We start from the raw sequence: 57,671 nt of genomic DNA, 5'->3' as shown, positions 1-57,671 counted from the left end.
AGACGCATCTGGCCGCTGGTACGACCGCGCTCGCCCTGGATCCGTGCCGCCGGCAACGCGGTTTCACGGCAGACCACGGCCACGAACGCATCACCCAACGCGTCCAGCTCATCGGCAATGGCCTCGAGGAACTCGGCCCGGCGCACGGCACTCAGGCTGCGGTAGGCCGGGTAAGCCGCTGCGGCAGCCTTGGCGGCGGTGTCGACTTCTTCTGCCGTGGCCTGGACGAATTCATGGGGCAAGGCCTCGCCGGTGCTGGCGTCGACGCTCTGCAAGCGAGTCTGGCCGGCTGCGCTGCGCGCCCCGCCGATGTAGTTGTGGCCAAGGATCTGGTTCATCGCAAGTCTCCTTTAAAGTGTGCCGATAGTACCCGGGTTGAACACCGCGTCCGCAGGGGCAATGCCGTTGACCAGCGGCGCGCCGAATTCAGCTTGGCTGACTTCGAACACATCCCCCGGTTGCGTGCGGATGCCATCGGCAAACGACAGGGTCGCGGTGCCGAAGAAGTGAACGTGGACGTCCCCCGGACGCAGGAACTGACTGTACTTGAAATGGTGGAATTCCAGGTTTTCGAGGCTGTGGCACATGTTCGCCTCGCCGCTGAGGAACTCGTTCTGCCACAGCACTTCGCCGTTGCGCAAGATACGACTGGTCCCGGACAAATGTTGAGGCAGTTCACCCACGCGAAGTTCCGGGCCAAAACTGCAACTGCGCAATTTCGAATGGGCCAGGTACAGGTAGTTCTTGCGCTCCATCACGTGGTCGGAAAACTCGTTGCCCACGGCAAAGCCCAGGCGATACGGCTTGCCGTCGTGGCCGATGACATACAGGCCGCTGATTTCCGGTTCTTCGCCGGCGTCTTCGGCAAAGGGCGGCAGCGGGAACGGATGGCCCGGGCGGACCACGATGCTGCCGTCGCCCTTGTAGAACCATTCCGGTTGCACACCGGCCTGCCCGGCCTGGGGCTTGCCGCCCTCCACGCCCCACTTGAAGATGCGCATGGTGTCGGTCATGGCCGCTTCGTCGCCGGCCTGCTGGTGCATCTTGTCCCGGGCCGAGGCGCTGCCCAGGTGGGTCAGGCCAGTGCCGCTGACCAGCAGGTGCGCCGGGTCCGGGTGGTCCAGTGGCGCCAGGATGCGCAGGTCACTGAGCAACCGGGCGTAATCATGGTTCGCCCCCAGGCCCAGGCCGTTGACCTGCTGCTCAAGCTTCACGCCCGCTTCGATAGCCGCCAGCGCCAAGTCGCGCACGGTACGCGCGCCCTGCACTTCGCGCACCTGATCGCCCTCGACCACACCGACACGGCGTTCGCCGTTTGGCAATTCGAACTGAACTAAACGCATGGGTTTTCTCCCTGTAAACAAAACTTGAATAGGCGTAGCAGGCTTTTGTTGTGTAGGAGCTGCCGAAGGCTCGGGCCGCGTTCGGACGATCTTTTGATCTTTCGCTCAGGACTCAATTGTCTGGAACAAGATCGCAGCCTCGTTGCACTCGACAGCGCCTACACGCAGTCGAGCGCGAGCAAGCTCCCTCGCCACAAAAGCGCTCTTCCACAATTGCAATAAGTTCAGGTACGCGTCGCCCCCCGGGCGCTGGCGGCGAACGGGTCCGCTGGCAGCACATGCTTGCGCTCCAGCAGGCGATAGACCACACCGGTCAACGCCAGGCCGAACACCATCACACAGGACAGGAAATACAGCCCCGAGGCCAGGTTGCCGGTGTACTCCTTCAGCGTACCGATCACGAACGGGCCAATGTAGCCGCCCAGGTTGCCCACCGAGTTGATCAGCGCAATGCCCGCCGCCGCACTGGCGCCGGCAAAGAACCGCCCCGGCAAGGTCCAGAACACCGCCGTGCAGGAGAACAGCGCGAACGCCACCAGGCACAACGCCGCCAATTGCAGCACCGGCACCGACAACCAGGCGCTGAGGAACAGGCCGATGGCGCCCAGCACGTACAACACAGCCAAGTGACCGTAACGGTCATTCAAACGGTCGGAGCTGCGGGGAATGATCAGCAAACCGATGATGCCGAAGATGTACGGCACCGACGACACGAAGCCGGTCACCAGGTCGCTGCCGCCGAACTGCTTGATCAGCGTCGGCAACCAGAGACCGAGGCCGTAGATGCTCAAGGTCACCGGCAGGTAGAACAGCGCCAGCAACAAGACACGCTTGTCCTTCAGGGCATGCAGCGGGTTGCCGTGGCGGGTCTGACCGTATTCCTCCAGGTCTTTTTTCAGCTCACCGGTCAGCCAGTCCTTCTCAGCCTGGTCCATCCATTTCACTTGTTGCGGGCCATCCGGCAGGTAGCGCAGTACCGGCCAGGTCAGCAGCACCGCCGGCAGGCCGATGACAATGAACAGCCACTGCCAGCCGTGCAGGCCAAGGATGCCGTCCATGCCCAGCAAGCCGCCGGACACGGGGCCGGTGATCATCATCGCGATGGGTTGGGACAGAATGAACAGGCCCAGGATCTTGCCGCGATGGCGAACCGGGAACCACTGGGTGATGTAGTACAGCACGCCAGGGAAGAACCCGGCTTCGGCCGCGCCCAGCAAAAAGCGCATCACATAGAAGCTGTGTGGCCCTTGCACGAAGGCCATGCCGATAGTGATCGCGCCCCAGGTGATCATGATCCGGGCGAACCAGCGCCGGGCACCAAAGTGTTCCAGCATCAGGTTGCTGGGAATCTCCAGCAGGAAATAACCGATGAAAAACAGCCCCGCACCCAGGCCGTAGGCGGCGTCGCCAATACCGAGGTCGGCCCCCATGTGCAACTTGGCAAAGCCCACCGCAGAGCGGTCCACATAGGCAATCAGGTACAGCAGGATCAGGAAGGGAATCAGTTTCAGCGTGATGCGACGTATAAGCCGCAATTCCTGGCTCATGGGACCGGTCTCCGATTGTTGTTGTTATGGAACCTCGGGGGATTTCTCTCGCGAATGACCGCCAGGACAATCCCTCCATTTGAGTCGGACTATATAGTAATACTATTTACTCAACAATACTTCCAAACCGTGCAAATTGCGCTTATGTTACGCTTAATCTAGAACAATATAGTCATACAATAAGAGCATTGATCATGTCTGACAAGAAACCCTCCCTGCGCTCGGCCCAATGGTTTGGCACCGCCGACAAAAATGGCTTCATGTACCGCAGCTGGATGAAAAATCAGGGCATCGCCGACCATCAGTTCCATGGCAAGCCGATCATCGGCATCTGCAACACCTGGTCGGAGCTGACGCCGTGCAACGCGCACTTCCGGCAGATCGCCGAACACGTCAAGCGCGGCGTGATCGAGGCAGGGGGCTTCCCGGTGGAATTCCCGGTGTTCTCCAACGGCGAATCGAACCTGCGCCCCACCGCCATGCTGACCCGCAACCTGGCGAGCATGGACGTGGAAGAGGCGATTCGCGGTAACCCGATTGACGGCGTGGTGCTGCTCACCGGTTGCGACAAGACCACCCCCGCCCTGCTGATGGGCGCCGCCAGTTGTGACGTACCGGCCATCGTCGTTACTGGCGGGCCGATGCTCAACGGCAAGCACAAAGGTCAGGACATCGGCTCGGGTACCGTGGTCTGGCAATTGAGCGAACAGGTCAAGGCCGGCACCATCACCCTTGACGATTTCCTCGCGGCTGAGGGCGGCATGTCCCGCTCAGCCGGCACCTGCAACACCATGGGCACTGCCTCGACCATGGCCTGCATGGCCGAAGCCCTCGGTACCTCCCTGCCGCACAACGCGGCCATTCCGGCCGTGGACGCACGGCGCTATGTGCTGGCCCACATGTCCGGCATGCGCGCCGTGGAAATGGTTCGTGAAGACCTGAAACTGTCGAAGATCCTGACCAAGGAAGCTTTCGAAAACGCCATCCGTGTCAATGCGGCCATCGGCGGCTCGACCAACGCGGTGATCCACCTCAAGGCGATTGCCGGTCGCATCGGCGTGCAACTGGACCTGGACGACTGGACCCGCATGGGCCGCGGCATGCCGACTATCGTCGACCTCCAGCCGTCCGGGCGCTTCCTGATGGAAGAGTTCTACTACGCCGGCGGTCTACCCGCCGTGCTGCGTCGCCTCGGCGAAGCCAACCTGATTCCCCATCCGAACGCTTTGACCGTCAACGGCAAGAGCCTCGGCGAGAACACCAAGGACGCACCGATCTACGGCCAGGACGAAGTCATTCGCACCCTGGACAACCCAATCCGCGCCGACGGCGGTATCTGCGTGTTGCGCGGTAACCTGGCCCCCCTCGGCGCGGTGCTCAAACCCTCCGCCGCCACGCCTGAGCTGATGCAGCATCGCGGTCGCGCGGTGGTGTTCGAGAACTTCGACGAGTACAAGGCGCGGATCAATGATCCGGAACTGGATGTCGATGCCGGCTCGATCCTGGTGATGAAGAACTGCGGACCCAAGGGTTACCCAGGCATGGCCGAAGTGGGCAACATGGGCTTGCCGGCGAAATTGCTGGCCCAGGGGGTGACCGACATGGTGCGTATCTCCGATGCGCGCATGAGCGGCACCGCCTACGGCACCGTGGTGCTGCACGTGGCGCCCGAAGCCGCGGCCGGCGGGCCGCTGGCAGCCGTGAAGGAAGGTGACTGGATCGAACTGGACTGCGCCAGCGGCCGCCTGCACCTGGACATCCCCGACGCCGAACTCGCGGCGCGCCTGGCCGACCTCGCACCACCGCAACAACTGCTGGTGGGTGGTTATCGCCAGTTGTACATCGACCATGTGCTGCAAGCGGACCAGGGCTGTGACTTCGACTTCCTGGTCGGTTGCCGTGGCGCCGAGGTGCCACGCCACTCCCATTAACCCCTAAGAAAGTACTGTGTAAGAGCCGTGTAGGAGCTGTCGAGTGCAACGAGGCTGCGATCTTCCCCCAAACACTTGAATCTCAAGCGAAAGATCAAAAGGATCAAAAAGATCGCAGCCTTCGGCAGCCCCTACACATGTCCAGCGGGAGTAAGCGCTCCCTCGCCACAAAGATCACCAGGCCCAAGGGTTTGGCCTAATGAATATCCGCCGCGCCTGCTATCATGCGCAACACTCCCCTCGCACAGGATCGCGCCACGTCCCATGGACTACCGTAAACCCTCAGACCGCAAAAGCATGCACGCGCGCATCGTCCAGGAACTGGGCATTCAGATCGTTTCCGGGCGTTTCAAACCCGACGATAAACTGCCCGCCGAAGCCTTGTTGTGCGAAGAGTACGCGGTCAGCCGCCCGGTGCTGCGCGAAGCCACGCGGGTACTGGTCGCCAAGGGCCTGGTGTATTCGCGCCCGCGCGTGGGTACGGTGGTCAAGGCCCGGCGGGAATGGCACATGCTCGACCCCGATGTGCTGCATTGGCTGATGCAGAGCAGCCCGCAGAATGAATTCTTCAACCTGCTGACCAGCGTGCGCAGCATCATCGAACCGGCCGCTGCCGCCCTCGCCGCCCAGTTTGCCGACAAGGCCGACATCGCCGCCATCCGTCAGGCCTACCAGCGCATGGAGGCAGCCCCGACCCCCGAGGCCATGCTGCAACCGGACCTGGACTTCCACAGCCGCATCGCCGATGCGACCCACAACGACCTGCTCGCCAACCTCTGCAACATGTTGTCAGTGGCCATCGCCGAAGCCCTCAAACACTCCAACCGACGGCCCAACCTGCATGAGCTGGCGATGCCACGGCACAAGGCAATCCTCACCGCCATCGAGAACCGCGACGCCCTCGGCGCCCGCCATGCCACGCTGGTTCAACTGGACGATGCCCGCAGCGCGCTGAACGTGGTACTGGGCAGCGATCCCGACCAGGCCTGACATAACGCAGGCCCAACGGGTGGTATCTATATACCGCCCGCAGAGCAAGGGAATCCCGACACTTGACTCTCGCCGTCATCCCGACGGCCATGAGCTCAGGAAAAGGACTTCTTATGACCTCGCCCACACCGGCCGACAGCCCCTCCGAGTTGGCACAAAACATCAGCCAGCAATTTGCCAGCCGCCCGACCTTCGAGCAGGTCGTGCAACAAATGCTTGAACAAGCCATCACGGCAAAATACCCCTCGCTGACCATCGACCTCTCCAAGACCCAATTGGCAACACCGAATGCAGCCGTTCGCGCCTGGAACTTCCAACCCTTCATGCCCCTTGTGCTCGACTACCTAGCCCTCAACACACCCGTGGATTTCGGTTCACGGGGCAGTCTTGACTGTTATCTTTCCGACTCGGTTCCACACCGCCTTTGGTCAGGCGATGAAAAGTTGGACATGCAGGTCATCAAAAAGCTGTTGCTTGAACTGCCCTGGACCCTACCGATCGGGCTGGAGGATGCACTGACCCGCTATTGGAACACCGACATCAGCACCCACGCCCAAACCGACACCGATATCCGCACCAGCCGCTGGCAATGGCTCAGCGACACCCTCAAAAACCTGCTGCATATCCGTGGGCTGCAACAGCCAGGCCTCACGGAACCAGCACGCGAGACCCTGGACCAGATCGTCCGCTGGCCGGACCGTGAGCAACGCTTCAGCCGCAATACGCCCCCCGTCTATGCCTACAGCCTGGAAAGTACCCTCACCCAGGGCGCCTCCAGCACCGTACTGCCCAGCAACGAGATCCTCCTGCTTCATTACACACGCTACGGGCTCATCATTCTGCTTTGCAGCCCCGGCAGCGCCGTGCAGTCCTTCGCATCGATGGACGCCTTCAATCGCCATTGGGGCGAACGGATCGCCAGCCGCTACATTGTCGACACCGTCACCTGCCAACGCTACGAGATCGGCGGTAATGCCTTCGACACCCAGGCCGCCCTGATATTGGAGCAGCAATTGGCCGACCTGAAGGCGGTGCAATTGCCCTCCCGGATTGGCCTGCAAGACCTCAAGACGCTCTACAACGAGTTAAGCGACCCGGTCCGCTATCTGCGCGACGCGCCACGCCTCACGCCCGAAACATCGACACGACTCGAGCCGCTACTGCCCGAATGGTTGAAACAGGCGTCCCTGGCCGATCAAACAAGGTTCCAGCGCTACAGTCTGGCCCTGGCCAGTGCCAAAAAACGCGATCAAGGGCGAACCTCCCTCAGTGACCTCAAGACTTTTACGGCTGACGCTTTACTCACGCTGATGAGCAAAACCAATGACAGCAGCCCGGCCAAGGCTCACCCCAGCCAGTTCCAACCCGACGATGTGGCGCTGGTTTTCACCGTCTCCGCGGGGTATCCGGGGACCGTCGGCATCAGTGAGAAAAGAACGATGAGCCTGACTCAGCTGACCATCGACAATCTCGTTGCACGCCCCAGTGGGCACCTGACACTCAGCCATCGCCTGGGTCTGGCGTTGCCTGCCTGGTTAACGCCGGACTTCATTACCCGCAAGGACGGGCTGATCGAACAGGCGGACATCGGCATGACCTATCCTCGTTATCTGCAACAGGAACTGTTGAGCGACTCGCCTCAAGCGCAGGAATACCAGCGAATGTTTGCCGAACAGCTCCCGGCGCAGTTGCCGCTCGAAGCACTGCAACAAACGCTCAACAACGAAAACGGCATGACCCGCCAAGGGTTGCGTCTCATTGAGGCCCTGCTGCAACCCGACGCGGCTGGTCGGCAGGTTGACGGCCGCCCCGTGGTCATTCGATACCTGGCCTTCCTGCGCAAGCCCCAGGCCCGGCCCGACATCGTGACCAACATGTTCATCGTCGAGGCACAGGACATCGAAACGGGTCCACACCTTTTGTACCGCCCCCTGTACGCACCCTCGCTGCTGGCGTTCCCGACGCGCCAGGCCCTGTTGCAGGCCGTCGCCGCCAAAGGGGATTTGCAAAACAGCATCCTGACCTGGATGTCCGACAGCGCACGCCCGGTGTATGCCAATGGTGGTTTCGCGGAGCCACACATTGTGCGTTTTTTCCAGGGTGACGAATTCAATCGTCCCGAAAAACCCGCTCCGGCGACACTCGCCACCCATGGCGCCAACGACGAACTGCTGCAATACCTGCACAAAGGCGAACTGATGCAGTACCTCTATGGCTGCAACGCCCAAGCGCTGGTCACCCAGGCCGACCGTCATTCAGTTTCCAACAGCGAAAGCCGCTGGGCGGTGTTTCTCCAGGGCGGCAGCCTGCTGTTCAATACGCTGCTGTTTCCGTTGCTGCGTGGCCCGGCCATGTCCGTCGCCTGGCTATGGAGCCTGATGGCCAGCGCCAGTCATAATATCCCGGCCCTGAGCAGTGAAGATCCGACGACACGGGAACTCGCCGCCGTCGACTTGCTGGTCAACCTTGCCATGCTGATGAGCCAATTTCCCTCCGCCCGTGCGCCCTCTCGTGCATCCGTGCCCAAATCGGTCAAGGAACAAGCGATGCGCTCCCCCGCACCGCGTGTTGTCGAGCAGCAGTGGCCCGCACCCGCCTCGCCGAGAATCTTGGAAGGGTCCGTTGCCTTGCCCGGCGAACAATCCGAAGTCGCCAGCAGGACCCTCGATCTCAGGTACTCCACTCCCCGTTTCAATTTGACGCCGGAGCAACGCACCCGCATAAGGCGCATGCAGGTACTGCACCCTGCGTCACTGCCTGAGCCGATTCAATATGGTCCTTTCAAGGGCTTGTACGTGATCGGCAACAAATGGCACGTATTCATGCAAGACAGCCTGTATCAGGTCAGCCCGGATCCGGACGGCAGCACCACGATTGTCGATCCGCTCGACCCCGCACGAACGGGTCCTGCGCTGCAATCAGACATTGACGGTAACTGGTCTATGGACCTGCGTTTACGCCTGCTGGGAGGCTCTCCCCCCAAACGCGTGGCGGACCAGCGTCGTCTCAATGCCCAAAGAGCCGCCGATTTGACCGGTGAGTTAACGGATTACCTCTCCCAGGAGTCCGGGCGGGGAAAAGCCCTGGACATCGCCCAGCAAGTGATGACGAGGCTCGAAGAAGCAAGCGCTTATACCGAGGAGCAGCGCGCACCCAAACGAAAGGTGTTTTATGACCTGCTCAACGAGCAGACCGACATCTATTTGAAACTGCTGGACAGTGCGCCCGAGCGCGCAAGGCTGGGCATTGGCTTGCCTTCTGCAAGCGTCCGCGGGCTGATGGAGAATGTCGTCAACAATGCCCGCAAGGCCTTCCTGATGGTGGAAATGGATCAACGGGCCCTCAATACCGCTCACCCGCAGTTTTTCGGAGCGTTTGTGGAAGAAGACGTGGCTCGCGACATGCAGCGCTACGTGGAGTTCCTCGAAGCCATGAGCGACATCAATGATCGCGCCATCCATTGGCTGCAACTCAAGGATGAGTACCTGGAGAAGCTATTGAACCTGGATTCGGTGGGGGCCCAAGCGTTCGACCGCCTGACCCGCGGCCGTCCGCAGAATGAAAGGAATGTCATAGGCACCAAGGCCCTGCAGTTGACCGCCCTGCCGATACTGGCCATCAAACACCCCGAAACCGACTTGCCCGATAGCCTGTATCGCATCGTCAAGCCATTGGCCGAGCAAGTACGCTCCCACGCCGACCTGCAACTGTATGACCTGAGCGCCTCTGAGCAGCTTGAGGTACTGACCAGCCTGACCGAGCATTATGGCGAAGCCCTCGACGCCTTGCAGGGCACGAAAACCCTTTATGCCGACGATATCAACGACGCCTATTTCGAGAAGCTGACCACGCTGCTTGACAGCCTGTACCAGGATGCGTCCGGCAAACTGGCGGCAGAAGTCAAACCCGAACCGACACCGCGCAAGCGCGCGCCCAAACGCCCCAAAGCACCTTCCGGAAGCCCTCAGAAAAAGGTGATCAAAACCCGAAAGAGTGGCGCTCTGATTGGTGACCTGAAACCTGCCGGCACCTCCTTGCCAATTGAAGTCGTCGAGTTGCGCTCCCAAGTCGACGATCAGGTGCTGGCCACCTATTCGCGTCACGACGACGTCTGGGACGTTGTCGACGTACGCCGACCGGCTCGAGCCCCCAGGACCCGATCGGTCAACGCGATCAAGGGCGATGCCCGAACTCTGCTGGAGGAGCTGGAAGAACGTCTTCGCCGCGCTGAAAGCTATAAAAAGCGTTGTCGTCATCCTCAGGAAATCGAGGAGATCATGAACAATGAGGCGAGTCGCTTCCGCTCGATCTCGGAAGAACTCGACAGGGCCTTCTCAGCCTCACAAACGCCACGCACGCCGGCCGATCAAGCGCTGGTCAGGCAGTTGACCGAGGCCATTTCCAGACTGACGTCCAGGGGCAGCGCCCTGCGTGTCGAATTGAGCCTGCACCTGCCGCCCACCGACGGCAACCTCCAGTACCTGTTCGAAAAGAACCTGATACAAGTCGCTCGACTGGGTGAGCGCAAAGCGTTGAAAGGAGCCCGCAAGGACCTCCTCCAGGAATATGCCATCAACAACCGTGACGGCTTCCCCCTCTGGTACGCGCATTTTCACTACGAAAAAATCGATACGCCGAAAGCCGACTACAGCGTCGCCCACCTGAAAACCAAGGCACAACGCCGGGAAGACTATCACTCGCTGCTCGCCAAGGCGGATAGCCCTTACGCGGTGGTGAATGTGCATCGAGGGAACATCGGCAAGCTCATGGCGCAGAGCAAGTTCTTGCCGTTGGCGCCCTGATTGTGCACCTCAAGCGGATGTGATTGTGGCTAGGAATGATCAGTGTCTGAGCGGCAAAAAAACCTGTGGGAGCTTGCTCGCGATTGCGCACTGACATTCAACACCTTCATTGACTGTCACACCGCTATCGCGAGCAAGCTCGCTCCCACATTGGGCAGATTCTACCGTCGATCAATGAGCAAACAACGAATTGCCCTTCTGCCCCGCCAGTTTCTCAGGCTTGATCAGGAACCGCGCCAACGCCGGCAGCAGCCACAGCGCACCGAACATGTTCCACAGCAACATGAACGTCAGCATCAAGCCCATGTCGGCCTGGAACTTGATGGCCGAGAAAATCCAGGTGCACACACCAATCGCCAGGCACAGGCCGGTGAACAGCACGGCTTTTCCGGTGGACTTCAGCGTCTGGTAGTAGGCTTCCTGCAACGGCAACCCGGCCCGCAGGAAACTTTCCAGGCGGCTATAAATATAGATTCCGTAGTCAACGCCGATGCCTACGCCCAACGCCACCACTGGCAGCGTCGCGACCTTCACGCCAATGCCCATGAACGCCATCAGGGCGTTGCCCAGCACCGAGGTCAACACCAGCGGCAACACGATGCACAGCGTCGCCGCCCAGGAACGGAAGGTGATCATGCACATGGTCGCCACGCAGATGTACACCAGGATCAGGATGGTCAGCTCCGATTCCTTGATCACTTCATTGGTGGCCGCTTCGATACCGGCGTTGCCGGCGGCAAGGATGAACTCCAGGCCATCGCGGTTGTTTTCCTTGGCGAAATCCTGCACCACCTTCACGGCGCGGTCCAGGGTCTCGGCCTTGTGGTCGTTGAGGAAAACCAATACCGGGGCCACGGAGCAGTTGTTGTTGTACAGGCCATCGGCCCGGGCAATGGAGTTGTTCAGCACGACAGGGTTGCGCGACAGGGTTTCCCATTTCAGGTTCCCCTCGTTCATGCCCTTGATCACTTGCTTGGACACGGTGACCAGGGAGATCGCCGACTGCACCCCCTCGGTGTTCTGCATTTTCCACATCAACTCGTCGATGGGTGCCATGGCCTCATAGCGTGAGCAGCCTTCAGCTTTGGTCTTGACCATCACCACCAGGACATCGGAGCTGGTGGAGTAGTTGCTGATAATGAAGTTGTTGTCCTGGTTGTAGCGCGAGTCTGGACGCAACTCCGGCGCGCCCTGGTCCAGGTCGCCGATTTTCAGGTTCTGGCTGTACCAGAGACCGCCACCGAAGGCGATAAGGGCCAGGACCACCGAGACCGGCGCGACCTTGGCGCTGGCAAACTTCGACAACAGACGCCAGAACGGGTGCTCACGCGTCGCGTCCTTCTTGCTACGCTCGATGGCACGCTTGCTGATGCCGACATAGGAAATCGCCACCGGCAACAGAATCAGGTTGGTGAACACAATCACCGCCACGCCGATGGAGGCACCGATGGCCAGTTCGCGGATCACGCCGATGTCGATGATCAGCAGGGTGATGAAGCCCACGGCGTCCGCCAGGATCGCGATCATCCCCGGCAGGAACAACTGCCGGAAGGTGCGCCGCGCCGCTGTCAGGGCGTTGTCCGCCTCGCTGGACTGCAAGGCAATGCCATTGATTTTCTGTACCCCGTGGGAAATGCCGATGGCAAAGATCAGGAACGGCACCAGCATCGAGTATGGATCCAGGCCGAAACCGGCCGCATGCATCAGCCCCAGCTGCCAGCCCACGGCCACCAGGGTGGTGGTCAACACCGCAACGGTGCTGCGCATGCAGTTGGTAAACCAGTACAGCAGGATCAGGGTGATGACGAAGGCCACGCCGAAGAACAGCACCACCATGATCAGCCCGTCGATCAGGTCGCCGACCTTCTTGGCGAAACCGACGATGTGGATCTGCACATTCGGGTTCTGGGCTTCGAACTTGTTGCGGATCTTGTCTTCAAGCTCGTGGGAAAACTTCCGATAGTCGAGGGCGAGCAATTTGCCTTGGTCCTGCGGGTCGGGATAGGACTCCAGCAGTGGGATGTCGATGATGCTCGACTTGAAGTCGTTGGCCACCAGGCGCCCGACCTGACCGGACTTGAGCACGTTGTTGCGCAGCAGGTCGAGGCTGTCGGCCGAACCGTTGTAGCTCTGGGGAATCACCTCTCCGCCGGCAAAGCCCTCCTCCGTCACTTCGGTCCAGCGCACGCTGGGGCTCCACAATGACTTGAGCCCGGAACGGTCGACACCGGAGATGTAGAACACCTCGTCGTGGATCTGGCGCAGGGTCTCCATGTAGTCCTTGGAGAAAATGTCGCCGTTGGTGGCTTCCACGGAAATGCGCACCGTGTTGCCCAGGTTCGCCAGGTCGTTGCGGTGCTCGAGCATCTTCTGGATGAAGGGGTGCTCGAGGGGGATCATTTTTTCGAAACTGGTGGAGGGCCGAATCAGCGTGGCCTGCCAGAACAGAAAGATACTGACCAGCAGGCAAATGCTGATCACTGCCGGGCGGTTATTGAAAATCAGGCGTTCGAGGAACGTCGCCTTGTCTTGGTGATGACTGCTCATGGGGTCCGCCTTCTTGTTTTTATGCCCGTCGTGCAGGCCTGACTCATTTGCTCAGTTCGGCGCCGGTGGAGGTGGTGGCGCGCACGCCGCCTTGCCCCGCCAGGATCAGGTTACCGTTGCCTGCCGCCGTGACGGCCGCCACGGAGATTCGGTCCGGGCGGTTGAACACGCTGAAGGTCTCGCCGTCGTCGGTACTGCGCACCACGCTGCCGCCATTGCCGACAATCACGATGGAACCGTCCGCCAGCAACGTGGCGCCCGACAGGCCGAATTCCAGGTTGCCCCGGGCGGCCTTGAGCTCGACCTGCTCCCAAGTGCCGCCAAAATCGGTGGAACGGTACAGGTTGCCGCGCAAGCCGTAGGCCAGCAGCGTAGAAGGTTGGGCGGTGCCGATGATCCCGAACAACGAGCCTTCATACGGGCCTTCGACCTTCTCCCAGGTCTGGCCCTCGTCGGCGGAGCGGAACATGCTGCCGGCCTCGCCGACAATGAACAGCCCGGCGTCTTTCACGGCCGCGATCGCGTTGAGGTGGAACTGGTCTTCGTTGTCGAGGCGGTCGCTGGCGTCTTCCCAGTGCTTGCCGCCGTCAGTGGTTTCCAACAGTGCGCCGTAGGCACCCACGGCGAAACCGTTGCTGAGGTCCTTGAACCAGACGTCCAGCAGGGGTGCTTCGCGGGTAAGGTCTTCGAATTGCTTGGTCCAGGTGCTGCCGGCGTCATCGCTGGCGAGGACCTGCGCATCATGCCCCACGGCCCAACCGTGCTTGTCGTCAACGAAAAAAACTGCGGTGAGCAGTTGGCGGGTCGGCACCTTGGCCTGGGTCCAGGACGTGCCCTGGTCATCGGAATAGACAATGTGCCCACGATCACCGACCGCCACCAGGCGCTGGCCGGCGTGGACCACATCGAGCATCAGGGTTTTGCTGGCCTTGGCCGATTCGACGGAATAGATGACATCGGACGTCGACGCTGCAACAGCCATCACCGGTGCCGACAACAGCGCAGAGCCCAGCAGCGAGAGCGCCGAAGCCAGCAACGCGACTCTGCGCAGCATCGGCGGCCGGCTGCGGCCCACAGCCATGACAGGCTCATTCATAGACCTTTCCCCCATTATTATTGTTATGGCTTGGTACGTTGCCAGTCCTGGAGCATAGTCCTGAAACCTGCAATCTAGAGCCACTTAGCAAGCGGAACCTATCCTATCGGGCTTTCGAAAGGTCTGACAATCGACGCCGCGTTATCTTTTGTTAACCACGGGGCTATTGGCCAAGGGTGAATCAGAAGACATTCGTGAGGGTGATGAATGTGGCGAGGGAGCAAGCTCCCGCTGGCCTCTGTAGGAGCTGGCGAAGCCTGCGATCTTTTGAACTTTCGCTTGAGACTCAAGTGTATTGGGAAAGATCGCAGCCTCGTTGCACTCGACAGCTCCTACAGAGCTCCTACAGCCAGCGGGAGCAAGCTCCCTCGTCACAAAGGTAAGGCAGTGCCTGTTTATGCCAGGCTCTTGCTCACCACCTCGAACACATCGGCGGACAGCCCGCCGGACGCCTGGATGCGCTCCAGCTCGGCTTTCATCAGCGCCTGGCGGGCGCTGTCGTATTTGCGCCAGCGGGTCAGCGGGGCCAGTTGCCGGGAGGCGATCTGCGGGTTGAAGCCATTGAGCTGGATGACCAGGTCCGCCAGGAAGCGATAACCCGACCCGTCGGCCGCGTGGAAATTGATCAGGTTCTGCCCGGCAAACGCCCCCACCAGCGCCCGCACCTTGTTAGGGTTCTTGATGTTGAACGCCGAGTGCTCCATCAGCGCCTTGACCCGCGCCAGGCCACCCGGCAACGGGCTGCCGGCCTGGACGCTGAACCATTGGTCCATGACCAGCGGGTTACCCTTGAAGTTTTCCGCAAACACTTCCAGAGCCTTGGCCTTCTCGGCTTCGAACGGCGAGTTGACCAGCACCGCCAGCGCGGTCAGGCGCTCGGTCATGTTGTCGGCGGTGTCGAACTGCTCCAGGGTCGCGCTCAGCACCTCAGGCTTGTCGGTGAGCATCAGGTACGACAGGGCGATGTTCTGCAACGCGCGACGGGCAAAGTGCTCGGCCTCGGCCACGTAAGGCGTTTTCTTCGACAGGTCGCGGTTGGCTGCATAGCGCAGCCACAGGGCTTCAAACAGATTCTCGGCCAACTGCTGGCGGGCGAACTCACGGGCGGCATGGATCGCCTCGACGTCAGCCACTTCGCTGATTTCCGTCAGGTAGGCTTCGCTTGGCAGCGAGAGCATTTCGGCGACCATGGCCTGGTCCAGGGACTCGTCCGTCAGCACGCTGCGCAGCGCACTGACCAGGCGCGGATCCAGCGTCAGGCTGGCGCCCTGCTGATGCTGGGCGATCAATTCCTGCAACACCTGCACCGACAGCTGCTGGCCGGCATCCCAACGGTTGAAGCCGTCGCTGTCGTGTTGCATCAGGAACATCAACTGGTCGCGGTTGTACGGGAAGCTCAGTTTCACCGGTGCCGAGAAACCACGCAGCAACGAAGGCAGCGGTTGTTCGGCGACGTCGACGAAGGTGAAGGTCTGCTCGGCTTCGGTCACCGAGATCACCCGGGACGTGCCGTTTGCCACCGCCTCACCGGTCAGGCGCAACGGGATCCCGGCGCCCTGGCTGTCCAGCAGGCCCAGTTCCACAGGAATCACGAACGGCAGTTTTTCCATCTTGTCCGGAGTCGGCGGGCAACTCTGACGGAAGGTCAGGCTGTAGGTCTTGGCAGCGGCGTCGTAAGACTCGCTCACCGCCAGCCGTGGCGTACCGGCCTGGCTGTACCAGCGCTTGAACTGGGCCAGGTCGACGCCGTTGGCATCTTCCATGGCCTTGATGAAGTCATCGCAGGTCACGGCCTGCCCGTCGTGGCGCTCGAAGTACAGGTCACTGCCCTTGCGGAAACCCTCAGGCCCCAGCAGGGTGTGGATCATGCCAACCACTTCCGAGCCCTTTTCGTACACGGTCAGGGTATAGAAGTTGGAGATCTCGATGAAACTGTCCGGCCGCACCGGATGGGCCATGGGGCCGGCGTCTTCGGCGAACTGGTGGGTACGCAGGTACGCCACGTCCTGGATGCGCTTGACCGTGGCGGAGTTCATGTCGGCCGAGAACCCGGCATCGCGGAACACGGTGAAACCTTCCTTGAGCGACAGTTGGAACCAGTCGCGACAGGTCACGCGGTTGCCCGACCAGTTATGGAAGTATTCGTGGGCAACGATCGCCTCGACCCGCTGGTGAGCGGCATCGGTGGCGGTTTCGGCGCGGGCCAGCACGGCGCTGGAGTTGAAGATGTTGAGGCCCTTGTTCTCCATGGCGCCCATGTTGAAATCGTTGACCGCGACAATCATGAAGATGTCCAGGTCGTACTCGCGCCCGTAGACCTCTTCGTCCCAGCGCATCGACTTCTTCAGGCTGGTCATGGCGTGCTGGCATTTGTCGATGTTTTCCGGCTCGACGTAGATGCGCAGCGCCACGGTGCGCTCGCTCAGGGTGGTGAAGGTGTCTTCGACGCACCACAGGTCGCCGGCCACCAGGGCAAACAGGTAGGCAGGCTTTTTGAACGGGTCTTCCCAGGTCGCCCAGTGCCGGCCGTCTTCACCGGGGCCGCTGGCAATCGGGTTGCCGTTGGACAGCAGCACCGGGTAGCTGTGCTGCTCGGCCACCACGGTGGTGGTGAACGTGCTCATCACATCCGGGCGGTCGAGGTAATAGGTGATTTTGCGGAAACCTTCGGCCTCGCACTGGGTGCAGAACATGCTGCCGGATTTGTACAAACCTTCCAGAGCGGTGTTGGTTTCCGGGTGGATCCGGACGGTGGTGTCGAGCGTGAAGGCCTGAGCCTTGGGGTGAACGGTCAGGTGGCTGTCGTCCACTTGATAATCGCCCTGCCCCAGGTCGGCGTCGTCGAGCTTGAGCGAGAGCAGTTCCAGATGCTGGCCATCGAGCACCAGCGGCGGCAGCCCGGCACCACGCTCGGGGTTGCGGCGCATCACCAGTTGCGCATGGACCAGGCTGTGGTCCTCGAACAACTCGAAGGTCAGGTGCGTCTCATCGATCAGGTACTCAGGGGCCTGATAGTCCTTCAGGTAAATCATCTTCGGTTGTTCGGTGCGCATGGGTCGAATCCTTCTACTGATGCACGGCGAGCTGGTAGGCCGTGTATTTACGAATGTTGATCACGCCGGTGTCGAAAATCAGGTATTGACCCTTGATCCCCAACAGCGTGCCTTCGGCGATCGGGTTCTTGTCCAGGTTGAAGCTGACGATCTTGGCCGGGTATTGCTCCACCGGATAACGGATCTCGATGGGCTCGACGTCCGCTATGGTCTGGATCGCTTGCAGGCCGAATCGTTCCTGCAAGCCCTGCAATCCCTGCGCGCAGCTTTCGAACAGCGAGTCGCGGATCGCCGGCAGGTCCACCGCCACGGCGTCGCCCTTGAGCAAGGCGCGCCAGTTGGTCTTGTCCGCCACTTGGCTGCGGAACAGGTCTTCGACAAACCCCGATTGCTGGCGGGTGGCAACCCGCAGGATCGGCAGCGCCTGGCTGGCACCCTGGTCAAGCCAACGGGTCGGCAATTGCGTGGCGCGGGTGATGCCGACTTTCACACCCGAGGAATTGGCCAGGTAGACCACATGATCGGTCATGCAGAACTGTTCGCCCCAGGCCGGGTCACGGCAGGTGCCCGCCTCGTAATGGCAACGCTCGGGGCTCATGATGCACAGGTCGCACTGGGCCAGTTTGGTCATGCAAGGGTAACAATAACCCTGGCTGAAGCTGGTCTTGGTCCGGCGCCCACAGTGGGTGCAGTGGATTGCACCGAGGTACTCCAGGCGCACCGTGCTGCCGATCAACGGGTTGACCGGCACCTCGAGATCGTCCAGGCGAAAGGCGTATTGAACAGTCGGCCCGTCAAGGCGCGCCGACATTTTGCTGATTGCACCGCGGCCAATCTCGATCAATGGATAGCGTCCGACTTGAACAGGATATTCGGCACTTCAGTGGACTTCGATTGGCATTCCTGCGCGCCCATGTAGCCAGTGCGCTCGTCTTCGGGCAGGTTCTGGATTTCCCAGGCGATCATCGCCTGCAGCGACAGCTCACGCTGCTCGGCGGTGAGCTTGTTGCCATCGGCCCATTTACCGATTTCCACCGCCAGTTTCAGGCTCCGGTAGATGTCGGGGGTGATGTTCTGGATCATTTCTGCAAAAGACGACATGTTAAGCAATCTCCAATAATGTCGTGGTTTCCAAGGCAAAGCACGACTGACAGCCGTGTGGATACCCGCTATTTAGAATTCCCTGGAAAGCTTGACCTGGGCCAGCTCTTTTTCCAGGGAGCGCCTGAATATCTGTGGCGCGGCAAAGGTGTACGCGGCAAACCCCAGCCATAGCCAATCAATCGCCTGGGCCACCTGTGGGTAGCCCTGGGCCGTCAGAATGATGACCACTACCCGATAGACCACGAACATGAGCAACAGCACCACAATGGCGCGACTGGCGCTGCGCTCGGTCATCCAACTGTTGAATCGCCACCATGTTCCCAAAAACAGGCTGCTGCGAGCCTTGACGGCGGTCAGTAAGTGCAGCGCGGCCCGGTCATTGGCGTTTTCCTGCAGGGCCCAGATGGCGTGCTCGCGCGCGCCCTCGACGTCACCTTCGCGCAACAACAGGTGCCCGAGCACCACCACGGCCCCGGTATGCCCCGGTTCGGCCTGCAAGGCCTGGCGGGCGAACTGATGCGCCTTCCCCCAGTCGCCGCAGGCACGATAAAACTGAGCCATGGCAACCAGGTTGGACGCATCGTCGGGGGCCAATTCCAAGGCTTTTTCCAACGGCTCGCGGCTTTGCTCCAGACGGCCGGTCAACTGGTAAAGGTCGGCCAGGGTGCGGTAATTGACCGGGTTGAGCGGTTCCATGTCCAGCAATTGGGTCAAATGTTCCTGGGCCAGCTTGAACTTGCGCAGGGCAATGGCAACCTGGGCGGCGGCGTAATGGGCGAGTGGTAGTTGTGCATCGGCCGCCAGCGCCAACTGCACCTCGTGCCTGGCAGCATGCACGCGTCGCAGGTTGATCAAACAGACCGCCAGCAACGCATGGGCTTCGGCCGAATCCGGATCGCTCGCCAGCAATTGGCGCAGCGCGTCGATGGCACCGTCGTAATGGTCGACCTGCAAGCGTTGATACGCCAGTTGCAGCAGATAATCGGTATTCATCAGCTCACCACCAGATACCAGAGAGTGGCAGGCACCCACTTGATGACCATGCCCTTGAGCACGAACGCGCCAACCAGCACGACTGGCAAGCCAAAGCGGTTCAGAACGCCACCATAGTACTGGTAGATCTCGATGGTCGCGTTTTGCTGCATGAACAACAGGTAGCCGATGGCAAGTTTCCAGACCACCAGGATCAACAAGGCGTATTGAATCTGCGCCTGGCTCTGGATGTAGCCCGCATCCACCAGCTGCAGCAGCACCACGCCGATGATCAGGCTGCCCACCAGGCAAAGGCCGGCCAGCAGCCACTCACGTAAACGGGTCGGACTGCCCACCGCGATGGCGTTGAAGACAAACCACGGCAAACCGAGCCAGGCGCCCCCCAGCATCAGCCCCAGCAGCGGCCAGAAAGGTGAGACGGCCCACTTGGCCAGGGCGCCCGGACGCGGTTCGTCTTCGATGCGATAACCACCATACTGCGCCATCAACGGCCCTTCCCATGTTTGTCTAGGAAGGCCAGCACCTCGTCGTACTGGTTGCCTTCATTGGCGTAACGCGCGTAATTGCGCGCTGTGGTCAGCCATTCCAGGGTGGTCGCCCGTACTTCCTTGAGCGCCTGCTTGAAATGTCGGTCGCAGATCGGTTGCTCGCTCGCGCCGCTGATGGACTCTTCGATCGCTTCGTCAGCGGCGGTTTCCACCAACTCCCCCAGGTCCGCACCGGAAAAGCCCGAGGTGTTTTTCGCCAGGAACGCAAAGTCGATGTCTTCTGCCATCGGACGGCCTTGCATCATCAATTTGAGCATGGTTTCCCGGGCCGGCCGGTCTGGCGGCGGCACGAACAGCACCCGGTCAAAACGCCCCGGGCGCCTGAAAGCCGAGTCCACCGACCAAGGCACGTTGGTTGCCGCGAGAATCAATACGCCGTGATTATCCTTGGTAAACCCGTCCATCTCGGACAGGAACTGGCTGACCAGCTTCGAAGACGTCGAGTCCCGGGTATTGGAGCGCTTGCCCCCCAAGGCCTCGACTTCATCAAAAAACATCACCGCCGGTGCCTGGGCACGGGCCTGCTCGAACAGCGCGTGCAACTTGCGCTCGGATTCGCCGATGTACATGTCCAGGACATCGGAAATGGCCACGTTGAAGAACGTCGCCTTGCACTCCCCGGCCGTGGCTCGGGCCAGCATGGTCTTGCCACACCCTGGGGGCCCATAGAGCAAGACGCCACCGCCGACCCGCTTGCGAAAGCGCTGGAACAGGCCGGGCTTCTGGTAAGGCAGGATGATTTTCTTGTGAATGGTCTTCTTCAGTTCGTCCAGGCCACCGATGTCATCGAAGGACAGGACCTCCTTTTCCGGCACCAACAGGCGACTGACCTCGGTCTGGTCGGTGTTGTCGTTGGAGATCACGCGCAACCGCGGACGCCCCTGTGCAGCGGAAAAGTCGGTCACGGATACGTTCAACCGACGCCATAGCGCCATGTCCTCAAGGGCCGGGTTGGCATCGACCGCGGCGCGGTATTCCACCTGGGCCTCCTTCATCTGCTCCAGGGCCGCAAAGGCGCGCGCCCTGAGCATCCGCGCAGCAGGCTCATCGCCTTCAATCAGGCGAAGGGCCCGTTGCGCCTGACCCGCGGCGATACATAACCCGGCCGCAGCCATTTTCAAGGCCTGGGCATCGATCCATTGCTCAAGATCGGCAGGCAGCAACTCAAGCCCGCGCGCGTACTCACTGCGCTCGACACTGGCGTTGAGCAGCAGTGTCAGCAGCGCGAGGTTACCGGGCGCGGCAAGGAGTGCGGCCTTCAGTTGGTCGAACGTCGAATCATCCATGGCACTTCCTCAAAAAATGCGTTCGCGTGACAGACAGTCTCATTGCACCACCTCCGGCCGCTCGACATCGACCCAGACAAACTTGTGCGGATCCAGGCGGGTTTCCTGGTCGAGGCGATAAGCGACCAGCTTGCCGTAGAGCACCGCACTGTAATCCAGGCAGGCCAGGTTCGGGCGAATGGGCGCGGGCTTGCCGCTGCGCCAATAGTGGCCGACGAACAGCAACGGTTCATGGACGCCATAGCGCAGCAGGTTGTTTTTTTCATCCGACGACAGCGGCGTGCGGGCCACCGGTTCCGGCAAGGCGTCGGGCTGGAACACGATGTCGCCGTAGGTCTGCGGATTGTCTTCCCAGAACTTGGTGCGGAAAAACGAACGGGTCAGGCCATCGCCACCGGTCAGCGTCAGGCCATGGGGCAGGCGCATGTCCGTGCCACGCAGCAAACGATCGAACACCGTGCAGGCAAAACTGCCCGGTTGCGCCGAGGCCTGGAGGAAATGTTCGTCGACACAACCGTCCGGGAAGAGGCCACGCAGCGGTTCGATCAGGCCCGCATCCCAACAGGCATGCACCACCCGGAAACGGCCGGCGTCGACAAACAGCGGCAGTTCATAGAACCACTTGAGGAAGTCATGCCAGTCACCGGGATGCTGCTCGAACTGAGTCAGGGTCTCGTTGAGCAGGCGGGCATGGCGCGGCGTGTGTTCGCGCACGTAGCGCTGGCCGCTGCCCGGCAATGCCGGTGTGCTCCAGCCCAGGGCGTTGAACTCGTGGTTGCCCATGATGCACAGCGCCTGGCCGGCCACGACCATATCGTGGACGATGTGCAGCGCCTCGCGAATCCGCGGGCCACGGTCAATGATGTCCCCCAGGAACACAGCCATGCGCGACGGATGCCGCCAGACACCGCCCTGCTTGTGGTAACCGAGTCGGTCCAGCAGGTGTTCAAGGGTCAGGGCGCACCCGTGCACATCACCGATCAAATCGTAACTGCGCGCAGGATCGAGCATCAGTCGCCTCCACCCCCCAACCGACTGCCCCAGCCGAGCTTGGTTCGGCAGACTTCGTAGTAGTTGTGATCCAGCGGATGGATCAGGCGCAGCTTCTGCGCTTTCTTGCTGACGGTGATGGTGTCGCCCGGCGCGCAGGTGAAATGATTCTGGCCGTCACAGGACACTTGCGGGTAGATCTGCATATCCTTGGACACGACGATTTTCAGCTCACTGTTGCCATCGACCACAATCGGTCGCCCAGACAAGGTATGGGGGTACATGGGCACAATCACAATAGCGTCGAGCTTGGGGTGCATGATCGGCCCACCGGCCGACAGCGCGTAGGCCGTGGAACCGGTCGGAGTCGCGACGATCAGGCCGTCGGCTTTCTGGCTGCAGACGAACTGCCCGTCGATGTACAGCTCGAATTCGATCATGCGCGTGGATTTGCCAGGGTGCAGCACCACGTCATTGAGGGCATCGCCCTGGCCGATGGCCTCGGCGTGACGACGGACCTCGGCTTGCAGCAGGAAGCGGTTTTCCACCAGGTAGTGGCCGTCCAGCACCTCGGCGACCTTGGTTTCCAGCTCGTCAGGGCGGATATCGGTGAGGAACCCCAGGCTGCCCCGGTTGATCCCCAGCACCGGGATATTGTGCCGCGCCAGGGCCCGGGCGGCCCCCAGCAGGCTGCCGTCGCCGCCGACCACGATCACCATGTCGCAGACCTCACCCAGCATCTTGCGAGACGACGTCTGCAGGCCATGGCCGGGCAAGACTTCGGCGATGGTATCTTCTAGGATCACATGCAGGTGTCGCTCCAGGAGGAAACGTTTGAGACGGCGAACGGTGTCCAACACCTGCGAACTGCCCAGGCGACCGATGATGCCGATATTGCGAAATTGCTCCATGAGGCTCCTGCGAGGGTCTGCGACGGGCGAAAAACACGATTATGGGCGAAAGCGCTCCATAGACAAAATCCTTTAAGCCTTCCCACAGGCTATGCTCGCAAAATGATCCTGTTCCCTGAATTGCTGGACTTGCCCCGCCGCCTTCGCCATCCCGAAGTGCGCGACCTCGCGTGGGCGATCATCGCCCCGCCGATGCTCATCGATACGCCCTGGCCCCAGCGCCACCCCCTGGCCGGCAGTGACTGGGTGCAGGCGCCTGGTCAGTTGGAGCACTGGCTGCGACAACTGGACCGCGACAGCTACCCGTTGCTGCACTGCCTGTCCCTAGGACGGACGCGACGCCTGGGCCTGTATTACGAAAGGTTGTGGCAGTTTGCCGTGCAGCACGCTCCAGGCATCGAGCTGATTGCCGCGAACCTGCCGATCCGCCACGAAGGCCATACGCTGGGTGAACTGGACCTGCTCTTGCGCGATCGTGACGGCATCCATCATCTGGAGTTGGCGATCAAGTTATACCTGGGGCCCCAACAAGGTAACGGGCTCGACGCCGCGCAATGGCTGGGCCCGGGTTGCCATGACCGGCTCGACCGCAAGCTGGCGCATCTGCGCGAACACCAATTGCCGATCTCGGCCCGCCCGGAAAGCCGTGAGGCCCTGGCGGCACTGGGTATCGAGCCCTCGGGCATCGAGCTGTTTCGTTCCGAACTCTGGCTGGGCGGGTATTTGCTGTACCCCTGGCCAGGCCAGGCCGAACCGCCGGCCGGTGCCCACCCCCGGCACTTGCGCGGTCGCTGGCTGCACCAGCGGGACTGGCCTGCGTTTATCAACCAACGACCGCCGGGGCGCTGGCAACCCCTGCCCCGCGCCGCCTGGCTGGCACCGGCGCATTATCCGGCCGAGCAGACCTGGAACACTGCGCAACTGGAGGCCTGGCGACTGGACCTGGATCCCATGGCGCCGGCACAACTGATGGTGCGCCTGACTGAAAATACCGAGGGGGAGTGGGAAGAAGCCGAGCGGCTATTCCTGGTGGCCGATCTCTGGCCGAATGTGCCGGGCAATGGCTGAGCAGATGTTGCCTATCAGGGCCTCATCGCGAGCAAGCTCGCTCCCACAGGGGAACACATTCATAGAGGAGAATGCATTCCAATGTGGGAGCGAGCCTGCTCGCGATGAAGCCAACTCGGTCTAGAGCGACAACCGCACCGCCAGCGCCGCCAAGGTCACCAACAACACCGGCAGCGTCAGCACGATCCCGACCTTGAAGTAGTACCCCCAGCCGATCTGGATGTTCTTGCGCTCCAGCACATGCAACCACAGCAACGTCGCCAGGCTGCCAATCGGCGTGATCTTCGGGCCCAGGTCGCTGCCAATGACGTTGGCGTAGATCATCGCCTCCTTCACCACCCCGGTGGCTTGGCTGGCATCGATGGACAAGGCACCGACCAGTACCGTCGGCATGTTATTCATGATCGATGACAAGAAAGCCGTCAGCAGGCCTGTCCCCATGGCCGCACCCCACACGCCATATTCGGCGAAACCGTCGAGCCATTGGGCCAGGTAGCCGGTCAGCCCGGCATTGCGCAGGCCATAGACCACCAGGTACATGCCGAGGGAGAAGATCACGATCTGCCAGGGCGCTTCCTTCATCGCCTTGCGGGTGGAAATCTTGTGGCCGCGGGCCGCGACAGCCAGCAGCAGCGCCGCGCAGACTGCCGAGATCGCACTGATAGGAACCCCCAACGGCTCCAGGGCAAAGCAGCCCAGCAGCAGGATCGCCAGCACCGCCCAGCCGGCATAAAACGTTGCCTTGTCGTGGATCGCCGTCGCAGGATCGTCCAGTTGATTGGGGTCGTAGTCGCGCGGGATGTCGCGACGAAAGAACCACAGCAAGATCACCAAGCTGGCTGCCACGCTGACCAGATTCACCGGTACCATGACCGCCGCATAACGGTTGAAACCAATGCCGAAGAAGTCCGCCGAGACAATGTTCACTAGGTTCGACACCACCAGTGGCAGGCTCGCGGTGTCGGCAATGAAACCGGCACCCATCACGAATGCCAGGGTCGCCGTCGGGGAAAAACGCAACGCCAGCAGCATCGAAATCACGATGGGCGTCAGGATCAACGCCGCCCCGTCATTGGCAAACAGGGCCGACACCAGCGCCCCCAGCAGCACCATGAACGCAAACAGCTTGCGCCCGCCGCCCTTTCCCCAACGGGCCACATGCAAGGCCGCCCAGGCGAAGAGGCCGGCCTCATCCAACAGCAGGCTGATGATGATCAGCGCGACAAACGTACCGGTGGCGTTCCAGATGATCTGCCAGACCAGCGCAATGTCGCCAACCTGCACCACCCCGCTCAACAACGCCAGCAACGCGCCGAGCGTCGCGCTCCAGCCGACGCCAAGCCCCTTGGGCTGCCAGATTACCAACGTAATGGTCAGCAGGAAAATCAACGACGCGATCAGCATGCGCGACAGCCTTGGAAGGAGGATTGAAAAAGGCCAATCAGCAGCAACGCGCCACCGGACGATCAGCCATGGCACCCAAACGCTCGACATCCGCCATCAGCCACCCCGTATTGGCCGCCAACGCTTGCTCCAGCAAAGTGCTGACCCAGGCCGGCAACTGCGGATGCAGACGGTAGTAAACCCATTGCCCCTGACGCCGGTCGCTGAGCAGGCCGGTATTACGCAGTTGCGCCAGGTGCCGGGAGATTTTCGGCTGGCTCAGGCCCAGCGCAGCGGTGAGTTCACAGACACACAACTCGCCTTCACGGGCCACCAGCAGCGCAATGCGCGTACGGGTGTCATCGGCCAGCGCCTTGAAGACATCGACAGGGTTGTGGGAATCAGACATGGCGAAGGAAGGCCTGGATGAGCGAAGGGCGAATATATGGAAATTCGAATATCCAGTAAAGCGGGGATTGAATGATCTATACGGATGTAGACGTAGATGCACCTGTGACGAGGGATTTATCCCAGTGCGGGAGCAAGCCTTGCTCCCATAGAAGATCACTTCGCCACAAAGGTGCTTGGCTTGAAGTTCCAGAGGGGCATCAAACCTTCTTGTGTTGCTCAACCCACTTGCCGTAGGCATCGATAAACGTCTGCAGGAGGGGCCGTACCGACGCCGACAGGTTGCCCGCCTCGTCAATCGCCGCCCCGGCACCGCTCAGGTAGGCTTCTGGCTGTTGCATGCAGGGAACATCAAGGAATACCAGCGACTGGCGCAAATGATGGTTGGCCCCGAACCCCCCCATGGCGCCTGGCGAAGCACTGATCACCGCGCCCGGCTTGCCACTCAGGCAACTCTGACCGTAGGGACGCGAGCCGACGTCGATGGCATTTTTCAATGGCGCCGGTACCGAGCGGTTGTACTCAGGCGTGACGAACAACAAGGCGTCGGCCGCGCCCACCTGCTGGCGAAATGTGGTGTAGGCTGCTGGCGGCGCTACATCAATGTCTTCGTTATAAAGTGGCAACTCGCCGATCTCGACGATGCTCAGCTTGAGGTTCGCTGGTGCCAGGTCAGCCAGTGCCAGCGCGACCTTGCGGTTGATCGATGCCTTGCGCAGGCTGCCCACCAAAACGGCCACTGTGTAGACATTACTCATGAGAGGCTTCTCGACTGTCGGCTCAAAGGAGCCTGTAGTTATAGATGATCGGGGGGACAATTGGACCAGTGGAGCGACAAAAACCTGTCGGCTGGACTATTTTTTTCATGTAGGAAAACTTACCGCGCTTGACCGGGGTCTACAGAACCGCAAATCGAGTGATTTATTTCCAGAGGTTCTAAGCAATGGCAGCAGTACTTGTCGGACAATTTCATGCGCGGGACGCCGAAGGTCGCGTCTATTCGGTGCATGAGTTTCAGGAATCGACCCCATCGCCTGACGGGAACGGCAAGGAGCCTGTCACCACCTATAAGTTGGCTATCGGTGATCGAGTCAACAAACTCGACGACGACAAATTTATTCTGGTGCAATCTCAAATCGAATTGACGCGCGAACCGGAAACGCCACCGCAAGTGCAAACGCCCACTGAAACGCAAATAGCTTCATAACCGGCAGTTATGAGCAGAAGTCGTGCCCGGACTTGGGTTAGGATTCAGCCACTCAATGGCTCACCCGCCGAACATGGACTCCTTGCATGCGTTTACGCCACATCGAAGTGATCCAGGCGCTGCTGCAGACCGGTCACCTCGGCACGGCGGCCGAATGGCTGCAACTGCCGATGGCGGAGGTCGAGGCAATCCTGCGCGATGCCGAGGAGCAGCTGGGCTTCATGCTGTTTGCCAGCGTGCGCGGGCGCTTGCAGGCCACCCGGGAAACCCTTGAGCTGCGCGACGGTATCACGCGAGTGTACGACACCCTCGAACCGGTGCAGCGCCTGGCCAGCAGCCTGAAACACTATCAGGCACCGCCCTTGCGCATTATCTGCACCCCGCCGCTGGCCCAGCAGTTGTTGCCCCAGAGCATCGCCGCCTTGCGTCGCCGCCATCCGGATGCGCCTTGCACCCTGCTCAGCCAACCGACCCGCGACATCGTCCACAGCCTGCTGTTGCGTGAAAGCGACCTGGGTCTGAGCTTGCACGACCCCGAACACCCCGACATCCATTGTCAGATGATCGCTCAGGGCAAACTGCAATTGCTGGCACCCCACGGCTGGCTGCAACCACGGCAGAAATACATTTCGCTCCAGGACCTGGCGGGCCAGCCGTTGGTAGGCCTGGATGGCCATGACCCACTGAGCCCAGCGTTCGAGCATAAACTGGCGGCGCTGCGTCCGGCGCCGATGATCCAGATCCGCGTCCAGACCCACCAGATGATGCGCGCCATGGTCGAGGCCGGCGAAGGCCTTGCCATCGTCGACCCGTTCACTGCCTCGGGTGCCAAGGGCAGTGGCCTGGACGCCTGCCCGGTATCGCCCGCCATTGCGATTGGTCTCTATGCCCTGAGCCTGAACGGCACGCAGCCCTCACCCGCCGTCCAATCGCTGCTGGAACGGGTTACGGAACAAGCCGAGGCGTTGCTGAGCCACTGATCGACATGCCCAGCGGATCGTCGAACAGCCGGTACCAGAACAACGCCACTTCAGCGGTATGCCGGTCAATGCCGCGATAGCGCAGGTGATCGATACCGCCGAGCACGTAACCGCAGCGCTCATAGAGCCGGCACGCACCCAGATTGTTGTTCTGGGTCTCGAGCACGATGCCCGGCAGTTTTTTCTTGCGGCTCCAGAACTGGGCGACATCGAGCAACGCCTTGGCCACCCCGTGGCGACGGGCCGGGGCGTGCACCGCCAACTCGTCGATGTGGGCGTAGCCGTTCCAGTTGGTACTGACCACCAGATGCCCCACGGGCTGGTCGTCTAGATAGGCCATGAAGATCTCGCTGTCCGGAGCATCACGAAAACTGCTGAACTCCTCGGGATCGATGCCATAGCACTTGCGATAGGGAACAATAGGGGTCACCGGCCACTGGCTGACGGGCTGGCCGATCTGCGCCGTCACGTAGTCGCTGACTTCGAAGCTGAAGTCACTGCCCCAGATATAGACGGCAAAGCCGTCATCGACGATGCGCACCGACAACCCGGGGTGCTTAGGATTCATGACCGGTTGCATACTGGGGAAGGTCCTCATTCCTTGAGGCAACCAACAGCGTGGTGCCATCCATTGCCCTTGTCTTTCAAATCTTCACACATCAAGCGGGATCCATAGCCTGCCCGTTACCTCAGGTTAGAAGGTCGTGGCGATTGTGGCGAGAAATGAGCGATGAATGCAGCGGCGCACTCAAGGATTGTCTGAATCATTGTGGCCAGAGGTTGCTCCCGCTGCCCTCTGTAGGAGCTGCCGAAGGCTGCGATCTTTTCCCTGACCATTGAGTCTCTCAAGTGAAAGATCAAAAGATCGCAGCCTCGCTTCGCTCGACAGCTCCTACAGGGCCCTTTCCAGGGCTCATCAGTGCGAGGCGGCCTGCGACTCGGTCAACTGCGTCCACAATGCCGGAGCGCCCGCAGACTTGGCGATAGCTTCCAGACGCGCGGCATGCTCAGCCAGGTCGCTTTCGCTGGCGCGGATGATCCGCGATGACTGGCGGTCAGCAGGCAAGCGTCGGATTTGTGTGGCCTGGTTGCCAGAGCCTTCACCCGTACCGTTGCCGTCCGAGGCGTTACCGGCCAGGGACAAGCTGGTCTGACCGCCCGTCATGGTCAGGTAGACATCGGCCAGGATCTCGGAGTCGAGCAAGGCGCCGTGCAGTTCACGGCCGGAGTTGTCGACGCCGTATCGCTTGCACAAGGCGTCGAGGCTGTTGCGCTGCCCAGGATGGCGTTCCCGGGCCATCATCAGGGTATCGAGGATGGTGCAGTGCTGGGTAATGTCAGCCCGGTCGTGCTGGCCCATCAGGGCGAATTCGTTGTTGATGAACCCGACGTCGAACGCCGCGTTGTGGATGATCAACTGCGCGCCGTGGATGAATTCGAAGAACTCATCGGCCACTTCGGCGAAACGCGGCTTGCCCACCAGAAATTCGTTGGTGATGCCGTGCACGCCGATGGCGCCCTCGTCACTTTCGCGGTCCGGTTGCAGGTAAACATGGAAATGGCGACCGGTCAGGCGCCGGCCGATCAGCTCGACACAACCGATTTCAATAATCCGGTGACCATCGGTCACCGGCATGCCGGTGGTTTCGGTATCCAGTACTACAGATCTGTTGGCCATCAGTGTTCAGCTCTCAGCGGGCAGTCTTGCAAAAGCGCGGATGGTAACACGCTCCTGTCGCAAGGGGATTTACCTGGGAGCCAGGCTTGTGGAAGCCAGTGATGAGCGAAAGCAAACGTTGTGGGAGCAAAGCTTGCTCGCGATGAAGATCATGCGGTCTTTCAGGAAAACCGGGGGCCTGTGTCGCGAGCAAACTTTGCTCCCACACAAGCGCCTCGTCACAGGAGGTACATCCGGCTGAATCAGGCCTGCTTGTAGCCCCGCACCTCATCGACCCCACGGTTGGCCAACTGGTCGGCCCGTTCGTTGCCGTGGTGGCCAATGTGGCCGCGCACCCATTTCCAGGTGACGTTGTGGCGGTTGACCTGCTCATCCAGTAACTTCCAGAGGTCGGCGTTTTTCACCGGTTCCTTCGCCGCCGTCTTCCAGCCGCGTTTCTTCCAGTTCGCCATCCACTCGTTGATGCCTTTCATGACGTACTGCGAGTCGGTCACCAATAGCACATCGCAGGACCGCTTGAGCTCTTCCAGGCCACGGATGGCGCCCATCAGTTCCATACGATTGTTGGTGGTATTGGCTTCGCCGCCCCAGAGTTCCTTCTCCACGCCCTTACACACCAGCAACGCGCCCCAGCCGCCTGGACCGGGGTTGCCCTTGCAGGCGCCATCAGTGAAGAGTTCTACGCTATCGCTCATGCCAATCTATCCAGAAAAATATGCAAAGGCCCGCCGATCGGGCCCGACAACACCCGCGGCCCAATGCCGGCAAGAACCATCGAAAAAGATTACGGCTCGATGTGGCGACGATTGACCTTGGCCATTGGCAAAGGAATCAGCTTGCCCATCGGCTCGCGTCGTGCCTGGCGCACCGGGCGCAGCCCGACCGCGATCTTGCGTGCCACCAACAGGTAGAAACCGCCGCCGGACAGCTGCCAGTCACCGGCCTTGCGCTCCCAGCCGGCCAGGCGCGTCTGCCACTTGGGTGACGCAAGCGGCGGACGATAGCACCCGAAGCGGCGTTTCTCCAGCGCGAAGCCCAGCAGGTTCAGCCAGTCGCCAACCCTCGACGCGGAGATGCAACGGGCCTGGCGCAAAGCGTCGTGGGCAAACACATGACGCAAGCCCCAAGCGCTCCAGGGGTTGATGCCGATGATCAACAGGTGCCCGCCGGGGCGCACGCTGCTGGCGGCTTCACGCAGCAAACCGTGGGGCGACAGGCAGAAATCCAGGCCGTGCTGCATGACCACCACATCGGCGGCATGTTCGCTCAACGGCCAAGCCTGCTCCTCGCAGACGATTTCCACCCCGGGCAACGGCGCCCCCAGGCGCACGTTGCGCTGGACTTGCGGTGCCGACGGCGGTGTTTGCGCCGAAGGCCCGTAGTGCACCAGATAGCCGCCGAAGAACCGGCCCAACTCGTCTTCGAGCATGTGTCGTTCTTCTTCCAGCAAAAATTGCCCGACAGGGCCGGACAGCCATTCACGGGCCGCGCTGATCAACGCCAGCCAGTCAGGATCAGCCTGAGCGAACGCTTCATCGGTCATTGCATTCTCCAACGCGCCAGGAAGTTCTAAGATGCGCCTTTGTTTTCCGCTTGGCGAATTCCGCGATGATACAGATCAGTGCCCTGCCCGCATTCACCGATAACTACATCTGGTTGTTACAGGATCACTCCTCCCAGCGCTGCGCCGTGGTCGACCCGGGTGACGCCGCGCCGGTGCAGGCCTGGCTCAAGGAGCATCCGGACTGGGTCCTGAGCGACATCCTGATCACCCACCATCACCATGACCACGTCGGCGGCGTCCAGGCGCTGAAGAATGCGACGAACGCCACCGTTTACGGCCCGGCCAGCGAAAACATCCCGGTGCGGGACAAGGCCCTGCATGACAACGACAAGGTCAGCGTGCTCGGCTGGGACTTCGATGTCTATGCCGTGCCTGGCCATACCCTGGGGCACATCGCCTACTACCACCATGGCCTGTTGTTCTGTGGCGACACCCTGTTCGCCGCCGGTTGCGGCCGGCTCTTCGAGGGCACGCCTGCGCAAATGCACCATTCGCTCAGTCGCCTCGCCGCCCTGCCTGAAGATACGCTGATCTATTGCACTCATGAATACACCCTCAGCAACCTGACGTTCGCGGCCGCCGTGGAGCCCGGCAATCCGGACGTCGCTGCCCGCCTGGAAAAAGTCAGCCGGCAACGCAGCGAAGGCATCATGACACTGCCCTCGACCCTGGCCCTGGAAAAACTCACCAATCCGTTCCTGCGCACGACTGAAACATCCGTTAAACAAAAAGCAGACGAACGGAACGGCCAGCGGAACCAGACGCCGAGTGAGGTTTTTGCGGCCTTGAGAGCGTGGAAAGATACGTTCTAAGACAGCTACCGATTGATACAAAAATTCTGAAAGGTTGACCTGTTGGGGTGCGCTTCCTAGAATCGCCCGACATTTTTGCCCGGAACTTACTTCCAGCCAATGTCGTCATCTATACGTAAGTCCGTCCAGTCAGACACTTTGACTCGCCTGGCTCAAGCCATTGCGGTGGCTGTGTCCGCCACATTGGCGGGCTGCCAGAGCACGAGCCAACTGCCGCAGACCGACGCGGCGCACACACCGAATGTCGCCGCTCGCGCCAAACAGAAGCCGGTAAGGCTCACTGAGAAACCCAGCCCTCAAGTACCTCAGGACGTTTGGGAGCGCATGCGCCAGGGCTTCCAACTGCAGGAAACGGCCGGCGTCAACCCGCGTATCGAGCAACAGCGCCTGTGGTTCGCCAGCAACCCCTCCTTCCTGGAGAACGCCGGCGAGCGCGGTAGCCTGTACATCCATTACATCGTCGAACGCCTCGACGAGCGCAACATGCCGCTGGAACTGGCGCTGCTGCCGGTGATCGAGAGTGCCTACAACCCCATGGCCTATTCCCGGGCCAAGGCAATGGGGCTGTGGCAATTCATCCCGTCCACGGGGCGTTACTTCAACCTGCGCCAGACCCGCTTCTATGACGGGCGTCGCGACATCACCGCCTCCACCACGGCGGCCTTGGATTACCTCACGCGCCTGCACGACATGTTCAACGGCGACTGGTTACTGGCGCTGGCAGCCTATAACGCCGGCGAAGGTACGGTCAGCCGCGCCATCGAGCGCAACGAGAAGCTTGGCCTGCCCACCGACTACTGGAACCTGCCGCTGCCCAGCGAGACCCAGGCCTATGTGCCGAAGTTGCTGGCGCTGTCCCAGGTGGTGCTCTCGCCCGATGCCTATGGCGTGAACCTCAACCCGATCGCCAATGAGCCCTATTTCCAGGTCGTCGAGATCAACCAGCGTATGGACCTGTCCAAGGTCGCGGCGGTGGCCGATATCGACGAAGACGAGCTATTCCAGCTCAACCCGGCGTTCAAGCAGCGCACCACCATCGACGGCCCCCAGCACCTGCTGGTGCCAACGGCCAAGGCCCAGTTGCTGACCGCCAGCCTGTCGACCATGCGCCCGGAAGAACTGATCAGCCAGCGCTCGCTCAAGGCGGTTTTTGAATCGGCCAACGACAGCAACGTGGCAGGTGCAAGGCGCACCTATCGCGTCAAGCGCGGCGACAACCTCGGCCAGATCGCCAAGGCCAACAACGTCCAGATCAAAGACCTGCAGCGCTGGAACAAACTGAGCGGTAGCAAGCTCAAGATCGGCCAGACCCTGGTGATGCGAGACGCCAAGGGCAGCAAGGCCACCAGCAAGCGCATCAGAACGGTGGTGGCCGCCAACAGCAAGAACCAGAAGAAGCAGACCCAATACAAGGTCAAGCGAGGTGATTCGTTGTACGTCGTCGCCAAGCGCTTCAACGTGGAAATGCAGCACCTCAAGCGCTGGAACCCGCGGATGGGCAAGGCTCTCAAGCCTGGGCAGATGCTGACGGTCTATTCCCCGCATTGACACCGGGGCACCTGTAACTAGGGACTGGGTTGTTGTAGGAGCTGGCGAAGCCTGCGATCTTTTGATCTTTCGCTTGATATTTAAGTGTCTGGGGAAAGATCGCAGCCTCGCTGCGCTCGACAGCTCCTACAACCCCGCCTTTTTCCTGCCGATACAAGCTGTTACTGTACAGGCCATAAAAGCCCAAGCCGCCTGGATCGGATCTCAGACTTGATACGTCCCCTCCTCTTGCTCCTGATCAGCCTGGCCTTGAGCTCTCCCGCCAGCGCAACCATCAGCGAAAGCCATGGCTATGCGCAGTTTGGCACGCTCAAGTACCCGGCCAGATTCACCCACTTCGACTGGGTCAACCCGCAAGCGCCCAAGGGCGGTGTCTTGCGAGTCATGGCATTCGGCACCTTCGATACGCTCAATCCCTACACGCTCAAGGGCAGCAGCCCGGTTTCCACGCCCAATTTCCTGCAGTACGGCATCAATGAGCTGAACGAACCACTGATGGTCGGCACTGGTCAGTACGCACCGTCCGGTGATGAGCCGACATCGAGCTACGGCCTGATCGCCCGGTCGGTGGAATACAGCGAAGACCGTAGCTGGGTCGTGTTCAACCTGCGACCCGAAGCGCGGTTTCACGATGGCGTGCCCATCACCGCCTATGACGTGGCGTTCTCCTACAGGACGCTGCTCAAGGACGGCCACCCGCAATACCGCACCAACCTGCAGGAAGTGCTGCGAGTCGACATCCTCAACCCGCTGAAAATCCGCTTTGTCTTCAAGCGCGCGGGCAATCCGCTGCTGATTTTGCGCCTGGGTGAACTGCCGGTGTTGCCCCAGCATTACTGGAAAGACCGCGATTTCAAGGCGACGACCTTCGAGCCGCCCCTGGGCAGCGGGCCGTATCGCATTACCAAAGTACAACCAGGCCGCCAGCTAGTGTTCGAACGGGTCAAGGATTACTGGGGCAAGGATCTGCCGGTCAATCGCGGCAAGTACAACTACGACCGCATGGACGTGGAGTTCTACCGTGACAGCGAAGTCGCCTTCGAAGCCTTCAAGGCTGGCGAGTTCGATATCTACATCGAACACCAAGCCAAGAACTGGGCCAACGGCTATCAATTCCCGGCGGTCAACCGGGGCGATGTCATCAAGGCGCAAATCCCCCACCAGATTCCGACCCAGACCCAAGGCCTGTTCATGAACACCCGGCGCAGCACGTTTGCCGAGGTCAAGGTACGTGAAGCCCTGGGGCTGATGTTCGATTTCGAGTGGACCAACCGCACCCTGTTCAGCGGCGCCTACAAGCGCACCCTCAGTTACTACCCCAACAGCGAATTCTCCGCCATCGGCCTGCCGGTGGGCCATGAATGGCTGCTGCTCAAGCCGTACCGGGAACAACTGCCGCCCAAACTGCTCACTAACCCCTTCAGCTTGCCCAAGACCGACGGTCGCGGCATCCCCCGGGAAACCTTGCGCAAGGCCCTGGGTCTCTTGAAGGAGGCCGGCTGGAGCCATAACGGTCAGCGCCTGCTCAATGCCGACCGCCAGCCCCTGAGTTTCGAAATCCTGCTGGTGAACCCGAACCTGGAGCGCATCCTGCAGCCCTACGTCGAAAACCTCGCCAGCATAGGCATCCAGGCCCGGTTGCGCACGGTGGACCGGGCCCAGTACAAGCAGCGCCTGGACCAGTTCGATTTCGACATGATCCTGCTGACCTTGGGCCAGACCCTCAGCCCGGGCCTTGAGCAATGGCAGTACTTCCATTCCAGCCAGGCCGGGGTCAAGGGCAGCAAGAACTACGCCGGGATCACCAACCCTATCGTCGACCACCTGCTGGAAAAACTGCTCGCCGCCCAGACCCGCGACGAACAGGTCGCCGCTGGCAAAGCCTTGGATCGCGTGCTGCTGTGGCAGCATTACTGCATCCCCAACTGGTATCTCAATTATCATCGCCTGGCGTACCGCAACCGGTTCGCCTTCGTCACCACGCCGCCCTATACCCTGGGCCTGAGCGCATGGTGGCTGAAATCTTCGGAGAAAGATCAATGAAGCCTCTACGTGCCCTGCTCCTGCAGGCCAGCAGCCTGTTATTCGCCGGGTTGGCCTGCGCCGCGCCACAGCACGCCTTGACCTTGTACAACGAACCGCCCAAATACCCGGCGAACTTCAAGCATTTCGACTACGTCAACCCGCACGCGCCCAAAGGCGGGATCTTCCGCGAAGGCGGTTTTGGGGGCTTCGACAGCCTCAACCCGTTCATCAGCAAAGGGGTGCCGGCCCATGACATCCGCCTGATCTACGACACCCTGACCAAGCATGGCCTGGACGAACCGTTCACCGAATATGGCCTGATCGCCGAGAAAATCGAGAAAGCCCCGGACAATGCCTGGGTGCGCTTCTACCTGCGCCCCGAAGCCCGTTTCAACGACGGCCACCCGGTACACGCAGAGGACGTGGTCTTCAGCTTCCAGACCCTGACCAAGGACGGCGCGCCGATGTTTCGCGGCTATTACAACGACGTCGCCGACGTCATCGCCGAAGACCCGCTCAAGGTTCTGTTCAAGTTCAAGCACTCCAATAATCGCGAATTGCCGTTGATCCTCGGCCAACTGCCGGTGTTGCCGAAACACTGGTGGGCCGAGCGCGACTTCAGCAAGGGCAACCTGGAGATCCCCCTGGGCAGCGGCCCCTACCAGGTCGCAAAAGTGAAAGCCGGACGCTCGATCCGCTATGAGCGGGTGAAGGACTACTGGGGCAAGAACCTACCGGTCAATCGCGGCTTCTACAATTTCGACGTACTGGTTACCGACTACTACCGCGACAACACCGTCGCGGTCGAGGCCTTGAAAGCCGGGCAGTTCGATTTCTGGTTAGAAATGACCGCCAAGAACTGGGCCAACGCCTACAACATCCCGGCCGTGAGCGAAGGCCGGCTGATCAAGGAACAGATCCCCCACGGCAACCCAACCGGCATGCAGGGTTTTATCTACAACCTGCGCCGGCCGATCTTCCAGGACGTACGGGTGCGCAAGGCCCTGAGCCTGCTGCTGGACTTCGAATGGACCAACAGGCAACTGTTCAACGGCGCCTACACCCGCACTCGCAGCTATTTCGAGAATTCCGAAATGGCCGCCACCGGACTGCCCGGCGCAGACGAGTTGAAGATTCTCGAGCCCCTGCGCGGCAAGATTCCCGAGCAGGTCTTCACCGAGGCGTTCCAGCCTTCGGTGTGTGACGGCAGCGGCATGATCCGCAACCAGCAGCGCAAGGCTTACCAACTGTTGCAAGAAGCGGGCTGGCGCATCGTCGACGACAAAATGGTCGATGCCCAAGGCAACCCGGTGGTGCTGGAGTTCCTGCTAGCCCAGACCGAGTTCGAACGGGTGTTACTGCCGTTCAAGCGTAACCTGAGCGACCTGGGCATAGAGCTGGTAATCCGCCGCGTGGACGTGTCCCAGTACATCAATCGCGTGCGCTCCCGGGACTTCGACCTGGTGGTGAGCAGCTTCCCGCAATCCAGTTCACCGGGTAGCGAACAGCGCGAGTTCTGGATGTCCGCCGCCGCCGATAATCCCGGCAGCCGCAATACCATAGGCCTTAAGGACCCAGCAGTGGACCAGTTGGTGGAGCAACTGATCAACGCCGACTCGCGCCAGAGCCTGGTGACCCACGCCCGTGCGCTGGATCGGGTTTTGCAATGGGGCTACTACGTGATCCCGAACTGGCACATCAAGACCTGGCGCGTGGCCTACTGGAACCATATCGGCCACCCGAAAATCACGCCGACCTATGACATCGGCACCACCACCTGGTGGGTCAAGCCGGAGGTCAAACCGGCCGATGAAGTAGAAAAGCAGGTCATCGAGCAGCAAATCGCCGCCCCTGCGAGCGTGGAGTAACGCAATGCTGGCTTATATTTTTCGGCGCCTGCTGCTGATCATCCCGACCCTGTTCGGCATTCTGCTGATCAACTTCGTCATCATCCAGGCCGCGCCCGGCGGGCCAGTGGAACAGATGATCGCCAAGCTCGAGGGCTTCGAAGGCGCCACCAGCCGCATTGCCGGTGGCGGTGCCGAAGTGGCGGTGGCCGGCTCCTCCTACCGCGGCGCCCAGGGCCTGGACCCGGCACTGATCAAGGAAATCGAGCACATGTACGGCTTCGACAAGTCGGCCCCCGAACGCCTGTGGATCATGATCAAGAACTACGCCCACCTGGACTTCGGTGACAGTTTCTTCCGCGATGCCAAGGTCATCGACCTGATCAAGGAGAAGATGCCGGTGTCCATCTCCCTCGGGTTGTGGAGCACGCTGATCATGTACCTGGTATCGATCCCACTGGGGATCGCCAAGGCCACGCGGCACGGCAGCCATTTCGACGTTTGGACCAGTTCGGCAATCATCGTTGGCTACGCGATCCCGTCCTTCCTGTTCGCCATCCTGCTGATCGTGGTGTTTGCCGGCGGCAGTTATTTCGACTGGTTCCCGCTACGCGGGCTGACCTCCAACAACTTCGACGAATTGAGCATGGGCGGCAGGATCCTCGATTACTTCTGGCACCTGGCCTTGCCCGTGACCGCCCTGGTAATCGGTAACTTCGCCACCATGACCCTGCTGACCAAGAACAGCTTCCTCGACGAAATCAACAAGCAATACGTGGTCACCGCCAAGGCCAAAGGCCTGACCCGCCATCGGGTGCTCTACGGCCACGTATTCCGCAACGCCATGCTGCTGGTGATCGCCGGTTTCCCTTCGGCATTCATCGGGATCTTCTTTACCGGTTCCCTGCTGGTGGAAGTAATTTTTTCCCTCGACGGCCTGGGCCTGATGAGTTTCGAAGCGGCCATCAACCGCGACTACCCGGTGGTATTCGGCACGCTGTTCATCTTCACCTTGCTGGGACTGGTGGTGAAGCTGATCGGCGATTTGACCTACACCTTTGTCGATCCGCGCATCGACTTCGAAAGCCGGGAGCGTTGAGATGAACCTGTCCCCTCTCAATCGCCGCCGCTTCGAACTGTTCAAGGCCAACAAACGCGGATGGTGGTCGCTGTGGCTGTTCCTGATCCTGTTCGGACTGAGCCTGGGCGCCGAGTTGGTCGCCAACGACAAGCCGCTGGTGGTGCATTACGACGACGGCTGGTACTTCCCGGCCCTCAAGCGCTACCCGGAAACCACGTTCGGCGGCGAGTTCCCCCTGGAAGCCAACTACAAGAGCCCCTATATCCGCGAACTGCTGGCGGCCAAGGACGCCTGGGTGCTGTGGGCACCGATTCCGTTCAGCTACCAGAGCATCAACTACGACCTGAAGGTCCCGGCCCCGGCGCCGCCCTCTTCCGTGAACTGGCTGGGCACTGACGACCAGGGGCGCGATGTCCTGGCCCGGGTCATCTATGGCTTCCGCATCTCGGTACTGTTTGCCCTGACGCTGACCGTGCTCAGCTCGATCATCGGCGTGAGCGCCGGCGCCCTGCAGGGCTTCTATGGCGGCTGGGTGGACCTGGCCGGCCAACGCTTCCTGGAAATCTGGTCCGGGTTGCCGGTGCTGTATCTGCTGATCATCCTGGCCAGTTTCGTCCAGCCCAACTTCTGGTGGTTGCTGGGCATCATGCTGCTGTTTTCCTGGATGAGCCTGGTGGACGTGGTCCGCGCCGAGTTCCTGCGCGGGCGCAACCTGGAATACGTGCGCGCGGCGCGGGCGCTGGGCATGCAGAACGGCGCGATCATGTTCCGCCACATCCTGCCCAACGCCATGGTCTCGACCATGACGTTCATGCCGTTCATTCTCACTGGCGCCATCGGCACCCTCACCGCCCTGGATTTCCTCGGCTTCGGCCTGCCGCCGGGCGCACCGTCTCTGGGCGAGTTGGTGGCCCAAGGCAAATCCAACCTCCAAGCGCCGTGGCTGGGCATCAGCGCGTTCGCCGTGCTGGCCCTGATGCTGAGTTTGTTGGTGTTCATCGGCGAGTCCGCTCGCGATGCCTTCGATCCGAGGAAGTGAAATGAACCAGGACAATCTGATCGAAGTGCGCGACCTGGCGGTGGAGTTCATTGTCGGCGAACGCCGCCAGCGCGTAGTCGAGGGCGTCAGCTTCAATATCCAGCGCGGCGAAACCCTGGCCCTGGTGGGCGAGAGCGGCTCGGGCAAATCAGTCACCGCCCATTCGATCCTGCGCTTGCTGCCCTACCCCCTGGCTCATCACCCCACTGGGACCGTCCAGTACGCCGGCCAGAATTTGCTGGGATTGAAGGAAAAAACCATCCGTCATATCCGCGGCAACCGGATCGCGATGATCTTCCAGGAACCAATGACGTCCCTCAACCCCCTGCACTCCATTGAAAAACAGATCAATGAAGTGCTCGGCCTCCACAAGGGCCTGAGTGGCAAGGTCGCGACCCGCCGGACCCTTGAGTTGCTGGAGCTGGTCGGCATTCCCGAGCCCCACAAACGCCTCAAGGCCCTGCCCCACGAGCTGTCCGGCGGCCAGCGCCAGCGGGTAATGATCGCCATGGCCCTGGCCAACGAGCCGGAACTGCTGATCGCCGACGAGCCGACCACCGCGCTGGACGTCACGGTCCAGCTGAAAATCCTCCAATTGCTCAAGCAATTGCAGGCGCGATTGGGCATGTCGCTGCTGCTGATCAGCCACGATTTGAACCTGGTGCGAAGAATTGCGCATCGCGTATGTGTCATGCAGCGCGGTTGCATCGTCGAACAGGCATCGTGCGAAGAGTTGTTCCGCGCACCGCAGCATCCGTACACTCGGGAACTGTTGGGCGCCGAACCCAGCGGCACCCCGGCGAGCAACGTCGTCGGCCCGCCGCTGTTGCAGGTCGAGGACCTGAAAGTCTGGTTCCCGATCAAGAAAGGCCTGTTCAAACGCACGGTAGACTACATCAAGGCCGTGGACGGTATCCGCTTCAGCCTGCCCCAGGGCCAGACCCTGGGCATCGTCGGCGAAAGCGGTTCCGGCAAATCCACCCTGGGGCTGGCAATCCTGCGGTTGATCGGCAGCCAGGGCGCGATCCGCTTCAAAGGCAAGCAGCTCGACAGCCTGACGCAGCAACAGGTCCGGCCGCTACGCCGGGAGATGCAAGTGGTGTTTCAGGACCCGTTTGGCAGCCTGAGCCCACGGATGTGTGTAAGCCAGATCGTCGGCGAAGGCCTGCGGATCCACAAGATCGGCACCGAAGCCGAACAGGAACAAGCGATAATCGCGGCATTGACGGAGGTAGGCCTGGACCCGGAAACCCGGAACCGCTACCCCCATGAATTTTCCGGAGGGCAACGGCAGCGTATCGCCATTGCCCGGGCCCTGGTGCTCAAGCCGGCGTTGATTCTGCTGGATGAACCAACGTCGGCCCTGGACCGCACCGTGCAACGCCAAGTGGTGGAGCTGTTGCGGTCGTTGCAAACCAAGTACAACCTGACGTACCTGTTTATCAGCCATGACCTGGCTGTCGTCAAAGCGCTGAGCCACCAGTTGATGGTGGTCAAGCATGGCCAAGTGGTCGAACAAGGTGATGCCCGCAGCATATTCGCCGCGCCGCAGCACCCCTATACACAGCAGTTGCTGGAGGCCGCCTTCCTGGCCCCAACAACTGCCGAATAACCTGAAAGAGGAGCAACACATGGGTTTTCTCGCCGGTAAGCGCGTACTGATCGTCGGTGTCGCCAGCAAGCTGTCCATCGCATCCGGCATCGCCGCCGCCATGCATCGCGAGGGCGCTGAGCTTGCCTTCACTTATCAGAACGACAAACTCAAGGGTCGTGTCGAAGAGTTCGCACAAGGCTGGGGTTCGAGCCCTGAGCTGTGCTTCCCGTGCGACGTGGCCAGCGATGAAGAAATCGCCAAGGTTTTCGAAGAACTGAGCAAGAAGTGGGACGGCCTGGACTGCATCGTGCACTCCGTGGGCTTCGCCCCGGGCGACCAACTGGACGGCGACTTCACCGAAGCCACCACGCGTGAAGGCTTCCGCATTGCCCACGATATCAGCGCCTACAGCTTCGTGGCCCTGGCCAAGGCCGGTCGCGAAATGATGAAAGGCCGCAACGGCAGCCTGCTGACCCTGTCGTACCTGGGCGCCGAGCGCACCATGCCGAACTACAACGTCATGGGCATGGCCAAGGCTTCCCTGGAAGCGGGCGTCCGTTACCTGGCCGGCTCCCTAGGCCCGGACGGCACCCGCGTCAACTGCGTATCGGCCGGCCCCATCCGCACCCTGGCCGCTTCCGGCATCAAGAACTTCCGCAAGATGCTGGCCGCCAACGAAGCGCAAACGCCGCTGCGTCGCAACGTCACCATCGAAGAAGTCGGCAACGCCGGCGCCTTCCTGTGCTCGGACCTGGCATCGGGCATCAGCGGTGAAATCATGTACGTGGACGGCGGCTTCAACACCACCGCCATGGGCAACATCGAAGAGTAATCTTCACGTTGCAGCAAAAACGCCGCTTGCCCTGGAAAGGCCAAGCGGCGTTTTTTATTGCCGATTATCTGATTACGCCGTAATACCCTGTGGCAGTCTGTGCTAGCTGCGCAGCGCCTGCTTCTGCTCATACATCGCCGCATCGGCGTCAGCCAGCAGGTTGTCGATCGACTGATGACGCTGGGGGTCGTACTCGATCTGGCCAACGCTGAAACGAATGTCATAGCCGCGCTGCAACATCGCATTTCGCTCATCGAGGATTTCCTTGAGCCGCACCATGATTGCCGCTGTCTCGACATGGGAAGAACCGGTGAGCAAGGCCACGAATTCGTCACCGCCCAGGCGGCCGATCACATCACTTTCGCGAAAGGCGATACGCAGCACATCGGCGAAGGTTTTCAGTGCGCTGTCGCCCTCGGCGTGTCCGTAACGGTCGTTGATCGGTTTGAAGTCGTTGAGATCGAAGAACAGCAACGTCGCCGGTCGCGACAAGCGATCACACACATTCAACGCATGCTGGGCCAACGTCCTGAATCCACGCCGATTGGATAGCAGCGTCAGCTCGTCCATGCTCGCCATCTGCACCGCGACCATTTCCTGCTCGGCCATGCGTGCCAAGTCGCGCAACAGTTCGCGCTCCTCGTCATTGAGCTTGCGCGGCCGGGTATCGAGCAGGCACAACGTGCCGAGCATGCAGCCGTCCTCCAACCCCAGTGGCTGCCCCGCGTAGAAGCGAATGCCAGGCGCGTCCGTGACCAGTGGGTTGTCGTGAAAACGCTCGTCCTGTTCCGCGTCGTAGATCTCCAGAATTTGATCATGCAAAATCGCATGCCCACAGAAGGAAACCTCCCGTGGGGTTTCCCTGGCGTCCAGGCCGGCGCTGGACTTGAACCACTGCCGGTTGGCGTCCACCAACGACACCAGCGCGATGGGCACGTCAAACAGGCGTCGGGCAAGGCGGGTCAGGCGGTCAAACCGTTCTTCGGGCGCGGTATCAAGCAGCTTGAGCGAGTGCAGATTCTTGAGGCGAGCAGCTTCGTCGTCCGGTTTGCGTGGCGCGAGCATCGGGAACTCCATTGGCGGGACTTCATGAAGTCTAGCCCAGGACCCCGGCCCTTTAAACCGAACGGGCTAAATCCGACGGGCATTTGCCGGTCAGGCCTAATACACTGCCACTCAGGTTCAAGACGAGGACGCTGACCGATGAAGCACGCCCCCCATGACGACGCCCCACGCTTCTGGCGCGACGAGGCCCTGCCCTTCATCGAAGCCCGGGCCATCGGCGATGGGCGCAAGGTCTGCTATTCGCGCCACTCCCATGACCACTTTTCCATCGGTGCGATCACCGCCGGGCGCAGCACCTACCTTCACGAACGATCGAATTTGCAAGTGGAAAGCGGCACCGTGGTGCTGATGAACCCGGGCGACGTCCACGCCTGCAACCCGATCGACGACCAGCCGTGGTCCTACGTGATGTTGTACGTCGACACCCAATGGCTCAGGGACTTGCAGCGCCGTATCGGCTTTGACGAAAGCCTGGATTTCCAGGGCTTCGCCACCACGCACAGCCGCGACGTGGAGCTGTTTGCTGCATTGGGACGGCTGTATGAGCAACTGGTGGACGAGCGACTCGAGCCTGGCGCCAAGCACGCCGCCGCCGAGGCATTTTTCATTGACCTGCAACAACGGCTTAACCCTGCCGGTCGCCCGGACCGGGGCAGCCATCCAGGCCTGATGCGTGCGGCACAGTTTATCCACGACCATTGCAGCGAAGCCTTGAAGCTGGAAGACATCTGCACCGCCGCGCAGCTGTCGCCGTCCTACCTGAGCCGAGCCTTCAAGCGCCATTACGGGATGACGCCCCACGCTTTCCTGGTCAACCGCCGGATCCAGTTTGCCCGGCGCCAATTGCGCGAAGGCAAGCTGATCGCCGACGTAGCGCTGGACAGCGGGTTTGCCGACCAGGCGCATTTCCAGCGTGCCTTCAAGCAACACCTGGCGGCTACGCCCGGGCAGTATCGCGGTTGAACTTGCTCCCGCCGGGCGCTGTAGGAGCTGGCGAAGCCTGCGATCTTTTGATCTTTCGCTTGAGATTCAATTGCCTGGGGAGAGATCGCAGCCTCGTTGCACTCGACAGCTCCTGCATAGCTCCTACACAGTCCCTATACCCAACAGCTAAACGTATTGATTCAAGGCAACAGCAGATACACCGCACTGGCCACCAACAACACCGCCATCGCCCGATTGAACAGGCGCATGGTCGCCGGATTACCCAGCCAGTTGCGTAGAAAACTCCCGGCGTAGGCCCAGCAGCCCACCGAAACGTAGCAGATCACTAGGTAGACCGCCGCAAACTGCCACACCAGCCGCGCCTCGCCATCGGCCACGAATGCACCCATCCCCGCCACGCAGGCCAGCCAGGCCTTGGGGTTGAGCCATTGCATCAGCGCGCCATAAAACATCGACGGCGCCCGCCCTTCGCTCTCGCCGCCCAGGTGCCCGTTATCCATCGCCAGCTTCCAGGCCATGAACAACAGAAACGCCACGCCGCCCAGTTGCACCACCCGTGTGAGGCCAGGCCAGCGTTGCAACATTTCATGCAACCCCAGCCCCATCAGCACCAGCAGCAAGACAAACCCCAAGGTTGCACCGCCCACATGGCGCAACGTCGCACGAAAACCGTACCGCGCCCCGGAGCTGAGGGCGACGATATTGACCGGGCCGGGTGTAATGGAAGCCACCAAAGCAAAAATGGCCATGGAAAGTATCAAGCTCATTACATATCTTCTTCGTTTCAGGAAAGGGCCTCCAAAATAATGGGGCCGGCGCTGGCGGTATTGAAGAAAACTGCCTTGTCGTCTAGCGTGACCGCTCACTTTTTTTACGCAAACTTTACGCGGTAGGCGATTGCCCCCAATCGATACTGTGGGGCTTATTGAATCAGGCGTTTCTCATGTCCATTGCGGTTCTGCGTCTCATCGGTTTTATCCTCGGCATTTTCCTGATTACCCTGGCGGTCAGCATGGCGATTCCGCTGCTCACGCTGATGCTGTACGAGCGCAACGATGATTTGTCGGCGTTTCTCTGGTCGAGCCTGATCACTTTCGTCTGTGGCGTTGCATTGGTCGCCCGTGGAAGACCGGCACACGCCCAGATGCGCCCCAGAGACATGTACCTGCTGACGACCGCAAGTTGGGTGTTCGTATGCGCTTTCGCCGCGCTGCCCATGGTGTTTATCCGACACATCAGTTACACCGACGCTTTTTTTGAAACGATGTCCGGCATCACCACCACCGGCTCGACCATTTTCAGCGGCCTCGATACCGCATCGCCTGGCCTGCTCATCTGGCGTTCGATGCTTCAATGGCTGGGCGGGATCGGCTTTATCGGCATGGCCGTGGCGATCTTGCCGCTGTTGCGGGTCGGCGGCATGCGGCTGTTCCAGACCGAATCGTCGGACTGGTCGGATAAAGTCACGCCGCGCTCGCACGTCGCGGCAAAATACATATTGTCGATCTACTTGGGGCTGACCGCCCTTTCCACCGCGGCATTGTGGTTGGCCGGGATGACGCCGTTCGAGGCCATCAATCACGCCATGACGCTGATCTCCACGGGCGGCTTCTCTACCTCCGATGCCTCTTTGGCTCACTGGACACAACCGGCCATTCATTGGGTCGCCGTGGTCATCATGATTTTCGGCGGGATGCCCTTTGCGCTGTATGTTTCCACGTTGCGCGGCAACAGGCGCGCTCTGATCAAGGATCACCAGGTTCAGGGGTTCATCGCTTTTCTGGTCTTCGTCTGGCTCGCGGCAGGCACCTGGCTGAGCCTCAACAGTGACTTCACCTGGCTCGATGCGGTACGGACCGTAGCCGTCAACGTCACCTCGGTGGTCACGACCACGGGTGTGGCGCTCGGGGACTACACGTTGTGGGGAAGCTTTGCGGTTTTGCTGTTCTTTTACCTGACCTTCGTCGGCGGCTGTTCCGGATCCACCTCCGGAGGCCTGAAGATCTTTCGATTCCAGGTGGCCAATGCGCTTCTGATGGGCAGCTTGAAACAGCTCATCCATCCTCGCGCGGTGACTCAAAAGAAATACAACAACCATCCTATCGATGAAGAAATCGCCCGCTCACTGCTGACCTTTTCGTTTTTTTTCGCGGTGACCATTGGCGTCATTGCATTGGGGTTGGCGCTGGTCGGCCTGGACTGGACCACAGCACTGTCCGGTGCGGCCACAGCAGTATGCAACGTGGGCCCTGGACTGGGGGATATCATCGGCCCGGCGGGTAACTTCTCGACGTTGCCAGATTCGGCCAAATGGCTGCTGACCATTGGCATGCTGCTGGGTCGGCTGGAAATCCTGACCGTGCTGGTGCTGTTCACGCCGGTGTTCTGGAAGTATTGAACACCTCGAACAGACAAACAAAGAAGCCGCGACGCCATGAACAGGCGTCGCGGCTTCCCTTCAGGTGATAAGACTCAAAGGTTCCGCTTTTGTTCGTGAGCATCCGACCAAGTGAACGGAAAATTCACTGTCGATTTTTCGGTGGAGTCGTTCCGGGCACGGTTCTATGCTCAGGCCCATGAACCTACACGACTCGCTGCTCCCGCCCCATGCCGAGATGGTCCGCGCCATGCTCGAACGAGACACCGCCTACGAGGGGGTGTTCTTCACGGCGGTCAAGACCACCGGTATTTTCTGTCGCCCCAGTTGCACCGCGCGCAAGCCGAAGCCGGAGAACGTGGAGTTCTTCGCCCATGCCGACGAAGCCATGTCGGCCGGCTACCGGGCCTGCCTGCGCTGCAAGCCACTGGACGCTGCCGCCATCGCACCCGACTGGATCCAGACCCTGCTCAAGGCCGTCGACACCGAACCCGACCTGCGCTGGACCGACGCCCTGCTATTGGAGCAAGGCATCGAGCCGCTGAAACTGCGCCGCTGGTTCAAGCAACATTTCGGCATGACCTTTCACGCCTACCTGCGCAGCCGCCGCCTGGGCATTGCCTTGGGCGGCATCAAGGACGGCAGCTCCATCGACAATGCCGCGTTCGACTCCGGTTATGAGTCATTGAGCGGTTTTCGTGACGCGTTCGTGAAATCCTTCCACATCACCCCGGGCCGTGCAGCCCTCAGCGAACCTTTGTTGTTCACCCGCCTGACCACACCGCTGGGGCCCATGCTGGCCATGGCCGAACGACGAGGCCTGGTGCTGCTGGAATTCCTCGATCGCCCGGCCCTGACCAAGGAGCTGGAAGAGCTGCAGCAACGCTACGGCTACACGGTTGCGCCGGGGAACAACGCTCATTTGCAACAGATCGAAAGCGAACTGGCCGAGTATTTCGCCGGCAAGCTGACAGCGTTCAACGTCCCGTTGCACATGCCCGGCAGCGCCTTCGCCGTACGGGTCTGGGCTGAACTGCAAAAGATTCCCTACGGCGAAACCCGCAGCTACGGCGGCATTGCCACGGCCCTGGGCAGCCCTGGCGCCAGCCGCGCCGTGGGCCTGGCCAACGGGCAGAATCGCTTGGCCATCGTCATTCCCTGCCACCGAGTGATCGGCGCGGATGGCTCGTTGACCGGCTATGGTGGCGGACAGCCGCGCAAGGCGTTTCTGCTGCGCCTGGAAAAAGCTGCGGTGCAGGTTTCGCTGCCCCTGGCGTTTTGAGCGCCCGGGAGAGCGAATACCCGATGCCTGCGCCCTACCACGACGCCAGTGCCTTGCTGGCAAGTCTCGACGAAGACTGGCAACGTCACGTCGAGATGATCGGCCCATGCCTGCTGCAACCCAAGCCGGCCCGCGATCCCTATGAAGCCCTGGTACGGGCAATTGCCTATCAGCAACTGCACGCCAAGGCCGGCGATGCAATTCTCGGTCGACTGCTGGCGTTGTTCCCGACACAGACATTCCCCAGGCCCGGGCAAATTCTGGCAACAGACGTTGCGCAGTTGCGCGGTTGTGGGTTTTCCGCCAGCAAGATCGCGACCATCCAGGGCATCGCCCAGGCGACGCTGGATGGAATCGTGCCGGATTACACCACCGCGTGGGCCATGGACGACGAAGTGTTGATCGAACGCCTGATCAGCTTGCGTGGCGTCGGGCGCTGGACCGTGGAGATGCTGCTGATCTACAGCCTGGAGCGACCGGACATCCTCCCAGCCGATGACTTTGGCGTACGCGAAGGTTATCGACGACTCAAAGGCTTGGCGCAACAGCCCAGCCGCAAGCAGATGGCTGAGATCGGCCTGGCCTGGAGCCCTTATCGGACGGTGGCGGCGTGGTATTTGTGGCGGATGCCCAAGTGATGGAAGCTGTCCCAACGCCTTCGCGAACATGGTCACCCTCAGTTCAACTGTCAAGACGCAGACTGTCTAGGCTGTACTGAGTCATTTCCAATCCCACTGGAGGTTCCCATGCAGCTAGAAGGATCCTGCCACTGCGGCGCGGTGTCGTTCACCCTCGACAGTGCTCACCCCTACCCTTATCAGCGCTGCTACTGCTCGATCTGCCGCAAGACCCAGGGCGGCGGCGGTTTTGCGATCAACCTGGGGGGCGATGCCCAGAGCCTGAAGGTGCGCGGTCGCAAGCACATCTCGATCTATCATGCGCGGCTTAAGGACGAAAGCGATCAACGCTCCCACCGCAGCAGTGCCGAACGGCATTTCTGTTCCTTGTGCGGTTCAGGACTATGGCTGTTCAGCCCCGAATGGCCGGACCTGATTCACCCTTTTGCCTCGGCCATCGATACACCGCTGCCGGTTCCGCCGCAGCACACCCACTTGATGCTCGGCTCCAAGGCGCCGTGGGTGGAAGTCGAGGCGCATAAGGGCGATCAGCAGTTCGAAGTCTATCCCGAGGAATCCATTGCCCAGTGGCATGAACGACTGGGGCTGTCCGTTTAGGAGGCGGCGCTGCAAAAGGCCCTATCGCGAGCAGGCTCGCTCCCACAAGGGATTTCCTATGTACACATTTACTCGTGTTCACTGAAAATCAAATGTGGGAGCGAGCCTGCTCCGGGCGGCGTTCCGACGATGGCGTCAGGCCAAACAACCCAATGTCGTTGGCACACCACTGTGGAACCGAAACTCCACATCCGGTGATTCGATCAGCTCCCGCTCGGCGTCACGGACCTTGTCGATGACCTGGACAATGTCCTTGGCGTCGCCGTACTGATAAGCCAGCTTCAGGTAGCCCTGGAAATGCCGGGCTTCGCTTTTCAGCAAACCGAAATAGAACCTGCCCAGCTCATCATCCAGATGTGGCACCAAGGCCTCGAAACGCTCGCAGCTGCGGGCCTCGATGAAGGCGCCAACCACCAGGGTATCCACCAGCTTGACCGGTTCGTGACTGCGTACCACCTTGCGCAACCCCGAGGCATAACGCCCGGCGGAGAGCTGGCGCAAACCGATCTTGCGCTTTTTCATCAAGCGCATGACCTGCTCGTGATGCACCAGCTCTTCCCGGGCCAGGCGCGACATCAGATTGATCAGGTCGACGTGGGAATGGTATTTGGCGATCAGGCTCAGGGCCGTGCTGGCCGCCTTGAATTCGCAGTTCTTATGGTCGATCAGCAACGTTTCCTGGTCAGCCAACGCGGCCTGGACCCAGGCATCGGGGGTGCGGCAACCAAGGAATTCGTGAATTTCGGGAAGATTCATGGGGCTCACGGGAAAAGGTAGTCGAGCGAAGGGCGCCGATTATACCGGCCTGCCCCCAGACCACCAGCCACCGCCGTTGATATGCATCAAGTCGACGACTCACCCACAGCGACTAGACTGCCCCACAACAACTATAGTTGAACAACGCCAGCCTTTTCATTGCAGGAGAACGCCGATCATGCAAGCCATTCGCAGCATCCTGGTGGTCATTGAGCCCGAACATTCGGAAAGCCTGGCGCTCAAGCGCGCCAAACTGATCGCCGGAGCGACCCAGGCCCACCTGCACCTGCTGGTATGCGACAAAAAGCATGACCATACCGGCCTACTCAGCGTGCTCAAGACCGCACTGCTGGCTGACGGCTACAGCGTCACCACCGAGCAGGCCTGGAACGAAAGTCTCCACGAAACCATCATCGACGTACAGCAGGCTGAAGGTTGTGGGCTAGTGATCAAGCAGCACTTCCCCGATAACCCGCTGAAAAAAGCCCTGCTGACCCCGGCGGACTGGAAGCTGCTACGCCATTGCCCGACCCCGGTGTTGCTGGTGAAAACTGCCGGGGCCTGGAAAGATAAAGTGATCCTGGCCGCCGTCGACGTTGGCAATGCCGACGGCGAGCATCGCCACCTGCACGCCACCATCATCGATCATGGCTATGACATCGCCCTCCTCGCCAAGGCGCACCTGCATGTGATCGCCGCCCACCCCTCGCCGATGCTCTCGTCCGCCGACCCGACGTTCCAGCTCAAAGAAACCATCGAAGCCCGTTACCGCGAACAATGCCGGGCGTTCCAGGCCGAATTCGACATCGATGATCAGCACTTGCATATAGAAGAAGGCCCGGCGGACGTCTTGATTCCGTACACGGCGCACAGGCTACAGGCGGCGGTGACGGTGATCGGCACCGTGGCCCGCTCGGGGTTGTCTGGGGTCCTGATCGGCAACACCGCCGAAGCTGTGCTCGATACGCTGGAAAGCGATGTGCTGGTGCTCAAGCCACAGGAGGTCGAGGACCACCTGGTGGAGTTGGCGGTCAAGGATTGAATATCAAAAAAGACCGTAGACTTCGCCAGTGCCTAGGTATGGCGCGATCCTTGTAGGCGCTGCCGAAGGCTGCGATCTTTTCAGCCGCCAATCGCATCCTTCAGGAACCCCGGTGCGATATAGCGCTGGTAATGGGCTTCGGACAGAAGGAAAAACTCCCGATCAATGGCATCGCGCAGGTCCGGCAGTTCCCAGTCGCGAAACTCCGGCATCAGCACCATGCCGTAGGCTTCCAGGTTGTTGATCACCCGCGCCCCCCGGGCGATCAACTGATAGGCCCAGCAATATTCCGACTGGTGCGGCACAAAGCGGATCTTGCGCGACTCCAGTTGCTGGCGCAGCAACCCCGGGTCGAAAACCTCCAACTTGGCCACCATCACCTGCACCAACAGCTGCTCGAGCCGCATCCACACCGCGCGCTTTTCATCCTCGTTGTAACCGTTCCAGTGAATCACTTCATGGTGGAACCGCTTGCAGCCACGGCACACCAGGTCACCGTAGACAGTGGAACAAAGGCCGACGCAGGGGGTCTTGATGAGCTGGTTGGGCATAAGGAAACGCACACGCAAAAGCAGGACAGGCCGGCATGTTAGCCCTTTGTCTAAGATTGATCACCCCTCAAACTTCCAGGCCCAACTTACCTTTAATTTTTTTTTCCCGTAGAATCAGCCAGCCTTTTAAGGCGCCAATGTCCGTTAGAAGCTGTTTTCAAAGCGTCACGAGCACAGTCGTTCCTTCAGAGCGGTGTTGGCGAAGGGTCTTTCCAGCGGGGAAAGCCCAACGCCAACCCTCATCAGCTCCCCGTTCTGCAGGCGTAAAACTTTGAAAGCAGCTTCTGTGAGGAACGTGCGGAAACTCTGGCGTGGTAGCTCAAAAAGCCGCCGACGCGCATGAGTACCGTGGGTTCCTGGATGAGCGTCCCGGACACCCATTTGGGACCACTGATGAGGGTAATAACTGTGCTTGAAGCCTACCGCAAACATATCGAAGAGCGCGCAGCCCTGGGTATCGTTCCCCAGCCGCTTAACGCCGAACAAACCGCAGGCCTGATCGAGCTGCTGAAAAATCCTCCGGCTGGCGAAGAAGCTTTCCTCGTTGACCTGATCACCAATCGTGTTCCGCCTGGAGTCGACGAGGCTGCCTACGTCAAGGCCGGCTTCCTGTCCGCCCTGGCCAAGGGCCAGGTCCAATCCCCTCTGCTGGACAAGAAGCGTGCCGTTGAACTGCTCGGCACCATGCAGGGCGGCTATAACATCGTGACCCTGGTGGATCTGCTGGACGACGCCGAGCTGGCGCCGGTAGCCGCCGAAGAACTCAAGCACACCCTGCTGATGTTCGATGCCTTCCACGACGTGGCTGAAAAAGCCAAGAACGGCAACGCTCACGCCAAAGGCGTGCTGCAATCCTGGGCTGACGGCGAGTGGTTCAAGAAGCGTCCGGTGCTGGCCGACAAGATCAGCCTGCGCGTGTTCAAGGTCACCGGCGAAACCAACACCGACGACCTGTCCCCTGCCCCAGACGCCTGGTCGCGTCCTGACATCCCGCTGCACGCCCTGGCCATGCTGAAAATGGCCCGTGACGGCATCGTTCCGGACGAGCAAGGCAAGACCGGCCCGATGAAGCAGATCGAAGAAATGCGCGGCCAGGGCTTCCCGATCGCCTACGTCGGCGACGTGGTCGGTACCGGTTCCTCGCGTAAATCGGCGACCAACTCGGTGCTGTGGTTCTTCGGCGACGACATTCCTTATGTGCCGAACAAGCGTGCTGGCGGTTTCTGCTTCGGCAGCAAAATCGCTCCGATCTTCTACAACACCATGGAAGATGCCGGCGCACTGCCAATCGAGTTCGACGTTTCGAACATGAACATGGGCGACGTGATCGACCTGTACCCGCATGCCGGCAAAGTCTGCAAGCACGGTACCGACGAAGTCATCACCACTTTCGAAATGAAGACCCCTGTGCTGTTGGACGAAGTCCGTGCCGGCGGTCGTATTCCGCTGATCATTGGCCGTGGCCTGACCGAGAAGGCTCGCGCTGAGCTGGGTCTGCCAGCGTTCGACCTGTTCAAGAAGCCTGAAGCCCCAGTCGAAAGCACCAAGGGTTTCACCCTGGCGCAGAAGATGGTCGGCAAGGCTTGCGGTCTGGCAGAAGGCCAAGGCGTACGTCCTGGTACCTACTGCGAACCGAAAATGACCACCGTGGGTTCCCAGGACACCACTGGTCCCATGACCCGTGACGAACTCAAAGACCTGGCGTGCCTGGGCTTCTCGGCTGACCTGGTGATGCAGTCCTTCTGCCACACCGCAGCCTATCCGAAGCCGATCGACGTCACCACCCACCACACCCTGCCTGACTTCATCATGACCCGCGGCGGCGTTTCCCTGCGTCCGGGCGACGGCATCATCCACTCGTGGCTGAACCGCATGCTGCTGCCAGACACCGTGGGTACCGGTGGCGACTCGCACACCCGTTTCCCGATGGGCATCTCGTTCCCAGCCGGTTCCGGCCTGGTCGCGTTCGCCGCTGCCACCGGCGTCATGCCGTTGGACATGCCAGAATCGATCCTGGTGCGCTTCAAGGGCAAAATGAAACCTGGCATCACCCTGCGTGACCTGGTTCATGCCATTCCGTACTTCGCCATCCAGAACGGTCTGTTGACCGTCGAGAAGAAAGGCAAGAAAAACGCCTTCTCCGGCCGCATCCTGGAAATCGAAGGCCTGGAAGGCTTGACCCTGGAACAGGCTTTCGAATTGTCCGACGCCTCGGCCGAACGTTCGGCTGCCGGTTGCACCATCAAGCTGTCGAAAGAGTCGATCACCGAGTACCTGCAATCCAACGTCACCCTGCTGCGCTGGATGATCGGCGAAGGCTACGGCGATGCACGTACCCTGGAACGTCGCGCTCAAGCGATGGAAGCCTGGATCGCCAACCCGCAACTGATGGAAGCCGATGCCGACGCCGAATACGCCGAAGTCATCGAAATCGACCTGGCCGACATCAGCGAGCCTGTGCTCTGCGCACCGAACGATCCGGACGACGCCCGTCTGCTGTCCAGCGTTGCTGGCGAGAAGATCGACGAAGTGTTCATCGGTTCGTGCATGACCAACATCGGTCACTTCCGCGCTGCCGGTAAACTGCTGGAGCAGGTCAAGGGCCAACTGCCAACTCGCCTGTGGCTGTCGCCGCCGACCAAGATGGACGCACACCAGCTCACCGAAGAAGGCTACTACGGCATCTACGGCAAGGCCGGTGCACGGATGGAAATGCCAGGCTGCTCGCTGTGCATGGGTAACCAGGCACGCGTCGAGCCGAACGCCACCGTGGTGTCGACTTCGACCCGTAACTTCCCGAACCGTCTGGGTGACGGCGCGAACGTCTACCTGGCTTCGGCCGAACTGGCGTCCGTGGCTTCGATCCTGGGTCGCTTGCCGACCGTCGAGGAGTACATGGAATACGCCGGCAAGATCGACAGCATGGCAGCGGACGTGTACCGCTACCTGAGCTTCGACCAGATCGCCGAGTTCCGTGAAGCGGCTGCAAATGCCAACATCCCGGTCGTTCAAGCCTAAAGCTTAAAACGCCCGACTAAAAACGCCGCCCTTCTTGCGAGGGGCGGCGTTTTTTTTATGCTTGTCTATTTGAGGTGAAGTGCCTTTTTTTGGGGGCATATCCGTTGCTGCGGTAACGGCGGCTTAGGGTTCCGCCCTTACAGCGGGTTACTTTTGGCGCTCTTCCAAAAGTGACCCGCTGTAAGGGCTGAACCGCCAGTGCCCGTTACCGCAGCAACGGATATACACACCAACCTCAAAAATCCCGCCCCCCACAAAAGGCCTACGCCAAGAGGGAATAAACCAACGCCGTAATCGCCACCAAACCCACCAACGTAACGAAGACATTCGAAGCCTGGCCGCGATAACGGGCCATGGCCGGAACTTTGCGGATCGCATACATCGGCATCAGAAACAGGATAGCCGCGATAACCGGACCGCCCAGGGTTTCGATCATGCCCAGGATGCTCGGGTTGAGGGTCGCGACGATCCAGCACACCATCAACATGAACGCGGCGGTGAGGCGGTCCAGGGTCTTGGGCGCCGGGCGACGGCCGCTCTTGACGATCAGGCCCTTGAGGCCCTCGCTGGCGCCGATGTAGTGCCCCAGAAACGATTTTGAGATGGCGACAAATGCAATCAACGGCGCGGCAAAGGCGATGGTCGGGTTGCTGAAGTGGTTGGCCAGGTACGACAGGATCGACAGGTTCTGCGCCTTGGCTTCAGCCAGTTGCGCCGGGGTCAGGGTCAGCACGCAGCTGAACACGAAGAACAGCACCATCACCACCATCAGCACATGGGCGCGCGAGAGGATCTGCGAACTGCGCTCCTCGGCGTTGCCGCCGTAGCGCCGTTTCTGGTCCACCGCAAAGGCCGAGATGATCGGCGAGTGGTTGAACGAGAACACCATCACCGGGATCGCCAGCCACAAGGTATGCAGCAGCGCCGAAGGTTCCGGCGGGGTGGACGCGGTGGTCAGGATGCCGCCGCTCCAGTGGGGAATCAGGAACACCGCCAGGAACAGCAGCGCAACGATGAATGGGTAGACCATCAGGCTCATGGCCTTGACGATCGCCTGCTCGCCGCATCGCACCACTGCCAGCAGGCCGAGGATCAGCACCAGGGACAGCACAGCCCGAGGAGGCGGCTGGATATGCAACTGATGCTCCAGGAAACTGCCCACCGTGTTGGTCAACGCCACGCTGTAGATCAGCAGGATCGGAAAGATGGCAAAGAAGTACAAAAGCGTGATCAGCGCACCGGCCTTGAGGCCGAAATGTTCTTCCACCACTTCGGTGATGTCCGCGCCGTCGCGACCGGACAATACAAAACGTGTCAGGCCCCGGTGGGCATAGAACGTCATGGGGAACGCCAGCACCGCCAGGATCAGCAACGGCCAGAAGCCGCCCAGGCCCGCATTGATGGGTAAGAACAGAGTGCCTGCACCGATGGCGGTGCCAAACAGACCCAGCATCCAGGTGGTGTCCTGGCGACTCCATTGGCTGAGGGTGGCTGGGACTGTCGTTTCAAAGCGCTCTTCGACGCTATTGGCCTGATCATTCATCCGGTCGGATCTCCGCTTTCCGGTCACATGCACCCGGCCAGGACGAGTCGGAAAACCCGACAGGCAGCGCCCTGGCCGAAACAGGGGCGCGATTGTCCGGGATTAGTGAGCAGAAGCAAAGGCTTAGCTGAGGAGCGGTTATGCATATCAGATCGCTGCCATAGAATTATCCCTGCATTCCCTGTGGGAGCGAGCTTGCTCGCGATAGCGGTGGGTCAGATTGCACCAGCACTGAATGTACCGCCGCCTTCGCGAGCAAGCTCGCTCCCACAGTTGGATTGGGACACGACCGGAGAGCCAGGCCGGCCGTCAGGCCGCCTCGCGAGCAAGCTTTGCTCCCACAGGTCCTGCTCAAACAGATCTGATGGGTGTACGACCAGAAGAGCCAGGCCGGCTACTAGGCCGCCTCGGCGTGGACGTTGATCTCGGGCGCCCCGTTAACCACGCTGGCCGAACGCAGGCATTGCGCAGTGGGCAACCCGGCATGGATGCCGGGTTAGCCGCGCTGGGCCATGGATGGCCCTTCGCGGCGGCCCACGGAGCAATGCCTTCGTTCAGGCATGCCGAGCCTAGGCGAGGTGCCAAGTGGTGGGGCAAAAGCGCTTTGGTTACTTTCGACTGGGCCGGCTTCCGGGCTTTTCGAAAGTGACCCGCCGTCAGGGCGGAACCCTAAGCAGCCGTTACCGCAGCAATGGATATGTACCCAGTCAGTCAACAAAATCCGAAATGCACATAAAAAGCCAATCCCCCCTGCCCCCGACTCCTACAATCAGGTTGAATACGTGAAATCGCCCCAGCGCCCACAGGAGCCCAGCATGACCGCAACCGTTCTGGTACTGGTTGAAACCGTCAATGAATACCTGCCGATTCTTGAGCGTCAGGGCTATCACCTGGAACTGGCACCCACGCCTGCCGAACGCAAGACGGCGATTTTCGAACACGGTGAACGCTTCAGCGCAGTGCTGACCCGCGGCCCCCTGGGCCTGACGGCCGAGGAAATTGCCGCTCTGCCCAACCTTAAAATCATCTGCGTGATCGGCGCCGGCTACGAGCAGGTGGACCTGCAGGCCGCGCGCCATCGGGGCATCGTGGTCACCAACGGCGCCGGGGTCAACGCCTCGTCGGTGGCCGACCATGCCATGGCGCTGTTGCTGGCGTTGGTGCGCGACATACCCCATTACGATGCAGCCCTGCGACGCGGCGAATGGCCAAGGGCCGCGCGCCCTTCCCTGGCGGGTAAGCGGCTGGGCGTGTTGGGCCTTGGCGCGGTGGGCATGGCAATCGCCAAACGGGCCGCCCTGGGCTTTGACATGAGTATCAGCTATCACAATCGCCGGGTGCGCAATGACGTGCCCTACACCTTCTGCGCCACGCCCACGGAACTGGCGCGGGTTTCGGACTTCCTGATCGTCGCCACGCCAGGCGGTCTGGATACCCGGCAGTTGATCAACAAGCAGACCCTCGACGCCCTCGGGCCAAAAGGATTTCTGGTCAACGTCGCCAGGGCCAGCGTGGTCGCCACCGCCGATCTGATCAACGCCCTGGAGCACCGACGAATCGCCGGAGCGGCCCTGGATGTGTTCGATCACGAGCCCGAGGTACCGCAGGCGCTGAAAAACCTGCCCAACGTCGTCCTCACACCCCACGTGG

General features: G+C 60.9%; 47 protein-coding genes (2 of these 47 only partly in view). 22 read left to right on the top strand and 25 right to left on the bottom strand.

Annotated features, from left to right (window positions below; all coding sequences use genetic code 11):
- The 3 genes from AACY42_RS09640 to AACY42_RS09630 all read right to left on the bottom strand — a co-directional run.
- Window positions 1–338: the 5' portion of an aldehyde dehydrogenase (NADP(+)) gene (locus AACY42_RS09640; protein ID WP_339478883.1), read on the bottom strand. Its footprint begins 1,243 nt before the window's first position; only the first 338 of its 1,581 coding nucleotides appear in the window; its start codon is at window positions 336–338; its stop codon lies beyond the left edge, outside the window.
- Between the two features lie 12 nt (window positions 339–350).
- Window positions 351–1,343, bottom strand: coding sequence for an AraD1 family protein (gene araD1, locus AACY42_RS09635; protein ID WP_339478882.1), 993 nt, complete (start codon window positions 1,341–1,343; stop codon window positions 351–353).
- Window positions 1,344–1,567: 224 nt separating this feature from the next.
- Window positions 1,568–2,890, bottom strand: a complete 1,323-nt coding sequence (locus AACY42_RS09630) for an MFS transporter (protein ID WP_339478881.1) — start codon at window positions 2,888–2,890, stop codon at window positions 1,568–1,570.
- 194 nt (window positions 2,891–3,084) lie between these two features.
- Between AACY42_RS09630 and AACY42_RS09625 the strand changes: the two genes are divergently transcribed.
- From AACY42_RS09625 to AACY42_RS09615, 3 genes are all read left to right on the top strand, one after another.
- Window positions 3,085–4,821: an IlvD/Edd family dehydratase gene (locus tag AACY42_RS09625; RefSeq protein ID WP_339478880.1), complete on the top strand. Its 1,737-nt coding sequence runs from the start codon at window positions 3,085–3,087 to the stop codon at window positions 4,819–4,821.
- Window positions 4,822–5,085: 264 nt separating this feature from the next.
- The gene (locus AACY42_RS09620) at window positions 5,086–5,811 is read left to right on the top strand and encodes a FadR/GntR family transcriptional regulator (RefSeq protein ID WP_339478879.1); all 726 of its coding nucleotides are present in this window, start codon (window positions 5,086–5,088) and stop codon (window positions 5,809–5,811) included.
- 113 nt (window positions 5,812–5,924) lie between these two features.
- Window positions 5,925–10,613, top strand: a complete 4,689-nt coding sequence (locus AACY42_RS09615; protein ID WP_339478878.1) for a dermonecrotic toxin domain-containing protein — start codon at window positions 5,925–5,927, stop codon at window positions 10,611–10,613.
- 171 nt (window positions 10,614–10,784) lie between these two features.
- Here the strand turns inward: AACY42_RS09615 and AACY42_RS09610 are convergent, their stop codons facing one another.
- From AACY42_RS09610 to AACY42_RS09565, 10 genes are all read right to left on the bottom strand, one after another.
- Window positions 10,785–13,160, bottom strand: a complete 2,376-nt coding sequence (locus tag AACY42_RS09610) for an efflux RND transporter permease subunit (protein ID WP_339478877.1) — start codon at window positions 13,158–13,160, stop codon at window positions 10,785–10,787.
- Window positions 13,161–13,203: 43 nt separating this feature from the next.
- Window positions 13,204–14,256, bottom strand: a complete 1,053-nt coding sequence (locus AACY42_RS09605) for a WD40/YVTN/BNR-like repeat-containing protein (RefSeq protein WP_339478876.1) — start codon at window positions 14,254–14,256, stop codon at window positions 13,204–13,206.
- 395 nt (window positions 14,257–14,651) lie between these two features.
- Entirely contained in the window at window positions 14,652–17,309 is a 2,658-nt protein-coding gene (gene pepN / locus AACY42_RS09600) for an aminopeptidase N (protein ID WP_339478875.1), read from the bottom strand.
- A gap of 13 nt (window positions 17,310–17,322) precedes the next feature.
- Window positions 17,323–18,153 (bottom strand): DUF2797 domain-containing protein, encoded by an 831-nt coding sequence (locus AACY42_RS09595; RefSeq protein ID WP_339478874.1) that lies wholly within the window; start codon window positions 18,151–18,153, stop codon window positions 17,323–17,325.
- The gene (locus AACY42_RS09590) at window positions 18,150–18,410 is read right to left on the bottom strand and encodes a YeaC family protein (RefSeq protein WP_339478873.1); all 261 of its coding nucleotides are present in this window, start codon (window positions 18,408–18,410) and stop codon (window positions 18,150–18,152) included. Before AACY42_RS09590 ends, AACY42_RS09595 begins: the two co-directional genes overlap by 4 nt.
- A 72-nt stretch (window positions 18,411–18,482) precedes the next feature.
- The gene (locus AACY42_RS09585; protein ID WP_339478872.1) at window positions 18,483–19,406 is read right to left on the bottom strand and encodes a tetratricopeptide repeat protein; all 924 of its coding nucleotides are present in this window, start codon (window positions 19,404–19,406) and stop codon (window positions 18,483–18,485) included.
- The gene (locus AACY42_RS09580) at window positions 19,406–19,891 is read right to left on the bottom strand and encodes a hypothetical protein (RefSeq protein WP_339478871.1); all 486 of its coding nucleotides are present in this window, start codon (window positions 19,889–19,891) and stop codon (window positions 19,406–19,408) included. Before AACY42_RS09580 ends, AACY42_RS09585 begins: the two co-directional genes overlap by 1 nt.
- A complete protein-coding gene (locus tag AACY42_RS09575; RefSeq protein ID WP_339478870.1) occupies window positions 19,891–21,240 on the bottom strand; it encodes an ATP-binding protein in 1,350 nt (449 codons plus the stop codon). Before AACY42_RS09575 ends, AACY42_RS09580 begins: the two co-directional genes overlap by 1 nt.
- 39 nt (window positions 21,241–21,279) lie before the next feature.
- Window positions 21,280–22,254: a metallophosphoesterase gene (locus AACY42_RS09570; RefSeq protein WP_339478907.1), complete on the bottom strand. Its 975-nt coding sequence runs from the start codon at window positions 22,252–22,254 to the stop codon at window positions 21,280–21,282.
- On the bottom strand, window positions 22,251–23,141 hold the full coding sequence (locus AACY42_RS09565; protein ID WP_003202709.1) for an NAD(+) kinase: 891 nt from the start codon (window positions 23,139–23,141) through the stop codon (window positions 22,251–22,253). The genes AACY42_RS09570 and AACY42_RS09565 overlap by 4 nt, the downstream gene beginning before the upstream one ends.
- 102 nt (window positions 23,142–23,243) lie before the next feature.
- On the opposite strand from AACY42_RS09565, the gene AACY42_RS09560 reads away from it, so the two are divergent.
- Window positions 23,244–24,209, top strand: a complete 966-nt coding sequence (locus tag AACY42_RS09560; protein WP_339478869.1) for a DUF1853 family protein — start codon at window positions 23,244–23,246, stop codon at window positions 24,207–24,209.
- Window positions 24,210–24,329: 120 nt separating this feature from the next.
- Here the strand turns inward: AACY42_RS09560 and AACY42_RS09555 are convergent, their stop codons facing one another.
- The 3 genes from AACY42_RS09555 to AACY42_RS09545 form a co-directional block, all read right to left on the bottom strand.
- Window positions 24,330–25,613: an arsenic transporter gene (locus AACY42_RS09555; RefSeq protein WP_339478868.1), complete on the bottom strand. Its 1,284-nt coding sequence runs from the start codon at window positions 25,611–25,613 to the stop codon at window positions 24,330–24,332.
- A 37-nt stretch (window positions 25,614–25,650) separates the two neighbouring features.
- Window positions 25,651–26,001 (bottom strand): metalloregulator ArsR/SmtB family transcription factor, encoded by a 351-nt coding sequence (locus tag AACY42_RS09550; protein ID WP_339478867.1) that lies wholly within the window; start codon window positions 25,999–26,001, stop codon window positions 25,651–25,653.
- 199 nt (window positions 26,002–26,200) lie between these two features.
- Window positions 26,201–26,758 (bottom strand): NADPH-dependent FMN reductase, encoded by a 558-nt coding sequence (locus AACY42_RS09545; RefSeq protein WP_339478866.1) that lies wholly within the window; start codon window positions 26,756–26,758, stop codon window positions 26,201–26,203.
- A gap of 185 nt (window positions 26,759–26,943) precedes the next feature.
- On the opposite strand from AACY42_RS09545, the gene AACY42_RS09540 reads away from it, so the two are divergent.
- Together AACY42_RS09540 and AACY42_RS09535 are read left to right on the top strand one after the other, a co-directional pair.
- On the top strand, window positions 26,944–27,207 hold the full coding sequence (locus AACY42_RS09540) for a hypothetical protein (RefSeq protein ID WP_339478865.1): 264 nt from the start codon (window positions 26,944–26,946) through the stop codon (window positions 27,205–27,207).
- An 86-nt stretch (window positions 27,208–27,293) separates the two neighbouring features.
- A complete protein-coding gene (locus AACY42_RS09535; RefSeq protein ID WP_339478864.1) occupies window positions 27,294–28,187 on the top strand; it encodes a LysR family transcriptional regulator in 894 nt (297 codons plus the stop codon).
- On the opposite strand, the gene AACY42_RS09530 is transcribed toward AACY42_RS09535, so the two are convergent.
- The 4 genes from AACY42_RS09530 to AACY42_RS09515 all read right to left on the bottom strand — a co-directional run bounded on the left by AACY42_RS09530 (window position 28,153) and on the right by AACY42_RS09515 (window position 31,408).
- Entirely contained in the window at window positions 28,153–28,767 is a 615-nt protein-coding gene (locus tag AACY42_RS09530; RefSeq protein WP_339478863.1) for a GNAT family N-acetyltransferase, read from the bottom strand. The two genes, AACY42_RS09535 and AACY42_RS09530, sit on opposite strands and share 35 nt — an antisense overlap.
- A gap of 336 nt (window positions 28,768–29,103) precedes the next feature.
- Window positions 29,104–29,865 carry a DNA polymerase III subunit epsilon gene (gene dnaQ / locus AACY42_RS09525; protein ID WP_339478862.1) on the bottom strand — a complete coding sequence of 254 codons (762 nt, stop codon included), beginning with the start codon at window positions 29,863–29,865 and terminating at the stop codon, window positions 29,104–29,106.
- A 242-nt stretch (window positions 29,866–30,107) separates the two neighbouring features.
- Window positions 30,108–30,560 (bottom strand): ribonuclease HI, encoded by a 453-nt coding sequence (gene rnhA, locus AACY42_RS09520; RefSeq protein ID WP_003180633.1) that lies wholly within the window; start codon window positions 30,558–30,560, stop codon window positions 30,108–30,110.
- An 89-nt stretch (window positions 30,561–30,649) separates the two neighbouring features.
- Window positions 30,650–31,408, bottom strand: a complete 759-nt coding sequence (locus AACY42_RS09515; RefSeq protein WP_339478857.1) for a class I SAM-dependent methyltransferase — start codon at window positions 31,406–31,408, stop codon at window positions 30,650–30,652.
- A 65-nt stretch (window positions 31,409–31,473) separates the two neighbouring features.
- Here AACY42_RS09515 and gloB point away from each other — a divergent pair, with 65 nt between their 5' ends.
- The 8 genes from gloB (at window position 31,474) to fabI (ending at window position 42,207) form a co-directional block, all read left to right on the top strand.
- On the top strand, window positions 31,474–32,241 hold the full coding sequence (gloB, locus tag AACY42_RS09510) for a hydroxyacylglutathione hydrolase (protein ID WP_339478856.1): 768 nt from the start codon (window positions 31,474–31,476) through the stop codon (window positions 32,239–32,241).
- 99 nt (window positions 32,242–32,340) lie between these two features.
- Window positions 32,341–33,789 (top strand): transglycosylase SLT domain-containing protein, encoded by a 1,449-nt coding sequence (locus AACY42_RS09505; protein WP_339478854.1) that lies wholly within the window; start codon window positions 32,341–32,343, stop codon window positions 33,787–33,789.
- A gap of 210 nt (window positions 33,790–33,999) precedes the next feature.
- Entirely contained in the window at window positions 34,000–35,832 is a 1,833-nt protein-coding gene (locus AACY42_RS09500; RefSeq protein WP_445261740.1) for an extracellular solute-binding protein, read from the top strand.
- Complete coding sequence (locus AACY42_RS09495) at window positions 35,829–37,682, top strand: extracellular solute-binding protein (protein WP_339478853.1); 1,854 nt, start codon at window positions 35,829–35,831, stop codon at window positions 37,680–37,682. Before AACY42_RS09500 ends, AACY42_RS09495 begins: the two co-directional genes overlap by 4 nt.
- A gap of 4 nt (window positions 37,683–37,686) precedes the next feature.
- On the top strand, window positions 37,687–38,760 hold the full coding sequence (locus tag AACY42_RS09490; RefSeq protein WP_339478851.1) for a microcin C ABC transporter permease YejB: 1,074 nt from the start codon (window positions 37,687–37,689) through the stop codon (window positions 38,758–38,760).
- A 1-nt stretch (window position 38,761) separates the two neighbouring features.
- Window positions 38,762–39,781 (top strand): ABC transporter permease, encoded by a 1,020-nt coding sequence (locus tag AACY42_RS09485; protein WP_339478848.1) that lies wholly within the window; start codon window positions 38,762–38,764, stop codon window positions 39,779–39,781.
- A gap of 1 nt (window position 39,782) precedes the next feature.
- The gene (locus AACY42_RS09480; protein WP_339478846.1) at window positions 39,783–41,393 is read left to right on the top strand and encodes an ABC transporter ATP-binding protein; all 1,611 of its coding nucleotides are present in this window, start codon (window positions 39,783–39,785) and stop codon (window positions 41,391–41,393) included.
- A 19-nt stretch (window positions 41,394–41,412) separates the two neighbouring features.
- Complete coding sequence (gene fabI / locus AACY42_RS09475; RefSeq protein ID WP_003202751.1) at window positions 41,413–42,207, top strand: enoyl-ACP reductase FabI; 795 nt, start codon at window positions 41,413–41,415, stop codon at window positions 42,205–42,207.
- Window positions 42,208–42,309: 102 nt separating this feature from the next.
- Here fabI and AACY42_RS09470 read toward each other — a convergent pair whose 3' ends face one another.
- Complete coding sequence (locus AACY42_RS09470) at window positions 42,310–43,272, bottom strand: GGDEF domain-containing protein (protein WP_339478844.1); 963 nt, start codon at window positions 43,270–43,272, stop codon at window positions 42,310–42,312.
- Window positions 43,273–43,410: 138 nt separating this feature from the next.
- Between AACY42_RS09470 and AACY42_RS09465 the strand changes: the two genes are divergently transcribed.
- Window positions 43,411–44,235, top strand: coding sequence for a helix-turn-helix transcriptional regulator (locus AACY42_RS09465; RefSeq protein ID WP_339478842.1), 825 nt, complete (start codon window positions 43,411–43,413; stop codon window positions 44,233–44,235).
- A gap of 161 nt (window positions 44,236–44,396) precedes the next feature.
- Here the strand turns inward: AACY42_RS09465 and AACY42_RS09460 are convergent, their stop codons facing one another.
- On the bottom strand, window positions 44,397–44,984 hold the full coding sequence (locus AACY42_RS09460; protein WP_339478840.1) for a LysE family translocator: 588 nt from the start codon (window positions 44,982–44,984) through the stop codon (window positions 44,397–44,399).
- A gap of 176 nt (window positions 44,985–45,160) precedes the next feature.
- On the opposite strand from AACY42_RS09460, the gene AACY42_RS09455 reads away from it, so the two are divergent.
- The 4 genes from AACY42_RS09455 to AACY42_RS09440 all read left to right on the top strand — a co-directional run bounded on the left by AACY42_RS09455 (window position 45,161) and on the right by AACY42_RS09440 (window position 49,111).
- The gene (locus AACY42_RS09455) at window positions 45,161–46,615 is read left to right on the top strand and encodes a TrkH family potassium uptake protein (protein WP_339478903.1); all 1,455 of its coding nucleotides are present in this window, start codon (window positions 45,161–45,163) and stop codon (window positions 46,613–46,615) included.
- A gap of 178 nt (window positions 46,616–46,793) precedes the next feature.
- On the top strand, window positions 46,794–47,876 hold the full coding sequence (locus AACY42_RS09450) for a bifunctional transcriptional activator/DNA repair enzyme AdaA (protein WP_339478838.1): 1,083 nt from the start codon (window positions 46,794–46,796) through the stop codon (window positions 47,874–47,876).
- A gap of 23 nt (window positions 47,877–47,899) precedes the next feature.
- The gene (locus tag AACY42_RS09445; RefSeq protein ID WP_339478836.1) at window positions 47,900–48,514 is read left to right on the top strand and encodes a DNA-3-methyladenine glycosylase family protein; all 615 of its coding nucleotides are present in this window, start codon (window positions 47,900–47,902) and stop codon (window positions 48,512–48,514) included.
- Between the two features lie 108 nt (window positions 48,515–48,622).
- A complete protein-coding gene (locus AACY42_RS09440) occupies window positions 48,623–49,111 on the top strand; it encodes a GFA family protein (protein WP_339478834.1) in 489 nt (162 codons plus the stop codon).
- Window positions 49,112–49,246: 135 nt separating this feature from the next.
- Here the strand turns inward: AACY42_RS09440 and AACY42_RS09435 are convergent, their stop codons facing one another.
- On the bottom strand, window positions 49,247–49,867 hold the full coding sequence (locus AACY42_RS09435; protein WP_339478832.1) for a tRNA-(ms[2]io[6]A)-hydroxylase: 621 nt from the start codon (window positions 49,865–49,867) through the stop codon (window positions 49,247–49,249).
- Window positions 49,868–50,045: 178 nt separating this feature from the next.
- Between AACY42_RS09435 and AACY42_RS09430 the strand changes: the two genes are divergently transcribed.
- On the top strand, window positions 50,046–50,909 hold the full coding sequence (locus AACY42_RS09430; protein WP_339478830.1) for a universal stress protein: 864 nt from the start codon (window positions 50,046–50,048) through the stop codon (window positions 50,907–50,909).
- An 80-nt stretch (window positions 50,910–50,989) separates the two neighbouring features.
- Here AACY42_RS09430 and AACY42_RS09425 read toward each other — a convergent pair whose 3' ends face one another.
- Entirely contained in the window at window positions 50,990–51,460 is a 471-nt protein-coding gene (locus tag AACY42_RS09425) for a DUF1289 domain-containing protein (RefSeq protein ID WP_092165341.1), read from the bottom strand.
- A gap of 408 nt (window positions 51,461–51,868) precedes the next feature.
- On the opposite strand from AACY42_RS09425, the gene acnB reads away from it, so the two are divergent.
- Window positions 51,869–54,478, top strand: coding sequence for a bifunctional aconitate hydratase 2/2-methylisocitrate dehydratase (gene acnB / locus AACY42_RS09420; protein ID WP_339478902.1), 2,610 nt, complete (start codon window positions 51,869–51,871; stop codon window positions 54,476–54,478).
- A 262-nt stretch (window positions 54,479–54,740) separates the two neighbouring features.
- Here acnB and AACY42_RS09415 read toward each other — a convergent pair whose 3' ends face one another.
- The gene (locus AACY42_RS09415) at window positions 54,741–56,021 is read right to left on the bottom strand and encodes a serine/threonine transporter (protein ID WP_339478828.1); all 1,281 of its coding nucleotides are present in this window, start codon (window positions 56,019–56,021) and stop codon (window positions 54,741–54,743) included.
- An 815-nt stretch (window positions 56,022–56,836) separates the two neighbouring features.
- On the opposite strand from AACY42_RS09415, the gene AACY42_RS09410 reads away from it, so the two are divergent.
- Window positions 56,837–57,671, top strand: partial view of a 2-hydroxyacid dehydrogenase gene (locus AACY42_RS09410; RefSeq protein WP_339478827.1) — the 5' portion only. 119 nt of this gene lie beyond the right edge of the window; only the first 835 of its 954 coding nucleotides appear in the window; its start codon is at window positions 56,837–56,839; its stop codon lies beyond the right edge, outside the window.

This window comes from Pseudomonas sp. RL_5y_Pfl2_73 (assembly GCF_963970515.1).
Taxonomy (GTDB): domain Bacteria; phylum Pseudomonadota; class Gammaproteobacteria; order Pseudomonadales; family Pseudomonadaceae; genus Aquipseudomonas.
This window is presented reverse-complemented; position numbering and strand designations above follow the sequence as displayed.

What these genes read in the sequence shown, in the direction of transcription:
- AACY42_RS09540 (WP_339478865.1), top strand. Translation starts at nt 26,944, where the DNA reads ATGGCAGCAGTACTTGTCGGACAATTTCATGCGCGGGACGCCGAAGGT.
- rnhA (WP_003180633.1), bottom strand. Translation starts at nt 30,560, where the DNA reads ATGAGCGATAGCGTAGAACTCTTCACTGATGGCGCCTGCAAGGGCAAC.
- AACY42_RS09460 (WP_339478840.1), bottom strand. Translation starts at nt 44,984, where the DNA reads ATGAGCTTGATACTTTCCATGGCCATTTTTGCTTTGGTGGCTTCCATT.
- AACY42_RS09430 (WP_339478830.1), top strand. Translation starts at nt 50,046, where the DNA reads ATGCAAGCCATTCGCAGCATCCTGGTGGTCATTGAGCCCGAACATTCG.
- AACY42_RS09605 (WP_339478876.1), bottom strand. Translation starts at nt 14,256, where the DNA reads ATGAATGAGCCTGTCATGGCTGTGGGCCGCAGCCGGCCGCCGATGCTG.
- AACY42_RS09440 (WP_339478834.1), top strand. Translation starts at nt 48,623, where the DNA reads ATGCAGCTAGAAGGATCCTGCCACTGCGGCGCGGTGTCGTTCACCCTC.
- AACY42_RS09470 (WP_339478844.1), bottom strand. Translation starts at nt 43,272, where the DNA reads ATGCTCGCGCCACGCAAACCGGACGACGAAGCTGCTCGCCTCAAGAAT.
- AACY42_RS09425 (WP_092165341.1), bottom strand. Translation starts at nt 51,460, where the DNA reads ATGCCCAACCAGCTCATCAAGACCCCCTGCGTCGGCCTTTGTTCCACT.
- AACY42_RS09565 (WP_003202709.1), bottom strand. Translation starts at nt 23,141, where the DNA reads ATGGAGCAATTTCGCAATATCGGCATCATCGGTCGCCTGGGCAGTTCG.
- AACY42_RS09480 (WP_339478846.1), top strand. Translation starts at nt 39,783, where the DNA reads ATGAACCAGGACAATCTGATCGAAGTGCGCGACCTGGCGGTGGAGTTC.
- AACY42_RS09580 (WP_339478871.1), bottom strand. Translation starts at nt 19,891, where the DNA reads ATGGCGCAGTATGGTGGTTATCGCATCGAAGACGAACCGCGTCCGGGC.
- AACY42_RS09630 (WP_339478881.1), bottom strand. Translation starts at nt 2,890, where the DNA reads ATGAGCCAGGAATTGCGGCTTATACGTCGCATCACGCTGAAACTGATT.
- AACY42_RS09485 (WP_339478848.1), top strand. Translation starts at nt 38,762, where the DNA reads ATGAACCTGTCCCCTCTCAATCGCCGCCGCTTCGAACTGTTCAAGGCC.
- AACY42_RS09495 (WP_339478853.1), top strand. Translation starts at nt 35,829, where the DNA reads ATGAAGCCTCTACGTGCCCTGCTCCTGCAGGCCAGCAGCCTGTTATTC.
- AACY42_RS09435 (WP_339478832.1), bottom strand. Translation starts at nt 49,867, where the DNA reads ATGAATCTTCCCGAAATTCACGAATTCCTTGGTTGCCGCACCCCCGAT.
- AACY42_RS09590 (WP_339478873.1), bottom strand. Translation starts at nt 18,410, where the DNA reads ATGTCGTCTTTTGCAGAAATGATCCAGAACATCACCCCCGACATCTAC.
- AACY42_RS09550 (WP_339478867.1), bottom strand. Translation starts at nt 26,001, where the DNA reads ATGTCTGATTCCCACAACCCTGTCGATGTCTTCAAGGCGCTGGCCGAT.
- AACY42_RS09455 (WP_339478903.1), top strand. Translation starts at nt 45,161, where the DNA reads ATGTCCATTGCGGTTCTGCGTCTCATCGGTTTTATCCTCGGCATTTTC.
- AACY42_RS09620 (WP_339478879.1), top strand. Translation starts at nt 5,086, where the DNA reads ATGGACTACCGTAAACCCTCAGACCGCAAAAGCATGCACGCGCGCATC.
- araD1 (WP_339478882.1), bottom strand. Translation starts at nt 1,343, where the DNA reads ATGCGTTTAGTTCAGTTCGAATTGCCAAACGGCGAACGCCGTGTCGGT.
- AACY42_RS09545 (WP_339478866.1), bottom strand. Translation starts at nt 26,758, where the DNA reads ATGAGTAATGTCTACACAGTGGCCGTTTTGGTGGGCAGCCTGCGCAAG.
- AACY42_RS09530 (WP_339478863.1), bottom strand. Translation starts at nt 28,767, where the DNA reads ATGCAACCGGTCATGAATCCTAAGCACCCCGGGTTGTCGGTGCGCATC.
- dnaQ (WP_339478862.1), bottom strand. Translation starts at nt 29,865, where the DNA reads ATGGCCAACAGATCTGTAGTACTGGATACCGAAACCACCGGCATGCCG.
- AACY42_RS09465 (WP_339478842.1), top strand. Translation starts at nt 43,411, where the DNA reads ATGAAGCACGCCCCCCATGACGACGCCCCACGCTTCTGGCGCGACGAG.
- AACY42_RS09575 (WP_339478870.1), bottom strand. Translation starts at nt 21,240, where the DNA reads ATGGATGATTCGACGTTCGACCAACTGAAGGCCGCACTCCTTGCCGCG.
- AACY42_RS09415 (WP_339478828.1), bottom strand. Translation starts at nt 56,021, where the DNA reads ATGAATGATCAGGCCAATAGCGTCGAAGAGCGCTTTGAAACGACAGTC.
- pepN (WP_339478875.1), bottom strand. Translation starts at nt 17,309, where the DNA reads ATGCGCACCGAACAACCGAAGATGATTTACCTGAAGGACTATCAGGCC.
- AACY42_RS09585 (WP_339478872.1), bottom strand. Translation starts at nt 19,406, where the DNA reads ATGAATACCGATTATCTGCTGCAACTGGCGTATCAACGCTTGCAGGTC.
- AACY42_RS09610 (WP_339478877.1), bottom strand. Translation starts at nt 13,160, where the DNA reads ATGAGCAGTCATCACCAAGACAAGGCGACGTTCCTCGAACGCCTGATT.
- AACY42_RS09515 (WP_339478857.1), bottom strand. Translation starts at nt 31,408, where the DNA reads ATGACCGATGAAGCGTTCGCTCAGGCTGATCCTGACTGGCTGGCGTTG.
- AACY42_RS09490 (WP_339478851.1), top strand. Translation starts at nt 37,687, where the DNA reads ATGCTGGCTTATATTTTTCGGCGCCTGCTGCTGATCATCCCGACCCTG.
- AACY42_RS09535 (WP_339478864.1), top strand. Translation starts at nt 27,294, where the DNA reads ATGCGTTTACGCCACATCGAAGTGATCCAGGCGCTGCTGCAGACCGGT.
- fabI (WP_003202751.1), top strand. Translation starts at nt 41,413, where the DNA reads ATGGGTTTTCTCGCCGGTAAGCGCGTACTGATCGTCGGTGTCGCCAGC.
- AACY42_RS09450 (WP_339478838.1), top strand. Translation starts at nt 46,794, where the DNA reads ATGAACCTACACGACTCGCTGCTCCCGCCCCATGCCGAGATGGTCCGC.
- AACY42_RS09560 (WP_339478869.1), top strand. Translation starts at nt 23,244, where the DNA reads ATGATCCTGTTCCCTGAATTGCTGGACTTGCCCCGCCGCCTTCGCCAT.
- gloB (WP_339478856.1), top strand. Translation starts at nt 31,474, where the DNA reads ATGATACAGATCAGTGCCCTGCCCGCATTCACCGATAACTACATCTGG.
- AACY42_RS09615 (WP_339478878.1), top strand. Translation starts at nt 5,925, where the DNA reads ATGACCTCGCCCACACCGGCCGACAGCCCCTCCGAGTTGGCACAAAAC.
- AACY42_RS09625 (WP_339478880.1), top strand. Translation starts at nt 3,085, where the DNA reads ATGTCTGACAAGAAACCCTCCCTGCGCTCGGCCCAATGGTTTGGCACC.
- AACY42_RS09445 (WP_339478836.1), top strand. Translation starts at nt 47,900, where the DNA reads ATGCCTGCGCCCTACCACGACGCCAGTGCCTTGCTGGCAAGTCTCGAC.
- AACY42_RS09555 (WP_339478868.1), bottom strand. Translation starts at nt 25,613, where the DNA reads ATGCTGATCGCGTCGTTGATTTTCCTGCTGACCATTACGTTGGTAATC.
- AACY42_RS09505 (WP_339478854.1), top strand. Translation starts at nt 32,341, where the DNA reads ATGTCGTCATCTATACGTAAGTCCGTCCAGTCAGACACTTTGACTCGC.